General features: G+C 71.2%; 54 protein-coding genes and 1 pseudogene (2 of these 55 only partly in view). 29 read left to right on the plus strand and 26 right to left on the minus strand.

Annotation, left to right across the window (positions count from 1 at the left end):
* The 6 genes from ACFYQ6_RS07535 to ACFYQ6_RS07560 all read right to left on the minus strand — a co-directional run.
* Positions 1-626, minus strand: the 5' portion of a protein-coding gene (locus tag ACFYQ6_RS07535; RefSeq protein ID WP_361572689.1) for a DMT family transporter. The gene continues 529 nt to the left of window position 1, outside the view; 626 of the gene's 1,155 nt are visible here — the first part of the coding sequence; the start codon lies at positions 624-626; its stop codon lies off the left edge, out of view.
* Positions 627-861: 235 nt separating this feature from the next.
* Entirely contained in the window at positions 862-1,317 is a 456-nt protein-coding gene (locus ACFYQ6_RS07540) for an ATP-binding protein (RefSeq protein ID WP_361572687.1), read from the minus strand.
* Positions 1,318-1,414: 97 nt separating this feature from the next.
* Positions 1,415-1,858 (minus strand): response regulator, encoded by a 444-nt coding sequence (locus ACFYQ6_RS07545; protein WP_361572685.1) that lies wholly within the window; start codon positions 1,856-1,858, stop codon positions 1,415-1,417.
* The gene (locus ACFYQ6_RS07550) at positions 1,855-3,480 is read right to left on the minus strand and encodes a CHASE3 domain-containing protein (protein ID WP_361572683.1); all 1,626 of its coding nucleotides are present in this window, start codon (positions 3,478-3,480) and stop codon (positions 1,855-1,857) included. Before ACFYQ6_RS07550 ends, ACFYQ6_RS07545 begins: the two co-directional genes overlap by 4 nt.
* Positions 3,477-4,736, minus strand: coding sequence for a fused response regulator/phosphatase (locus ACFYQ6_RS07555; RefSeq protein ID WP_361572681.1), 1,260 nt, complete (start codon positions 4,734-4,736; stop codon positions 3,477-3,479). Before ACFYQ6_RS07555 ends, ACFYQ6_RS07550 begins: the two co-directional genes overlap by 4 nt.
* A gap of 117 nt (positions 4,737-4,853) precedes the next feature.
* Positions 4,854-5,750 carry an RNA polymerase sigma factor SigF gene (locus tag ACFYQ6_RS07560; RefSeq protein WP_361572679.1) on the minus strand — a complete coding sequence of 299 codons (897 nt, stop codon included), beginning with the start codon at positions 5,748-5,750 and terminating at the stop codon, positions 4,854-4,856.
* A 249-nt stretch (positions 5,751-5,999) separates the two neighbouring features.
* Here ACFYQ6_RS07560 and ACFYQ6_RS07565 point away from each other — a divergent pair, with 249 nt between their 5' ends.
* The 3 genes from ACFYQ6_RS07565 (at position 6,000) to ACFYQ6_RS07575 (ending at position 9,667) form a co-directional block, all read left to right on the plus strand.
* Positions 6,000-7,472, plus strand: a complete 1,473-nt coding sequence (locus tag ACFYQ6_RS07565) for an MFS transporter (RefSeq protein ID WP_361572677.1) — start codon at positions 6,000-6,002, stop codon at positions 7,470-7,472.
* Between the two features lie 142 nt (positions 7,473-7,614).
* Positions 7,615-9,105, plus strand: a complete 1,491-nt coding sequence (locus tag ACFYQ6_RS07570; protein WP_361572675.1) for an SDR family NAD(P)-dependent oxidoreductase — start codon at positions 7,615-7,617, stop codon at positions 9,103-9,105.
* Positions 9,106-9,493: 388 nt separating this feature from the next.
* Entirely contained in the window at positions 9,494-9,667 is a 174-nt protein-coding gene (locus ACFYQ6_RS07575; protein WP_361573448.1) for a hypothetical protein, read from the plus strand.
* A gap of 101 nt (positions 9,668-9,768) precedes the next feature.
* Here ACFYQ6_RS07575 and ACFYQ6_RS07580 read toward each other — a convergent pair whose 3' ends face one another.
* Genes ACFYQ6_RS07580 through ACFYQ6_RS07590 form a run of 3 tightly spaced genes read right to left on the minus strand, consistent with a single transcriptional unit; the run spans position 9,769 to position 12,603 of the window.
* A complete protein-coding gene (locus ACFYQ6_RS07580) occupies positions 9,769-11,229 on the minus strand; it encodes a lipase maturation factor family protein (RefSeq protein WP_388761427.1) in 1,461 nt (486 codons plus the stop codon).
* Between the two features lie 28 nt (positions 11,230-11,257).
* On the minus strand, positions 11,258-11,767 hold the full coding sequence (locus ACFYQ6_RS07585) for a DUF1990 family protein (RefSeq protein ID WP_388761430.1): 510 nt from the start codon (positions 11,765-11,767) through the stop codon (positions 11,258-11,260).
* Positions 11,764-12,603 carry a YndJ family protein gene (locus ACFYQ6_RS07590; protein ID WP_388762220.1) on the minus strand — a complete coding sequence of 280 codons (840 nt, stop codon included), beginning with the start codon at positions 12,601-12,603 and terminating at the stop codon, positions 11,764-11,766. The genes ACFYQ6_RS07585 and ACFYQ6_RS07590 overlap by 4 nt, the downstream gene beginning before the upstream one ends.
* 147 nt (positions 12,604-12,750) lie before the next feature.
* Between ACFYQ6_RS07590 and ACFYQ6_RS07595 the strand changes: the two genes are divergently transcribed.
* The 5 genes from ACFYQ6_RS07595 to ACFYQ6_RS07615 all read left to right on the plus strand — a co-directional run bounded on the left by ACFYQ6_RS07595 (position 12,751) and on the right by ACFYQ6_RS07615 (position 19,153).
* Positions 12,751-14,817, plus strand: coding sequence for a SpoIIE family protein phosphatase (locus ACFYQ6_RS07595; RefSeq protein WP_388761433.1), 2,067 nt, complete (start codon positions 12,751-12,753; stop codon positions 14,815-14,817).
* 121 nt (positions 14,818-14,938) lie between these two features.
* On the plus strand, positions 14,939-16,297 hold the full coding sequence (locus tag ACFYQ6_RS07600; protein WP_361572667.1) for a wax ester/triacylglycerol synthase family O-acyltransferase: 1,359 nt from the start codon (positions 14,939-14,941) through the stop codon (positions 16,295-16,297).
* Positions 16,298-16,401: 104 nt separating this feature from the next.
* Positions 16,402-17,370 carry an aldo/keto reductase gene (locus tag ACFYQ6_RS07605; RefSeq protein WP_361572665.1) on the plus strand — a complete coding sequence of 323 codons (969 nt, stop codon included), beginning with the start codon at positions 16,402-16,404 and terminating at the stop codon, positions 17,368-17,370.
* A gap of 1 nt (position 17,371) precedes the next feature.
* A complete protein-coding gene (locus ACFYQ6_RS07610; RefSeq protein WP_361572663.1) occupies positions 17,372-18,265 on the plus strand; it encodes an amidohydrolase family protein in 894 nt (297 codons plus the stop codon).
* 27 nt (positions 18,266-18,292) lie between these two features.
* A complete protein-coding gene (locus tag ACFYQ6_RS07615; RefSeq protein ID WP_388761437.1) occupies positions 18,293-19,153 on the plus strand; it encodes an Fpg/Nei family DNA glycosylase in 861 nt (286 codons plus the stop codon).
* A 9-nt stretch (positions 19,154-19,162) separates the two neighbouring features.
* On the opposite strand, the gene ACFYQ6_RS07620 is transcribed toward ACFYQ6_RS07615, so the two are convergent.
* Positions 19,163-19,375 (minus strand): zf-HC2 domain-containing protein, encoded by a 213-nt coding sequence (locus tag ACFYQ6_RS07620; RefSeq protein WP_388761439.1) that lies wholly within the window; start codon positions 19,373-19,375, stop codon positions 19,163-19,165.
* 137 nt (positions 19,376-19,512) lie between these two features.
* On the opposite strand from ACFYQ6_RS07620, the gene ACFYQ6_RS07625 reads away from it, so the two are divergent.
* The 4 genes from ACFYQ6_RS07625 to ACFYQ6_RS07640 all read left to right on the plus strand — a co-directional run bounded on the left by ACFYQ6_RS07625 (position 19,513) and on the right by ACFYQ6_RS07640 (position 23,400).
* The gene (locus ACFYQ6_RS07625) at positions 19,513-20,265 is read left to right on the plus strand and encodes a LytTR family DNA-binding domain-containing protein (protein WP_361572659.1); all 753 of its coding nucleotides are present in this window, start codon (positions 19,513-19,515) and stop codon (positions 20,263-20,265) included.
* Positions 20,266-20,327: 62 nt separating this feature from the next.
* Positions 20,328-20,690, plus strand: a complete 363-nt coding sequence (locus ACFYQ6_RS07630) for a hypothetical protein (RefSeq protein WP_356742739.1) — start codon at positions 20,328-20,330, stop codon at positions 20,688-20,690.
* Positions 20,687-22,177 carry a cation acetate symporter gene (locus ACFYQ6_RS07635; protein WP_361572657.1) on the plus strand — a complete coding sequence of 497 codons (1,491 nt, stop codon included), beginning with the start codon at positions 20,687-20,689 and terminating at the stop codon, positions 22,175-22,177. The genes ACFYQ6_RS07630 and ACFYQ6_RS07635 overlap by 4 nt, the downstream gene beginning before the upstream one ends.
* Positions 22,174-23,400 (plus strand): histidine kinase, encoded by a 1,227-nt coding sequence (locus ACFYQ6_RS07640; RefSeq protein ID WP_361572655.1) that lies wholly within the window; start codon positions 22,174-22,176, stop codon positions 23,398-23,400. The genes ACFYQ6_RS07635 and ACFYQ6_RS07640 overlap by 4 nt, the downstream gene beginning before the upstream one ends.
* A gap of 77 nt (positions 23,401-23,477) precedes the next feature.
* On the opposite strand, the gene ACFYQ6_RS07645 is transcribed toward ACFYQ6_RS07640, so the two are convergent.
* The gene (locus ACFYQ6_RS07645; protein WP_361572653.1) at positions 23,478-23,987 is read right to left on the minus strand and encodes a hypothetical protein; all 510 of its coding nucleotides are present in this window, start codon (positions 23,985-23,987) and stop codon (positions 23,478-23,480) included.
* A 112-nt stretch (positions 23,988-24,099) separates the two neighbouring features.
* On the opposite strand from ACFYQ6_RS07645, the gene ACFYQ6_RS07650 reads away from it, so the two are divergent.
* Positions 24,100-24,297, plus strand: coding sequence for a zf-HC2 domain-containing protein (locus tag ACFYQ6_RS07650; RefSeq protein ID WP_361572651.1), 198 nt, complete (start codon positions 24,100-24,102; stop codon positions 24,295-24,297).
* Here the strand turns inward: ACFYQ6_RS07650 and ACFYQ6_RS07655 are convergent.
* A complete protein-coding gene (locus ACFYQ6_RS07655; RefSeq protein WP_388761446.1) occupies positions 24,231-24,800 on the minus strand; it encodes a sigma-70 family RNA polymerase sigma factor in 570 nt (189 codons plus the stop codon). The genes ACFYQ6_RS07650 and ACFYQ6_RS07655 overlap by 67 nt on opposite strands.
* Positions 24,801-25,056: 256 nt before the next feature.
* On the opposite strand from ACFYQ6_RS07655, the gene ACFYQ6_RS07660 reads away from it, so the two are divergent.
* Positions 25,057-26,262 (plus strand): CapA family protein, encoded by a 1,206-nt coding sequence (locus ACFYQ6_RS07660; protein ID WP_361572647.1) that lies wholly within the window; start codon positions 25,057-25,059, stop codon positions 26,260-26,262.
* 108 nt (positions 26,263-26,370) lie between these two features.
* On the opposite strand, the gene ACFYQ6_RS07665 is transcribed toward ACFYQ6_RS07660, so the two are convergent.
* Positions 26,371-26,832 carry a universal stress protein gene (locus ACFYQ6_RS07665; RefSeq protein WP_361572645.1) on the minus strand — a complete coding sequence of 154 codons (462 nt, stop codon included), beginning with the start codon at positions 26,830-26,832 and terminating at the stop codon, positions 26,371-26,373.
* Between the two features lie 164 nt (positions 26,833-26,996).
* On the opposite strand from ACFYQ6_RS07665, the gene ACFYQ6_RS07670 reads away from it, so the two are divergent.
* Positions 26,997-27,842: a polysaccharide deacetylase family protein gene (locus tag ACFYQ6_RS07670; protein WP_388761450.1), complete on the plus strand. Its 846-nt coding sequence runs from the start codon at positions 26,997-26,999 to the stop codon at positions 27,840-27,842.
* A gap of 24 nt (positions 27,843-27,866) precedes the next feature.
* On the opposite strand, the gene ACFYQ6_RS07675 is transcribed toward ACFYQ6_RS07670, so the two are convergent.
* Positions 27,867-28,529 carry a class F sortase gene (locus ACFYQ6_RS07675; RefSeq protein WP_356742723.1) on the minus strand — a complete coding sequence of 221 codons (663 nt, stop codon included), beginning with the start codon at positions 28,527-28,529 and terminating at the stop codon, positions 27,867-27,869.
* Between the two features lie 858 nt (positions 28,530-29,387).
* Here ACFYQ6_RS07675 and ACFYQ6_RS07680 point away from each other — a divergent pair.
* Positions 29,388-29,567: pseudogene (locus ACFYQ6_RS07680) on the plus strand (hypothetical protein); the annotation flags it as partial.
* 96 nt (positions 29,568-29,663) lie between these two features.
* On the opposite strand, the gene ACFYQ6_RS07685 reads toward ACFYQ6_RS07680, so the two are convergent.
* The 3 genes from ACFYQ6_RS07685 to ACFYQ6_RS07695 form a co-directional block, all read right to left on the minus strand.
* Positions 29,664-30,212 carry a hypothetical protein gene (locus ACFYQ6_RS07685; RefSeq protein WP_361572639.1) on the minus strand — a complete coding sequence of 183 codons (549 nt, stop codon included), beginning with the start codon at positions 30,210-30,212 and terminating at the stop codon, positions 29,664-29,666.
* Positions 30,213-30,401: 189 nt separating this feature from the next.
* Positions 30,402-31,169, minus strand: a complete 768-nt coding sequence (locus tag ACFYQ6_RS07690; protein WP_361572637.1) for a hypothetical protein — start codon at positions 31,167-31,169, stop codon at positions 30,402-30,404.
* A 16-nt stretch (positions 31,170-31,185) separates the two neighbouring features.
* The gene (locus tag ACFYQ6_RS07695; protein ID WP_388762268.1) at positions 31,186-31,692 is read right to left on the minus strand and encodes a hypothetical protein; all 507 of its coding nucleotides are present in this window, start codon (positions 31,690-31,692) and stop codon (positions 31,186-31,188) included.
* Positions 31,693-31,897: 205 nt separating this feature from the next.
* On the opposite strand from ACFYQ6_RS07695, the gene ACFYQ6_RS07700 reads away from it, so the two are divergent.
* The 3 genes from ACFYQ6_RS07700 to ACFYQ6_RS07710 all read left to right on the plus strand — a co-directional run bounded on the left by ACFYQ6_RS07700 (position 31,898) and on the right by ACFYQ6_RS07710 (position 36,046).
* A complete protein-coding gene (locus tag ACFYQ6_RS07700) occupies positions 31,898-32,854 on the plus strand; it encodes an SCO0930 family lipoprotein (RefSeq protein ID WP_361572633.1) in 957 nt (318 codons plus the stop codon).
* 202 nt (positions 32,855-33,056) lie between these two features.
* Positions 33,057-33,875 carry an SAM-dependent methyltransferase gene (locus ACFYQ6_RS07705; protein WP_361572631.1) on the plus strand — a complete coding sequence of 273 codons (819 nt, stop codon included), beginning with the start codon at positions 33,057-33,059 and terminating at the stop codon, positions 33,873-33,875.
* Positions 33,872-36,046 carry a putative bifunctional diguanylate cyclase/phosphodiesterase gene (locus tag ACFYQ6_RS07710; RefSeq protein WP_388761455.1) on the plus strand — a complete coding sequence of 725 codons (2,175 nt, stop codon included), beginning with the start codon at positions 33,872-33,874 and terminating at the stop codon, positions 36,044-36,046. Before ACFYQ6_RS07705 ends, ACFYQ6_RS07710 begins: the two co-directional genes overlap by 4 nt.
* An 11-nt stretch (positions 36,047-36,057) precedes the next feature.
* Here the strand turns inward: ACFYQ6_RS07710 and ACFYQ6_RS07715 are convergent, their stop codons facing one another.
* Positions 36,058-36,990 (minus strand): LysR substrate-binding domain-containing protein, encoded by a 933-nt coding sequence (locus ACFYQ6_RS07715; protein WP_361573405.1) that lies wholly within the window; start codon positions 36,988-36,990, stop codon positions 36,058-36,060.
* Positions 36,991-37,086: 96 nt separating this feature from the next.
* On the opposite strand from ACFYQ6_RS07715, the gene ACFYQ6_RS07720 reads away from it, so the two are divergent.
* Genes ACFYQ6_RS07720 through ACFYQ6_RS07730 form a run of 3 tightly spaced genes read left to right on the plus strand, consistent with a single transcriptional unit; the run spans position 37,087 to position 40,489 of the window.
* Positions 37,087-37,794 (plus strand): succinate dehydrogenase, encoded by a 708-nt coding sequence (locus tag ACFYQ6_RS07720; RefSeq protein ID WP_388761458.1) that lies wholly within the window; start codon positions 37,087-37,089, stop codon positions 37,792-37,794.
* Between the two features lie 2 nt (positions 37,795-37,796).
* Positions 37,797-39,746, plus strand: a complete 1,950-nt coding sequence (locus ACFYQ6_RS07725; protein WP_388761461.1) for a fumarate reductase/succinate dehydrogenase flavoprotein subunit — start codon at positions 37,797-37,799, stop codon at positions 39,744-39,746.
* On the plus strand, positions 39,743-40,489 hold the full coding sequence (locus tag ACFYQ6_RS07730) for a succinate dehydrogenase/fumarate reductase iron-sulfur subunit (protein WP_361572623.1): 747 nt from the start codon (positions 39,743-39,745) through the stop codon (positions 40,487-40,489). Before ACFYQ6_RS07725 ends, ACFYQ6_RS07730 begins: the two co-directional genes overlap by 4 nt.
* A 22-nt stretch (positions 40,490-40,511) precedes the next feature.
* Here ACFYQ6_RS07730 and ACFYQ6_RS07735 read toward each other — a convergent pair whose 3' ends face one another.
* Together ACFYQ6_RS07735 and ACFYQ6_RS07740 are read right to left on the minus strand one after the other, a co-directional pair.
* Positions 40,512-42,938 carry an excinuclease ABC subunit UvrA gene (locus ACFYQ6_RS07735; protein ID WP_361572621.1) on the minus strand — a complete coding sequence of 809 codons (2,427 nt, stop codon included), beginning with the start codon at positions 42,936-42,938 and terminating at the stop codon, positions 40,512-40,514.
* A 99-nt stretch (positions 42,939-43,037) separates the two neighbouring features.
* A complete protein-coding gene (locus ACFYQ6_RS07740) occupies positions 43,038-43,229 on the minus strand; it encodes a DUF6381 family protein (RefSeq protein WP_145805255.1) in 192 nt (63 codons plus the stop codon).
* Between the two features lie 195 nt (positions 43,230-43,424).
* On the opposite strand from ACFYQ6_RS07740, the gene ACFYQ6_RS07745 reads away from it, so the two are divergent.
* Both ACFYQ6_RS07745 and ACFYQ6_RS07750 read left to right on the plus strand, forming a co-directional pair.
* Positions 43,425-43,751 (plus strand): plasmid stabilization protein, encoded by a 327-nt coding sequence (locus ACFYQ6_RS07745; protein ID WP_361572619.1) that lies wholly within the window; start codon positions 43,425-43,427, stop codon positions 43,749-43,751.
* Between the two features lie 44 nt (positions 43,752-43,795).
* Positions 43,796-44,284 (plus strand): hypothetical protein, encoded by a 489-nt coding sequence (locus ACFYQ6_RS07750; protein ID WP_361572617.1) that lies wholly within the window; start codon positions 43,796-43,798, stop codon positions 44,282-44,284.
* A 186-nt stretch (positions 44,285-44,470) separates the two neighbouring features.
* Here the strand turns inward: ACFYQ6_RS07750 and ACFYQ6_RS07755 are convergent, their stop codons facing one another.
* Complete coding sequence (locus ACFYQ6_RS07755; protein ID WP_145805249.1) at positions 44,471-44,686, minus strand: dodecin; 216 nt, start codon at positions 44,684-44,686, stop codon at positions 44,471-44,473.
* A gap of 203 nt (positions 44,687-44,889) precedes the next feature.
* Here ACFYQ6_RS07755 and ACFYQ6_RS07760 point away from each other — a divergent pair, with 203 nt between their 5' ends.
* The 3 genes from ACFYQ6_RS07760 to ACFYQ6_RS07770 all read left to right on the plus strand — a co-directional run bounded on the left by ACFYQ6_RS07760 (position 44,890) and on the right by ACFYQ6_RS07770 (position 47,964).
* Positions 44,890-46,143, plus strand: a complete 1,254-nt coding sequence (locus ACFYQ6_RS07760) for an extracellular solute-binding protein (protein ID WP_361572615.1) — start codon at positions 44,890-44,892, stop codon at positions 46,141-46,143.
* 166 nt (positions 46,144-46,309) lie between these two features.
* Positions 46,310-47,128 (plus strand): GNAT family N-acyltransferase, encoded by an 819-nt coding sequence (locus ACFYQ6_RS07765; protein ID WP_361572613.1) that lies wholly within the window; start codon positions 46,310-46,312, stop codon positions 47,126-47,128.
* Positions 47,125-47,964: a lysophospholipid acyltransferase family protein gene (locus ACFYQ6_RS07770; protein ID WP_388761468.1), complete on the plus strand. Its 840-nt coding sequence runs from the start codon at positions 47,125-47,127 to the stop codon at positions 47,962-47,964. The genes ACFYQ6_RS07765 and ACFYQ6_RS07770 overlap by 4 nt, the downstream gene beginning before the upstream one ends.
* Here ACFYQ6_RS07770 and egtD read toward each other — a convergent pair.
* The 4 genes from egtD to egtA are packed head-to-tail and all read right to left on the minus strand — an operon-like array spanning position 47,907 to position 52,259.
* Positions 47,907-48,869, minus strand: a complete 963-nt coding sequence (gene egtD / locus ACFYQ6_RS07775) for an L-histidine N(alpha)-methyltransferase (RefSeq protein ID WP_361572609.1) — start codon at positions 48,867-48,869, stop codon at positions 47,907-47,909. The genes ACFYQ6_RS07770 and egtD overlap by 58 nt on opposite strands.
* Positions 48,866-49,621 carry an ergothioneine biosynthesis protein EgtC gene (gene egtC / locus ACFYQ6_RS07780; protein ID WP_388761471.1) on the minus strand — a complete coding sequence of 252 codons (756 nt, stop codon included), beginning with the start codon at positions 49,619-49,621 and terminating at the stop codon, positions 48,866-48,868. Before egtC ends, egtD begins: the two co-directional genes overlap by 4 nt.
* Positions 49,621-50,961: an ergothioneine biosynthesis protein EgtB gene (gene egtB, locus ACFYQ6_RS07785; RefSeq protein ID WP_388761474.1), complete on the minus strand. Its 1,341-nt coding sequence runs from the start codon at positions 50,959-50,961 to the stop codon at positions 49,621-49,623. The genes egtC and egtB overlap by 1 nt, the downstream gene beginning before the upstream one ends.
* A complete protein-coding gene (gene egtA, locus ACFYQ6_RS07790) occupies positions 50,958-52,259 on the minus strand; it encodes an ergothioneine biosynthesis glutamate--cysteine ligase EgtA (RefSeq protein ID WP_388761476.1) in 1,302 nt (433 codons plus the stop codon). Before egtA ends, egtB begins: the two co-directional genes overlap by 4 nt.
* Positions 52,260-52,406: 147 nt before the next feature.
* Between egtA and ACFYQ6_RS07795 the strand changes: the two genes are divergently transcribed.
* Positions 52,407-53,243, plus strand: a complete 837-nt coding sequence (locus ACFYQ6_RS07795) for a TIGR02452 family protein (RefSeq protein WP_388761478.1) — start codon at positions 52,407-52,409, stop codon at positions 53,241-53,243.
* Here ACFYQ6_RS07795 and ACFYQ6_RS07800 read toward each other — a convergent pair.
* Entirely contained in the window at positions 53,228-53,695 is a 468-nt protein-coding gene (locus tag ACFYQ6_RS07800) for a type II toxin-antitoxin system PemK/MazF family toxin (protein WP_361572599.1), read from the minus strand. The genes ACFYQ6_RS07795 and ACFYQ6_RS07800 overlap by 16 nt on opposite strands.
* Before the next feature lie 71 nt (positions 53,696-53,766).
* Between ACFYQ6_RS07800 and ACFYQ6_RS07805 the strand changes: the two genes are divergently transcribed.
* Positions 53,767-54,607, plus strand: partial view of a glycosyl hydrolase family 18 protein gene (locus ACFYQ6_RS07805; protein ID WP_361572596.1) — the 5' portion only. The gene runs 269 nt beyond the window's last position; 841 of the gene's 1,110 nt are visible here — the first part of the coding sequence; the start codon lies at positions 53,767-53,769; its stop codon lies beyond the right edge, outside the window.

The following is a 54,607-nucleotide window of genomic DNA, read 5'->3' on the forward strand; positions in this document are numbered from 1 at the left end:
TGGGAGAGCAGGAGCCCGGCCGCGGCGAGCGCGGCGATCACCAGCAGGGTCGGCAGCCCCGACTTCACCGCGCCGGAGGTCCACTCCACGGCGACGGTCTTCGTGAACACCGACGCCATGCCAAAGGCGACACCGGCGCCGGTGGCCAGCACCACGCTGCGCAGCATCGGCCGGTGGAGTCCCTTCGCGACGACGAGCAGCGCCACCACCGCGCCGAAGGTCCCCGTCGCGAGCATCAGCTGCTCAGGCCCGGCCAGCGTGTGCGATCCGGCGTTCCCCGTCAGCGCCAGCAGCCCGGCCAGTCCGACCGTTGCCATCACCGCGCCGCGCCAGGCGGTACGCCCCGCCCGGCGCCGGACGAAGACGGCCGCCATCGGCAGCGCGAACACGATCGTCAGGGCACCCAGGGGCTGTACCAGGCTCAGAGGTCCGTACGCCAGCGCCACCACGTGGAGCAGTGCCCCCACTCCGTTGAGCGCCACAGCCACCCACCAGGCGCCGTTGCGCAGCGGAGCGTACGGACGGCTGTCGCCGGCCGCCGCCACGCGCTCCTGGACGATCGCGCCGGCCGCGTACGCGACGGCTGAGACCAGCGACAGGAGCACGGAAAGCACGAGGGAACTCATGTACACCACGATGTCTCGTCGGAGCGGCCACGTCGTCGTCCTTGAGACGGCGATTCGGCCTACTGCTCCGGTAGTACGTCCATCACTCCCGGGTCCTCCTCTCGACGGTAGTCCTCCTCGCCCGAGAGCTCAGAAGTTCGCCCAGGAGGTCACGCCGCGCCACCGAGCAGTGGCGCAAAGTACGCGAAAGCGACCCGTGCCGGACATGTCTCCGGAACGGGCCTCAGATGGTGACTCAGGTGCTGAGCTGGAACTCGGCACGGATGCGCTTGCCGACGGGCACCCGCTCCGCCGTGACCCGGTCGCAGAGCGCGACGACGATCTCCATGCCGTGGCCGCCGAGACGCGCCGGGTCGGGGGAGTAGAGCACCGGCAGCGCCGTGCTGCTGTCGTACACCGTCACGCTGACGTGCCGGGCGTCGCCTTCCAGCTCCAGCAGGTAGGGACCGTGGCTGTAGCGGTCCGCGTTCGTGACGAGTTCGCTGACGGCCAGCATCAGATCGCTGCGGGTGTGGACACCGAGGACGGCCAGCCACTCCGCCGCGAGCCTCGTGAGGAAGCGGTCGGCGAGGGCGCGGGCCTGCGCGATACAACCGGGCTCTCCGTCGAACACCTCCGCGGCGTGCAGAACCTCCGTGGAGGGAGACCCCTGACAGGGGTGGTCCGGCCGTGAGGTGGCCTGTTCGTTCATGTGCTCCAGCCAGGGCGCGCAGGGGAGGTCGTCGACCTCTTATCGCCGTTCGTCTACCCGCGTCGAGAGATCTCACTCCGGCGAATGTCCTGAGATCTTACGCGCGCGGCGGCAGCCGGACCACGCTCACGAAGAAGTCGTCGATCTGGCGCACCGCGCCGATGAACTGCTCCAGGTCGACCGGCTTGGTGACATAGGCGTTGGCGTGCAGTTTGTAGCTCCGCAGGATGTCCTCCTCGGCGGAGGACGTGGTGAGGACCACGACCGGGATCAGCGCAAGCTCAGGATCGGTCTTGATCTTCTCGAGCACCTGCCTGCCGTCGTACCTGGGCAGGTTCAGGTCGAGGAGCACCAGATCCGGACGCGGCGCGTCGGCGTACCCGCCCTGGCGGTAGAGGAAGTCCAGCGCCTCCTGGCCGTCGCGCACCACGTGGAGCGTGTTGCGGATCTTGTTGTCCTCGAACGCCTCGCGGGTCATCAGCTCGTCACCGGGATCGTCCTCGACCAGCAGGACCTCGATGGGCTTTACGGCGTCGTTCACGGGGTGTCTCCCGACCGGGGGGTGAGCGGGGCGGGGGCGAGCAGCTCCGCGGTGGTGTGCGTGGGTGCCTCAGGAAGGACAGGCAGGGTGAAGTGTATGAGTGTGCCCTCGGCGGGTTCCGGGTCCAGCCAGATCCGGCCACCGTGGAACTCGACGATCTTACGGCACAGCGAGAGCCCGATCCCGGTGCCCTCGTACTCGTCGCGGGCGTGCAGGCGCTGGAAGATGACGAAGACCTTGTCGGCGAACTCCGGCGCGATCCCGATGCCGTTGTCGGCGACCGTCAGATGCCAGTCCTCACCCTCCCGGACACACCCGACCGTGATCCGGCACGGAACGTCCGTCCTGCGGAACTTGACCGCGTTCCCGACGAGGTTCTGCCAGACCATGGTGAGCGACGTCGAGTCACCGAGGAGCTCGGGGAGCGGGTCCTCGCGCACCACGGTGGCCCCGGACTCCTCCACGGCCAGCGTGAGGTTGGACAGCGCGCGGTCCAGCGCTCCGCCGAGGTCGACGGGCTTCCAGCTCTGCTGCACCCGTCCCACCCGGGAGAAGGTCAGCAGGTCGTTGATGAGTACCTGCATCCGCTTGGCACCGTCGACCGCGAAGTCGATGTACTGCCTTCCGCGCTCGTCCAGCTGCGTCCCGTAGCGCTTCTCCAGGAGCTGGCAGAAGGAGGCGACCTTCCGCAGCGGCTCCTGGAGGTCGTGCGAGGCCACGTACGCGAACTGCTCAAGCTCGGAGTTGGACCGGCGCAGTTCCGCCGTCTGCTCCGCGAGCAAGGTCTCGCGCTCCTGCGACTCGGCCAGTTCCGCGACCAGGCGCCGGCGCATGTCCTCCGCCGCCGCGGCGACCGCCCTGACGTCCGAAGGGCCGCGGACCGCGATCTTGCTGGTGAAGGCGCCTGACCTGACCCTGTTCGACGCCGCGGTCAGGGCCGCCAGCGGCCGGCCGACCACGCGGTGGAACAGCACGCTGAGCGACACGACGGCCAGCACGAAGCCGACCACCAGGGCGAGGAGCACGCGGTCGCGCGTGACGCGCGCGTCGTCGAGTTCCGCACGGGCATGGTCACGCGCGTCGTCCAGATGACTCTGCTGGACCGTGTAGAGCGCACGCAGCGCGTCGAACTCCTGCTTGCTCCGCAGGATCGGTGCGGACGACGCCGCCGTCGGCCCGCTCGCCCGCACGGTGGCGATCAGCGGTTCGGCCCGCAGGGTGCGCCACTGCTGGGCGGCCTTCTCGATCCTGTCCAGATCGGTGGCGTACGGCTCCTCGCCCCCGACCAGTTGCCGCACCCGGGCCAGCCGCTCCGCCTCGGCCCGCCCGCCGGCCCGGTAGGGCTCGAGGAAGGTGGTGTCACCGGTGAGGGCGTATCCCCGGACCCCGGTCTCCTGGTCCAGCAGCGAGTTCTGCAGCTGGAAGGAGGAGGAGCGGGCCGGCTGGATGCGGTCGACCAGGTCCGTCGTCCGGTCGGAGATCCGGGAGAGGACGAGTCCCCCCACGACCAGGCATCCGCAGACCACCAGCACGAAGCCGGCGAGGATCAGGTGGACCCAGTTCTGCACCGACAGGCGGGCTATCGGCCCCTGGCTCGTTTCGGTTGTTTCCCGTGTGCTCATGATTCCGGCCTCCAGCCGAGATGGAGTACGGCCACGTCGTCGGCGAGCCCGCCGTAAGGCGACGCGCTCTCGGTGGCCTCGGCGACCAGGGCGTCCACGAAGGCGCGGGGCTCCAGCGCACCGTACTTGCCCGCCATGGCCAGCAGCCCCTCCTCGCCCAGCCGGGACCGGGGACCCGTACGCCCCTCGAAGAGACCGTCGGTGAACAGGACCAGCTCGGTGCCCGGGCGGAGTTCCAGCTCGGTGACCGTCCAGCGGCCGAGGCCGGGCAGCAGGCCCAGTGCCATGCCCGTGTCCGGCTCCTCCCAGCTGACGTCCGTGCCGTGCCGCATCAGGAGCCCCGGGTGGCCGGCACGCCCGACGAACACCTTGTCCCGGCTCGGCGGGAAGACCAGCGTGGTCAGGGTGGCGAACACGTGAGGGTCGGACCGCTCCGCGACGAGGATGCCTTCCAGCAGGCCGATCTTCTCCCGCTGGGAGACACCGGTCAGCACGGCCGTACGCCAGGCGACCCGCAGGCACACCCCCAGCGCCGCTTCCGCGGCCCCGTGCCCCGACACGTCGCCGATCACCGCGTGCACCGCACCGTCGGCCGTCTGCACCACGTCGTAGAAGTCGCCGCTCAGCAGTCCGTGGGCACGGCCCGCCTCGTAGCGCGCGGCCACCCGGAAGCTGTCGTCCAGGAGCAGCGGAATGGGCAGCAGAGCGCGCTCCAGACGGGCGTTCTCCTGGGCGATCAGCTGGCTGGTCCGCATGGCGGCCGCCGACCGCTCGGCGTGCTTGCGCTGGAGGGCGTAACGGACCGCGCGCCCGAGGACCTCGGGGTCGATACGGCCCTTGACGAGATAGTCCTGGGCGCCCTGCGCCACCGCGGACAGGCCGGTCTCGGACTCGGCCAGACCGGTCAGCACGATGACCGCGGCATCCGGCGCGGACGCCACGAGCTGACGGACCGCGTCGAGGCCGTTCACGTCGGGCAGGTGCAGATCCAGTAGGACACAGACGGGCGTACGGCACTCCAGCAGGAACCGCCGGGCCTCGGCCAGCGTCTTGCACCACGTCAGTGGGGCGTCGAGCTCACTGTCCGTGAGCATCTCCTCGACGAGGAGTGCGTCCCCCGCGTCGTCCTCGACCAGGAGAAGGGCAGCGCCGACTTCCCAGACGGACGCGTCGTCAGCGGCGACGACGCGCTGCTGTTCCGGGATCGCGCCGGGCGCTCTCACCAGCGCAGAGGTGTTCAACGGCGACTCTGTCACTTTCCACCCCCTCCGACGGACGGCACGGGGCATCCGCTGCCGTTTCGGCAGGAAGCATATGCGACTGATGCCCGGCGCTCGGCCGGGCATCAGGGATTCAGGGGGTGCGGGGCGCGATCACGCCTCGACGCACATGCCCGCACGAAGGCGCTGCACGATCCGGCTGAGCAGGCGCGACACGTGCATCTGGGAAACACCCAGCTCAGCGCCGATCTGAGCCTGAGTCATCTCCTGTCCGAAACGCATCCTGACGATCTTCCGCTCACGGTCGTCCAGCTGCCGCAGCAGCGGTGCCAGGGCGTGCAGGTTCTCGACGGTCTCCATCGCCGGGTCGTCCTCGCCCAGCACATCGGCGTAGGTGCGCTGGTCGCCGCCCGACTCGCTGTCCGCGCTCGGGGTGTCCAGCGAGCCCGCCGAGTAGCCGTTGGCCGCGACGAGACCCTCGATGATCTCCTCCTCGGGGAGATCCAGATGCGCCGCGAGCTCGGCGACCGTCGGGTCGCGGTCGAGATCCGCCGACAGCTTCTCCTTGGCCTTGGCCAGCTCGACCCGCAGCTCCTGCAGGCGGCGCGGCACGTGCACGGACCAGGTCGTGTCACGGAAGAAGCGCTTGATCTCGCCGACGATGTACGGCACGGCGAATGTGGCGAACTCGACCTCGCGCGACAGGTCGAACCGGTCGATCGCCTTGATCAGGCCGATCGTCCCCACCTGGATGATGTCCTCGGTGTCGTCCCCGCCCCGGTTGCGGAACCGGGACGCGGCGAAGCGCACGAGGGAGAGATTCATCTCGATCAGGGTGTTACGCGCGTACTGGTACTCGTGCGTGCCCTCCTCCAGGTCCTGGAGGCGGTCGAAGAACAGCTTCGACATCGCCCGGGCATCCTGCGGGGCGACCTTGCCGGCGTCCTCGATCCACGGGAGCGCGGCCGTGTCGGAACCCGTGCCCGCCTCGTCGCACCGCGTGGCAGCCGTGCCGATCGCTTCCGTGGTTCGCACTGACATGGCCGTCATGGTGTCGCCCTCCCTGGAGTCCTGTGTGGTGACGAGCGCTTGCCCCGGTATCCGGAAGGTATGCCACCGAATTCCTGGAAATTTTTCCGAGGGCGCCGAGCGAGAGCGAGTGCCACCGGCGGATGTAACGATTCGTGTCGGTTCGGGCGGAAATTCAACGCCTCCCGGAAACCGAGGTGTGAGTCGCGCCGCATTCCGGGCACCTGTGGTGTTCCCGGAGCAGCGGGGCAGAGAAAAGAGGAGCGGCTCATGAGCGGAACCGGCCCGGCGGGCCGTCCGGCCGACAGGACCGTCACCACCAGGATCCCGGCACGGCTGGACCGGCTGCCCTGGTCGCGCTGGCACTGGATGATCGTGATCGGGCTGGGGACCGTCTGGATCCTGGACGGTCTCGAGGTCACCGTCGTCGGCAACATCGCCAGCCGCCTGTCCGAGGACGGCAGCGGCCTGGCCATCACCGACGCCCAGGTCACCGGCATCGCAGCCGCGCTGTACGTGGCGGGAGCCTGCTCGGGCGCGCTGTTCTTCGGATGGCTCACCGACCGCTACGGGCGCAAGAAGCTCTTCCTGATCACCCTGGCCGTGTATCTGGCGGCGACCGCGCTCACGGCGATCTCCTTCTCGGCGTGGTGGTTCTTCCTCTTCCGCTTCCTGACGGGCTTCGGGATCGGCGGGGAGTACGCGGCGATCAACTCGGCCATCGACGAGCTGATCCCCAGCAAGTACCGGGGCCGCGTCGACCTCATCATCAACGGCAGCTTCTGGCTCGGCGCGGTTGCCGGTTCCCTGCTCTCCGTCCTCGCGCTGAACACCGACATCTTTCCCAAGGACATCGGCTGGCGGCTCACGTTCGCACTGGGCGTGGTCCTCGGGCTCGTGATCCTCCTGGTGCGCCGCCATGTGCCGGAGAGCCCTCGCTGGATGTTCATCCACGGACACGACGAAGCCGCCGAGAAGCTCGTCGACGGGGTGGAACGAGAGGTGGAGGCGGAGACGGGGAGGAGCCTGCCTCCGGCCGAGCCCGCCATCACCGTGCGGCAGCGCAAGGGCATCGGGTTCGGGCTGATCGCCAGGACCGTGTTCCGGTCCTATCCCAAGCGGGCCGTCCTCGGGATCGCCCTCTTCATCGGCCAGGCGTTCCTCTACAACGCCATCACCTTCGGCTTCGGCTCGATCCTGGTGAAGTTCTTCGACGTCTCCAGTGGCGCCACCGGCTACTACTTCGCCGTCATCGCCTTCTGCAACTTCCTGGGACCGCTCCTCCTGGGCCGCCTCTTCGACACGGTGGGACGCAAACCGATGATCGCGGGGACGTACATCCTCTCCGGCCTGCTCCTCTTCGGCACCGCCTGGCTCTTCGGTGCCGGGGCCCTGACGGCCGTCACGATGACGGCCTGCTGGTGCCTGGTCCTCTTCGTCGCCTCCGCCGGGGCCAGCTCCGCCTACCTGACGGTGAGCGAGATCTTCCCCATGGAGACCCGGGCGATGGCGATCGCGTTCTTCTACGCCGTCGGTACGGCGGCGGGAGGCATCACCGGTCCGCTGGTCTTCGCGGACCTGACCGCGAGCGGGGTGGTCGGCGAAACCGTCCTGGCGTTCTGCATCGGAGCCGCCCTCATGGTGGCCGCCGGCCTGGTCGCCTGCTTCTTCGCGGTGGCGGCCGAGCAGAAGTCCCTGGAGGACATCGCGACCCCCCTGTCGGTCAGCGGGGACCGGGAATGACATCCGAACGGAGCAACGCCCGACTCATGGCAGACTTGACCGGGGCATTCGGCCCGTGAGTGCCTGCCCTCGCCGGCCCCGGCCGGATCACTCCCCACCGAAGCCGAGAGCGGCATGAGTGACGAGTGACAGAGGAACGGCAATGACGGTGACAGAGGACAGCCCGGAGTTCGCTCCCGGTATCGACGAGTTCGGTCCCGGAATCGACCCGGAGCGGCTGGCCGTCTGCCTCAGCGTGCTCGACGAGCTCGACAGCATCGAGGTCGACCACCCCGACGCCATTGCCGTACGCCGGGCGACCGCGGGCATCTACCGCACCGTGAAGCAGCGCCGCCGCCAGGAGCGCCGCGCCGCCAAGACCGCGCACGACAAGGCCGTCACCGAAGCCACCGCGACCGGATCGGCCGAGCGGATCGACGACGAGACGCAGGGCGTCCTCCCGTCCTCCTCCGCCACCGCCGAGATCGCCGGCGTCCTCCGGCGCCCGAGGTCCTGCTACGTCTGCAAGACCCGGTACGTCGAGGTGGACGCCTTCTACCACCAGCTCTGCCGCGATTGCGCCACGGAGAACCGCGAGCGGCGTGACGCGCGCACCGATCTCACCGGACGCCGCGCCCTGCTCACCGGCGGCCGCGCCAAGATCGGCATGTACATCGCGCTGCGACTGCTGCGTGACGGCGCGCACACCACCATCACCACCCGCTTCCCCAACGACGCGATCCGCCGGTTCAAGGCCATGCCGGACAGCGATGACTGGATCCACCGCCTGAAGATCGTCGGTATCGACCTGCGTGACCCCGCCCAGGTCGTCGCGCTCGCCGACTCGGTTGCCGCCGAGGGCCCGCTGGACATCCTCATCAACAATGCCGCTCAGACGGTCCGCCGTTCCCCGCAGGCCTACAGCGAACTGCTCAGCGCCGAGTCCGCCCCGCTGCCCGCCGGCGAACTCCCCGCGGCCCAGGTGATCGGTACGTTCGGCAGCGGCACGGTCGACCGCGTGGCCGCGCTGCCCGCCGCACGCAAGGAGGGGGAGGGGCTGAGCGCACAGGACGTGACGGACCTCGCCCTGGTCACCGGCTCCGCCTCGCCGGCCCGTATCGCGGCCGGCACCGCGATCGACGCGGGCGGACTCGTTCCCGACCTCCACGACACGAACAGCTGGATCCAGACCGTGGAGGAGGTCGAGCCCATCGAGCTCCTCGAGGTCCAGCTCTGCAACTCCACCGCGCCCTTCATCCTGATCAGCCGGCTCCGTCCGGCGATGGCCAGGACGGAGGCGAAGCGCGCCTACGTGGTGAACGTCTCCGCGATGGAAGGCGTGTTCGGCCGCGGCTACAAGGGGGCGGGACACCCGCACACCAACATGGCCAAGGCGGCGCTGAACATGCTGACCCGCACCAGCGCGCAGGAGATGTTCGAGAAGGACCGCATCCTGATGACGGCCGTGGACACCGGCTGGATCACCGACGAGCGGCCGCACCCCGACAAGATGCGCCTCGCGGAGGAGGGTTTTCACGCCCCGCTCGACCTCGTCGACGGCGCGGCCCGGGTCTACGACCCGATCGTGCGTGGCGAGGCGGGCGAAGAGCTGTACGGCTGCTTCCTGAAGGACTACGCGCCCGCAGGCTGGTGACCTCGAACCCCTGACGCCGCTCCAGCATCTTCCGCGGCACCCGTTTCTTCCGAACCACCTGCCACCTGCGTCAACAGGCGGCACGGCGGCGGCCCGTCATCACAGGGCCGCCGCCGTTCTGTTGGCTGAAAGTGACCCAGGCCACACGTTCTGTCGAGCGCGACGGCGCTCATTTGGTTAGGCTGAGGTGAACGGACGCCACCAAGGGATCCACGAAACTTCCTCGGCCGTCCCGGGACAGGTCTGTAAGCAGCCCGCCGTCCCGCCCCGTATCCGGCGCCACCGCGACCGAACTGTTTCTGCCCCTGCCCCGCAGCGGGCGGCCACACGGTTCTCACAGCCGCAGCGTCGCCTTCGCCCGGGGACACGCGACACAAAGGAGTCCGCGGTGACACCTGAAATGACGAAGACCGAGACACGCCCGGCCGAAGCGACCGGAGAGCGGGCCCGCCGGCCCGAGAAGCTCCGGAACATCGAGGTCTGGGCCAGGTCGGCCCCCATCAGGCTGGCCGGCTACGAGGACGACCTCGCCGAGCCGCACATCCTGCCCGGCATCGACTGACGGCCGCGTTCCTCGGCGCCCCGGTTCCGGCCCCCGTCCACGGACGGGGGCCGGAACCCTGCGCTGCGCCGAGTGCCGCCACCCGATGGGCTCCCGCGTGCTCAGCGGCGGCCGTCACCCTGCGCCGGCGGGCGCCCGTCCGGCCGCAGCGGCACCGGGCGGGCCACCGGCCGCATGAAGTCGCGGACATACGTCCGCTCCCACCAGCATCCCGTGGCCCGAAGCTCGCGCCAGTCCGTGAACCGGTAATGGAAGACCCTGGCCCGGACATGGGCGGGTGGGCCGTCGGGGAACGGGTTGTGGCGCAGCAGACGCAGGGTGTCCCGGTCGCCCCGCAGCAGCCGCTCGACGAAGGGCCCGAACCAGGAGCGGGCGTAGGCGGGGGAGAGCGCCGCGAACCACATCAGCCAGTCGAGCCGCAGATGGTAGGGCGCGAACTGGCGTGGCAGCCTCCGCGGATCACCCGGCTTGCCCCGGAAGCCGTACTCGAGCCAGCGGGTCCCCTCGTGGATCACCGGCTCGTCGGTGCCCTCGACGACCACCTCCAGCCGCATCCTGCTGATGCTCCCGAAGGCGCCGTACGTGTTGACCAGGTGCAGCGGGTCGAAGGACCGGTTCATCACCTGGCGGCGCGAGAGGAGATTGCGCGCGGGGCGGTAGCTGAGCACCAGCACGAGTGCGGTGACCGCGATGACCACCACTTCGTACCAGAGGGGAGGCGCCGACTGTGCGGGGGGCGGGCCGGAGATCAGCGACCAGTCGACGACGGAGAGGGCGAGGACGATGGTCAGCCAGTTCAGCCATGCGAAGTTCCCCGACAGCACGAGCCACAGCTGGGTGACCACCATCAGCCCGGCGGCCACGCTCGCCACGGGCTGCGGGGTGAACAGCAGGAACGGCACCACGAGCTGCGTGAAGTGGTTGGCCGCGACCTCCACCCAGTGGACGGGCTTCGGCAGCCGGTGGAAGAACCAGCTCAGCGGTCCGGGCATCGGCTGGGTCTCGTGGTGGAACTCCAGGCAGGTCAGTCTGCGCCAGCACTCGTCCCCCCGGATCTTGATCAGCCCGGCGCCGAACTCCACCCGGAAGAGCAGCCAGCGCATCAGCCACAGCACCAGTACCGGCGCAGCCGTGCCGGAGTTCCCGAGGAAGACGGCGAGGAATCCCGTCTCCAGCAGGAGCGATTCCCAGCCGAAGCCGTACCAGACCTGTCCGACCTGGACGATCGACAGGTACAGCACCCAGGGCACCGCCCACAGCGCCATCGCCGCGCCCAGCGGGAGGTGAGCGTCCAGGCCTGCGAGGAGGGCGAGTGACACGGCGGCGCCCGTCCAGGCGACCAGCGCGAAGAAGCGGTCCGAGTAGTGCAGCCGGAACAGGCCGGGCGCCGCCCGCCACGGTGTGTGCCGGAGCAGTTCGGGGACGGGGAGGATGCCCCCGGAGCCGATGAGTGCGCGGAACTGGAGCGCCGCCGAGAGGAACGCGGCCAGGTAGACGACGGCGAGCGCCCGTTGGAAGATCAGTCTGCTCAGCCAGTAGCCGTCTGCGGTGAACCACTCCATCTCTTCCAGTATCGGGCGCACGGGCCCGTCAGGCGGCCGACACGACCCGGCGCAGTACGGCGGCGAGCCGCCGGGCGTACCACCGCTGGGCCATCGGGACGAGAGGTCCGGCCAGCCGGGTGTACCAGGAGGCGGGCCGGGAGAACGCCGTGACGGTGAACCACACCGTCCCGTCGTCCGCCAGTTCCACCACGAAACTCTCCTCGCCGCACTCCGGGTGCCGCGCCGTCGTGCCGTAGGCGAAGCCGGTGCGGTCCTTCTCGTAGGCGGTCCACACGATCTCGCACCGGGCGGTGAGGCGCAGCGGCCCGATGCCGGCCGAGATGTCGACGGTGGCTCCCACGGCTGCCTGCGCGGCGGAGGCCTTCACCCCCGCTCCCGTGGCGCGGTGCATGCGCCACTCGGTGACGGCGGCGCCGGCGGCCTCGAAACCTGCCCGGCCGCTGCCGATCGCCGCACGGTGGTGCAGATGGTTGTAGCCGTCCGGGAGCGGCCCCAGCCGGGTGGCGCCGACCTCGGGGTACGTCAGGTGGCTCATGTGGTCCTTCCTTCGGGAGAGGTGGTGAGCTTCTGGAGCCGATGCCAGGCGAGCAGCGCGCAGAGCGCGAAGCCCAGCGCGTTGCCGAGCCCGTGTGTGGCGGCCATCCAGGTCAGGCTGGGGTGGGGCAGTCCGGTCGCCTCGCCGAGCGCCCAGCTGAGGGCGAGCACCATGGTGGCCACGAGTACCGCGGACGACGAGGCGAGCAGGACCCTGGTGGCGCGGTCGCGGCCGGGGAGGTGGACGGAGCGCCAGGTCAGGAGGGCGACTGTCCACATGCCCGCGGTGAGGACGATGGCTCCGGCGAGCTCGGCCCGGTCCCCGACGAAGTAGCCGACGAGGACGAGAAGGGTGCCGAGCGGAACGCTGAGGGCGGCGAACCGGCCGGCCGGGCTGTCATCAGAATTGCAGACGAGCCCGGCGACGAGTGCGGCGGCGAAGCCGGCGAAGTGGAAGTGCGGCACGGTCAGCGCCAGGATGCCGAGCCCGAATCCGAAGAGCTCGTGGCCCGAGCGCTCGGCCACCAGCGCGAGGGCGGCGACCGAGGGGGTGACCAGCGCCGTGAGCAGGGCGGTCTCCCCGGGGCGCACACTGCGCGTGCGCGCGAGGCGCCGGGGTGCGTGGGCGGCGAGGAGCAGCGCTCCCAGGGCGTAACAGAGGGCCGCCGCCGTCGCGGCGTCTCCCCGCGGCAGCCACAGGGACAGGGCCCCGGGCACGGCGAACACCGGCCAGAGGCGGCGTATCCGGTCGAGGGCGGGATCGCCGAAGAGCCCGAGGCCCAGCGGGACGATCACCAGCATGCCCAGCGTCACGATCAGCCCGACCAGTACGGACATCGTCCCCACCCCCGTTCCGAGACGCGCGGAGCGACTCGAATTGAACATGTTCAACTCTTCTGGCGCTGAGCATAGAGCCAGTCTTGAACGCGTTCAAGGCTGGCTTCTCGGTCGAGGAATCGGACAAATAATGGCAGAGTGGCGCACATGGATGATCGGGTAGCGGGTGCCCTGTCACTCCCGGACGATTGGCCCGCCCACCCGGACCTCAGCCTCGCCCTGAACCGAATGGGCAGCTTCGACTGGGATCTGGACAGCGGCCTCATGTACATGGACGAGCCCGCGCTCGAAGTGTTCGACCTGCGTCGCGACGAGTACGACGGCAGCCCCGAAGCCCTTGCCCCGCGCGTACCCGCCGACGAGGGCGCGCGGCTCGACAACATGGTCAGGCGGGCGCTCGAGAGCGGGCACGACAACTACGGCGCGTACTTCCGCAGGAGGCAGCGGGACGGCAGTCTGTGCTGGACCCACACCCAGGGGTGCATCCGGCGCGACGACAACGGCCGGCCCCGCCGCATCATCGGGATCATCCGCGACGCCACCCAGGAGCTGGCCGAATCCACCGCCCGGCGGACCGTCGACGAGGAGCGGCGGCGCCGCACCAGCCTGGTCGAGGGCACCACGGCCGCGCTGGCCCACGCGCGGACGGTGAAGGACGTCACCGACGTGCTGAAGAGCTCGCGAGGTCTGGCCCACCTCGGCGCCACCAGCCTCGTCATGGGCCTGCTGGAATCGGGCCGCATCCATCTGGTGGCCGACGGGCCCGAAGGCGCGTACGTGCAGGGCACCCGGTACACCCGGATCGACGAGCCCTATCCGATGAGTGAGGTCATCCGCACCCTCGCTCCCCGCTTCATCGAGAGCGCGGAGGACTTCGCGCGTTCGTACCCGATCCTGTGGCCTCACATCAGCCACCTCGGTATCACCGCCGCCGCCTACATGCCCCTCATCGCCCAGGCCCGCCCGATCGGTGCGCTCGGGCTCCTCTACGGCAACAAGGCGGGCTTCACCAGCGACGAACGCAACCTGCTCGTCGCCCTCGGCAGCTCGATCGCGCAGAGCCTCCAGAGGGCCATGCTCTACGAGCAGGAGCACGATCTCGCCGAGGGGCTCCAGCAGGCGATGCTGCCCCGCCGGATTCCCGAGGTGCCCGGGGCGCAGGTGGCCGTGCGCTACCGCTCGGCCCGGCTCGGACGTGACATCGGTGGTGACTGGTACGACATCATCGCGCTCCCCGGCGGGAGGGTCGGGGCCGTCATCGGTGACGTGCAGGGCCACGACACGCACGCGGCGGCCGTCATGGGGCAGCTCAGGATCGTGCTGCGCGCCTACGCGGCCGAGGGGCACAGCCCCGCCACGGTCATGGCGCGGGCCTCCGTCTTCCTGCACGAACTCGACACGGACCGCTTCGCGACCTGCACCTACGCCGAGGCCGACCTGACGACCGGAGTGGTCCAGCTGGTCCGTGCGGGTCATGTCGACCCGGCCCTGCGTGACGTCGACGGCGGCTGCCGCAGACTGCCCGTCGACGGCGGCCTGCCCCTGGGCCTGTCGGCGGAGTTCGGGCAGCTCGAATACCCGGTCAGCACCGTCGACCTGGATCCGGGCCAGACGCTGATCCTCTACACGGACGGCATGGTGGAGCTGCCGGGCACCGACCTCGACGACGGAATGCGGCTGCTGGCCTCGACCGTGCGGGAGGGGCCCGAGGACCTGCAGAAGCTGGCCGACCGGCTGTGCGAGGTCGTCGACGAGCGCGGTGGCGAGGACGACATGGCGGTGCTGCTCCTGCGCCGCAACGCCGCCCACGCCCCCCATCCGGGCGGCCGGCTCCAGCAGCACGTCGCGCAGAACGACCCGGAAGCGCTGACCTCCGCCCGGCACATGATCCGGGCGGCCGTGCGCGCCTGGGGAGCCAAGGAGCGGGCGGACGAGGTGGAGCTCGCGGCCGACGAACTGATCACCAACGCGCTGATGCACACCGACGGAGGCGCCATCGTCACCATCCGCGTGCTCACCGGCCCCGAGCGCCGTCTGCGGGTCGACGTCGAGGACCGCTCCAGCGCGCTGCCGCGCCGCAGGGAGGCGGGGGAGTCAGGGGTTTCCGGCCGGGGCCTCATGCTCGTCGACCGGCTGGCCGACGTATGGGGAGTGGAGTCCCGGGGGAACGGCAAGTGCGTGTGGTGCGAGTTCCTCATCCAGGACCACCGGTAGCGACACTTCCGGGACGCCGCGAGACTGTAACAGTACGTAACATGTCCATGCTTGACCGTAACTGACGTCGCGGGATTGACTGCGATCCCCGCCGTTCCGCTGTCGATGACGCGAGGCCCCGTTGAGTACCGAGCTTCTGGCACCTCTTGATCTGGCTTTCTGGCACCTCGAATCCGAGGCCCATCCGATGCACCTCGGCGCCCTCGCCGTCTTCGAGCGGGTGCCCGGCGTGACCTCGCGTGACCTGCTCGACCTGCTGGGCGCGCGTGCCGCCGCCATTCCCCGGCTGCGGATGCGGGTGCGCGACGTCCTGCTGCCCGTGGGTGGCGCGGCGTGGTTCACCGACAAGGACTTCGACGTGCACCGGCACGTCAGGAGGGTGGTCCTCGCCGAGGGCGACTTCATGGCGGAGGCGAGCAGGCTCGCCGGTGAACTCATGGAGCAGCCGCTCGGGCGCGGCCTGCCGCCCTGGCAGATGTACCTCCTCGACAGCACGCCGGACGGCCCGTTCGCCGTACTCGTGAAGCTGCACCACGCGCTTGCCGACGGGATGCGGGCCGTCGCAATCGGCGCCGGCATCTTCGACCAGATCGCCTCCGCGGGTGCCGGACGGGGTGCGGTGCGCCGGCGCACGCCCGTGCCGCCGCGCTCCTGGCTCCCCGGGCCGTACGAAGCGGCGGGCATGGCACTCGACCGGCTCGGTGACGTCGGCCGGGCGTTGGGCGTCGGCGCTTCCGTCGTACGCGCGAGCCGCCTCGACCTGCGCGCCTCGACCCCCCTGTCCGCCCGCTCCAGCGGGACGCGCCGGCTGGCCACCGCCGAACTCGACGCCGAGACGGTGCAGCGGGTCCGGCGCGCGGAGGGCGGCACGTCCAACGACGTCCTGCTCGGGGTGGTCGCCGGTGCGCTGCGCCGCTGGATGCTCGAACGCGGCGAGCGGCTTCCCGGCTCCGACCCGCGCGCCCTGGTACCCGTCTCCCGGCGCAGGCCCGGCGGCGCGGCCACCGGCAACAAGCTCTCCGCCTACCTCCTCGGGCTCCCCGTCGGCGAACCCGACGCCCGGGAACGGCTGCGCCTGGTGCGTACGGGCATGGACCGCAACAAGGCGGCCGGCCCGATGCGCGGCGCCGGAGCCGTCGCCGTGCTCGCGGACCAGCTGCCCGCCCTGGCGCACCGGTTCGGGGCGCCGCTGGCAGGGAACGCGGCGCGGATGCTCTTCGACATCCTGGTCACCAGCGTGCCCCTGCCCCGCTCGGCGCTCTCGCTCGGCGGCTGCCCCCTGCGCGCCGTCTACCCCATGGCGCCGCTGGCCCGTGGGCAGTCCCTTGCCGTGGCCCTCTCCACCTACGGCGGGCGGGTACAGGTCGGACTGGTCGCCGACGGCAAGGCCCTGCCCGATCTCGACCGGCTGGCCGCCGCGATGCGCGAAGAACTCCGCGACCTGCACGCTCTCGTACCCACCGTGCCCGCCCCCGCATGACAGGCAATCCCGCAGGGAGTGTTGACGCGCCCGATTGATCCGATGAATAGTCCCTGTACGGACCACAACGGGTCGTCAGGGACCATCGGCGGGGGCGGCAGGGCATGAGGCGCAGCAGGCTGGGACACAGCGCGGTCGAGATCAGCGAGCTCTCCTTCGGGGCCGCGGCCATCGGCAATCTCTTCCGCGAGGTCGATCCCGCCCAGGCCGCCGCCGCTGTCGACGCGGCGTGGGACGAGGGCGTCCGCTACTTCGACACCGCCCCCCACTACGGGCTGGGCCTCTCCGAGCGCCGCCTCGGCGAGGCGCTGCGCCATCGCCCCAGGGACTCGTACGCGGTGTCCACGAAGGCAGGACGCCTGCTCGATCCGCTGACCGCCGACGAGAGCGCGGGCCTGCACGGACTGTCCGACGGTTTCGCCGTGCCGCACACCCACCGCCGGCGCTGGGACTTCAGCGCCGACGGCATCCGGCGCAGCATCGAGGAGAGCCTCCTGCGCCTCGGCCTCGACCGCGTCGACGTCGTCTACCTGCACGATCCCGACGAGCACGGCGAAGCGGCATTCCGCGAGGGCTATCCCGCGCTGGAGCGACTGCGCGCGGAAGGCATGGTCGGAGCCATCGGCGCCGGCATGAACCAGACCGCCATGCTCACCCGCTTCCTGCGCGAGACCGATGCCGACGCCGTCCTCTGCGCCGGCCGCTACACCCTCCTGGACCGCAGCGCCCTCGACACACTGCTGCCGGAGGCCGCTGCCCGGGGCCGCAGCGTGGTGGTCGGGGGAGTCTTCAACTCCGGGCTGCTCGCGGACCCCCGCCCCGGCGCGACCTACGACTACGCGGCGGCTCCCGCGCCCCTCCTCGACCGCGCCCTGCGCATGCGGGCCGTCGCCGAGGCGCACGGCGTCCCTCTGCGTGCCGCCGCCCTGCACTACCCGCTGCGCCACCCCGCGGTCGCCGGGGTCCTCGTCGGAACCCGCTCGCCGGACGAGGTGCGGGACGCCGCCGCCCAGCTGCGCACCCCTGTACCCGAGGCGCTCTGGGACGACCTGCGGACCGAAGGGCTCCTGTGACATGCATCCGCAGCCGCTCGTCATCGACGCCCACCACCATGTGTGGGACCTCGACGTACGCGACCAGGACTGGATCACCGGCGAGGAACTCGCCCCCATCCGCCGCACCTTCACCCTCGACGACCTCGCACCCGAGGCCCGCACGGCGGGGGTCGGCGCCACCGTCCTGGTCCAGACCGTCACCGTCGCCGAGGAGACGCCCGAATTCCTCGCACTGGCCCACGGCAGCGACCTCGTCGCCGGAGTCGTCGGCTGGACCGACCTCACGGCACCGGACGTCGCGGGCACCCTCGCCGCGCTCCGTTCCCTGCCCGGCGGCGACCGGCTCGTCGGCATCCGTCATCAGGTCCAGGGCGAAACCGATCCGGAGTGGCTCCTGCGTCCGGACGTGCTGCGCGGGCTCCGTGCCGTCGCCGCCGCCGGCCTCGTCTACGACCTGATCGTCCGGCCGCACCAACTGCCCGCGGCCACCCGTGCCGCCGAACTGCTGCCGGGGCTCACCTTCGTACTCGATCACGCGGGAAAGCCGCCGGTGGCGCTCGGGACCACCCGGCCCTGGGCCGACGGGCTGCGGGCCCTCGCCGCGCTGCCCAACACCGTGTGCAAGCTCTCGGGTCTGGTCACGGAGGCCGACCCACGCTCCTGGACGGTCGAGGCCCTGCGCCCGTACGCGGACACCGTGATCGAGGCCTTCGGCGCCGGCCGGCTGATGTTCGGCTCCGACTGGCCGGTGTGCCGGCTCGCGGCCGGGTACGCAGAGGTCCTGGACGTCGCACGTGAGCTGACCGGCCGGCTCGGGGAGGACGAGCAGCGGTCCGTCTTCGCCGGCACCGCGCAGCGGGTCTACGGACTGCGGCCTCCGTCCCTCCGGCCGGGGTGCGCCCCGCAGGCATGAGCGGAGCCGGTGCGGCAGGCTGGAGGCATGCCCGAACTGCCGGAAGTCGAAGCCCTGCGGGACTTCCTCGACGACCACCTGGTCGGCAAGGAGATCGCCCAGGTCCTCCCGCTCGCCATCAGCGTCCTGAAGACGTACGACCCGCCGCTCACGGACCTGGCGGGAAGCGCCGTCTCCGCCGTGGGCAGGCACGGGAAGTTCCTCGACATCACGGCCGGGGAACTCCACCTCCTCATCCACCTCGCGAGGGCCGGCTGGTTGCAGTGGAAGGACAGCTTTCCAGCGACCCCGCCACGGCCGGGCAAAGGACCGCTCGCCCTGCGTACGGTCCTCACCGGCGGCGACGGCTTCGACCTGACCGAGATGGGCACCACCAAGCGCCTCGCCGTGCACCTGGTGCACGACCCCGCGGACGTGCCCGGGGTGGCCCGCCTCGGGCCCGATCCGCTCGCCGATTCCTTCGACCGGGACGCCTTCGCGACGCTGCTCGGCGGAGTACGACGGCAGGTCAAGGGAGCGCTGCGCGACCAGTCGCTGATCGCGGGCATCGGTAACGCCTACAGCGACGAGATCCTGCACGTCGCGAAGATGTCCCCGTTCAAGCTGACCACCAGCCTCGGCGACGACGACATCACCCATCTCTACAACGCGATGCGCACCACGCTCAAGGACGCGGTCGAACGTTCCCGGGGCGTCGCCGCCGGCCAGCTCAAGGCCGAGAAGAAGACCAGCATGCGCGTCCACGGCCGCACCGGGCAGCCCTGTCCCGTGTGCGGGGAAACGGTCCTGGAGGTGTCGTTCAGCGATTCCTCGCTCCAGTACTGCCCCACCTGCCAGACGGGAGGCAAGCCGCTGGCCGACCGCCGGCTCTCCCGCCTGCTGAAGTAGCGGCGCGGGTCACCTCCGTCGTCGCACCGACGGCGGAGGCGACCCGGGCCGCAGCTCGCGCGCGTACGCCGACAGATGCCGCACCACCCCGCCGAACTCGCGCACCTGGACCACGCACGCGGAGCACTCCACGAGATGCAGCTCGAAACGAGAGGTGTCGGCGGCCCCGAGCACCCCGAGCGCGTAGGCTCCGGCGTCGCGGTGCGGTTCGGTGGCGAGCATGTCCTGAGATACGTGAGGGAGCCGTCGAGTGCTCACCCGGGGCGGCGAGCGCGGCATCGCGGACCAGGATGGAGCCGAGTGGCCTCCGAACGATGCCCATCGGCCCAACCGGAGGGGCGGGGTTAAACTCCGGCCTCATGCTGCGCGTACTCGCCGTCGACGACGAAGAACCCGCCCTGGAGGAACTCCTCTACCTGCTGCGCGCCGATCCCCGTATCCGCAGCGCCGAGGGGGCCACGGGAGCCACCGAGGCACTGCGCCGCATAGGCGGTGCCGTCGACGCCGGGCCCGACGACCCCTCCGCGATCGACGTCGTGTTCCTGGACATCCACATGGCGGGCCTGACCGGACTCGACGTCGCCCAGCTCCTGGCCGGCTTCGCCGCACCCCCGCTCATCGTCTTCGTCACCGCCCACGAGGGCTTCGCCGTCCACGCCTTCGACCTGAAGGCCGTCGACTACGTCCTCAAGCCGGTCCGCCGCGAGCGCCTCGCGGAAGCCGTACGCCGCGTCGCGGAGCAGGTCGGCGAACGCTCCGCGTCCGTCACCGACGCCGCCGCCGACCAGATCGCCGTCGAGCTGGGCGGCGTGATCCGCTTCGTGCCCGTCGAGGACATCGCCTACGCCGAAGCGCAGGGCGACTACGCCCGGCTGCACACGGCGACCGGCAGCCATCTCGTCCGGATACCGCTGACCACCCTGGAGGAGCGCTGGCGCTCCCGGGGGTTCGTACGCATCCACCGCCGCCATCTCGTCGCGCTCAACCGGATCGACGAACTCCGGCTCGACGCCGGCAGCATGAGCGTCCGCATCGGAGAGGCCGAGCTGGCCGTCAGCCGTCGCCACACGCGGGCCCTGCGCGATCTCCTGATGAGGCAGACCGGCCGCTGACCTGGCCCTACCGTCGGCAACCCCTTCCCAGCCGCCCCCCGCGCCGCCTAAACTCCGGCCCCATGTCCGCAGAGAGCACGCCCCGGCGCGAAGTGGTCATGGGCGAGCCCCGGCGCGTACGTCCGCTGCCCCGCTACCGCGCCCAGTCGGAGATCGACGAGCAGACCGCGCTCGGCGGCGCCTATGTGCGCTCACTGATGCGCAGCCAGCTCCGCGCCGGGCTCACGACCTTCGCCGTGCTCGCACTCGTCGCCGGAACCCTGCCGCTCGTCTTCGAGGCCCTGCACAGCGACGCCGTCGTCTGGTCCGTGCTCGGCTTCGCCACCTACCCGCCGCTCACGCTCGCCGCCTGGTGGTACGTGCGCCGTGCGGAGCGGAACGAACGTGACTTCGCCCGGCTCGTGGAAGGCCGTCCCGCACCGTGAGCCTCTCCGGCCACCCGGCAGCGGTGGCGGCGGTCGCCCTCGTCGTCCTCGCCACCGTGCTCGTCGGAGGGTTCGGCCTGCGGATATCCCGTACCACCTCCGATTTCTACGTCGCCTCCCGCACCGTACGGCCGCGACTCAACGCCGCGGCGATCAGCGGCGAGTACCTCTCCGCGGCGTCCTTCCTCGGCATCGCGGGGCTCGTCCTGGTGCACGGCCCCGACATGCTCTGGTACCCGGTCGGCTACACCGCCGGTTATCTGGTGCTGCTGGTCTTCGTGGCGGCCCCGCTGCGCCGCTCGGGGGCGTACACCCTTCCGGACTTCGCCGAAGGTCGCCTCGAATCACGTCAGGTGCGCCGTCTGGTCAGTGTGTTCGTCGTCGGGGCCGGCTGGGTGTACCTCGTGCCGCAGCTCCAGGGGGCCGGCCTCACGCTCAAGATCCTCACCGGTGCGCCGGGCTGGCTCGGTGACGTGCTCGTCGCCTCCGTCGTGGTGGTGGCCGTCGCTGCGGGCGGCATGCGCTCGATCACCTTCGTGCAGGTCTTCCAGTACTGGCTGAAACTCACCGCGCTGCTGGTGCCGGCGATCTTCCTGGTGCTGGCCTGGCAGGGGGACGGCAGCCCGCGCGTCAGCTTCGACGAGCAGGTCTCCGTGTTCCGCGCCGACCATCCGCTCTACGCGACGTACGGACTCATCGTGGCGACCTTCCTCGGGACGATGGGCCTGCCGCACGTCGTGGTCCGCTTCTACACCAGCCCCAACGGCCGCGACGCCCGCCGGACCACGGTGGCCGTCCTCGCCCTGATCGGCCTGTTCTACCTCCTGCCCCCGGTGTACGGGGCCCTCGGCCGGCTGTACGCACCCGAGCTCATCCACGGCGGCGAGGCCGACGCCGCCGTACTGCTGCTGCCGGCCCGGGTGATCGGCGGCCTCGGCGGCGACCTGCTGGGCGCGCTGCTGGCGGGCGGCGCGTTCGCGGCGTTCCTCTCGACGGCGTCCGGGCTCACCATGGCCGTCGCCGGGGTGATCACCCAGGACGTCCTGCCCTCGCGAGGCGTGCGCCACTTCCGGCTGGCCACGCTCCTCGCCATGGCGGTGCCGCTGGCCGGCTCGCTGGTGGTCAGCCGGGTGCCGGTGGCCGACGCGGTGGGGATGGCCTTCGCCGTGTCCGCGTCGTCCTTCTGCCCCCTGCTCGTCCTCGGCATTTGGTGGCGGCGGCTCACACCCCCGGGCGCGATCGCCGGGCTGCTGCTCGGGGGCGGCTCCGCACTGCTCTCCGTCGCCATCACCGTCAGCGGCGCGGTGCGCCCGCCGGGCTGGCCGCACGCCTTGCTGGCCTGGCCCGCCGTCTGGTCCGTGCCCGTCGGCTTCCTCGCGATGATCCTCGTCTCCCTGGCCACACCGGGACGGATCCCGCAGGGCACCAACGCGGCCATGACCCGCTTCCATCTGCCGGAAGCGCTGACCTCGGGGCGGGGACGATGACCGGGGCCGGGCTCGCCGCCATCGCCGTACTCGCCCTGCTGCTGTTCGGCACGGGCTTCCTCCTGGGGCGTACCGCCCGCCCCGTGCGCACCAGCGATGTCGGCACGCCCGTCGAGCACGCCACGTTCGAGACCCTGCACACGGCCTCGCTCGCCGCGCCCCCGCTGCGCGCCGGACTCACCGAGGAGAGCGCGCGCAGAGCGGCACGCGGCCTGCGCTCGCTGCTCGGCACCGACGCCCTGTGCCTCACCGACCGCGACCGGGTGCTGGTCTGGGACGGCGAGGGGGAGCACCACGGCAAGGACGTGATGCACCATGTCCAGGGGCTCCTGGCCAGCGGGAGGGACACCGCCTTCCACAGCGACTGCGGCGACCTCGACTGTCCGCTGCGCTGGGCCGTGGCCGTACCGCTGACGGTCGACCACCGGGTGCTCGGGACGCTCGTCGCCTACGCGCCCCGCGAATCGGCGGTGCTGGCGAGGGCAGCGGGGGAGGTGGCCCGCTGGGTCTGCGTACAGCTCGAACTCGCGGAGCTCGACCGCTCCCGGACGCAGCTGATCGAGGCCGAGATCAAGGCCCTGCGGGCCCAGATCTCCCCGCACTTCATCTTCAACTCCCTGGCCGCCATCGCGTCGTTCGTCCGGACGGACCCCGAGCGCGCACGGGAACTGCTGCTGGAGTTCGCCGACTTCATCCGCTACTCGTTCCGCCGGCACGGCGAGTTCACCACCCTCGCCGACGAGCTGCACTCCATCGACCAGTACCTGGCCCTGGTGCGGGCCCGTTTCGGGGAGCGGCTCTCCGTGAGGCTCCAGGTGGCCCCGGAGGTGCTGCCCGTGGCCCTGCCGTTCCTCTGCCTCCAGCCCCTGGTCGAGAACGCCGTCAAGCACGGTCTGGAGGGTGCCGTCATGCTGCCCAGGCCACTCGGCGGCGAACGCCCGGAGGACGCCCCGATCCGCATCACGATCAGCGCCCTCGACGCGGGCGCCGAGGCCGAGGTGGTCATCGAGGACGACGGGACGGGGATGGACCCCGAGCGCCTGCGGCAGGTCCTGCGCGGTGAGGGCGGCGCCTCGACGGGCATCGGCCTGCTCAATGTGGACGAGCGGCTGCGCCAGGTGTACGGCGACGACTACGGGCTGGTCATCGAGACGGGCCTCGGAGCGGGCATGAAGATCACCGTGCGACTGCCCAAGTACCGCGCGGGCGTGCACGGTTCGTGACGCGCGGCCGGTTACCGCCGCTCGGGGCCTGCCTGCCCTGCCGGTTCGGCGCGGCAGGCTCTGTGCTGCCGGCCGGATCAGTAGAGGTGGACCGCCAGATGCCCGAGCGGCAGTCCCAGCTGCCACGCGGGTGTCCACACCTGTGCCTCGCCCTCCTCCGCGTCGCCCACCGGCTCCCACGGCTGCGGGCCGATCGCGTCGAGATCCGCCGCCAGCAGCTCGGTCTCCTCCAGCCACCGCCAGGCCGCCCGGGCCAGTACGAGGTCGGGATCGTCCTGCCCCGCCGGGACGGTCGCCCGCTCCAGCGCGTCCAGCCGTGCGCAGACCCACCGCCTCCACGCGGCCCCGTACGCCGTGAGCAGCCGCAACTCGTCCATCCGGGCGGCCGGCAGCTCCTCGGCCACCGCCCCGTCGGACAGGAAGATCGTCAGCGCGAGCGCGTCACGCCCCGCGCGGTACTCCAGGGTCGTCGGCTCCATCAGGTCGCCGGTCGCCAGCACCTCGTCGGCGATGTACTCGGAGTACATCCAGGCCATCGGGACCAGCAGGCCGCCCCCGCCGGTTCCGTCTTGATCTTCGGGACGCATCCCGTCTCGCCTCTTTCGTTCGACTCGGCACCGGGCTCCACGCAGCATTGAACCGGGGGCACGCGCCCCGCGTGGCCAGAAGAGCAGGATCCGTCGGGAGATTCGAGGTGCGATGAGTGTCGAGCGCGGGGGCGACGCGCATGTGCGGCAGCTGCTGGGCGCCTACGTCCTGGACGCCCTGGCCGCCGACGAGAGCGTTCTCGTCGCCGGGCACCTCCAGCGGTGCGAGACCTGCGCCGCGGCCTACGTGGAGGTCGCGGACACGGTCTCCCTGCTGGCGCTGCTCAGCGTGGAAGACCTGCTGGAATAGCCGGGAAGGCTGCGTGAGAGCAGCCGCAGTGCGTAGTAGGAACGGGACTTGACGGTACCCGGGGGTATGCCGAGCACCTGCGCGGTCTCGCCGACACTGAGCCCGCGGAAGTAGATCTGCACGAGCACCGCCCGGTGCTCGGGGCTGAGCGTCCTGACGGCCTCGCGCACGTCGAGGGCGTGGACCGCCGAGTCCGCGGTGTCCTCCTGCGCCGGGGAGCTCTCCAGGACCATGTCGCTGACCTCCGCCGGACGCGCCTGGCGGGACCTGCGGGCGTCGATGGCGAGTCGCCGGGCGACGGTGAAGAGCCAGGGCCGCATCGACTCGTACGGCGCGTCGAACGCCTCCGGGTGCAGCCAGGCGCGTACCAGCGTCTCCTGCAGAAGGTCCTCCGCGCGCTGCCGGTCGCCGAACGTCAGGCCCAGCAGGAAGTGGAACAGCGCGGGTCCGTGTTCCCGCTGGAGCTCCGCGAGGGCCCGCTCATCGGTCGTCGTGGTGGTCATCGTGAACGTCCTTTCCCGAAGAGGCCCCTGACGCCTCGCTCCGCCTGGCGTATACGAACGCATCGGGGCCCGGGGGAACAGGCGGTGCACCGAGATGTGCGCCGAGCGGTCGCACGGAGCGGCGAGTGGTGCGGTGAACGGTCAGCCGGCACCGATACGGCCGATTCAGGTACTTGATGGCCTTTGTCCTTGACTCACCAGTATGAATATATGTGTATTCGGATGGCCGAAATCATTCGACCTGGGAGTCGTGCCGATGACGAAGCGCATCCGACAGGGCACGGCGATCGCCGTCGCCGGGCTGCTCGCCACCGCAACCGCCTGCACCGGACAGGAGTCCACGCCCGGGTTCGCCGGGAGGCACCTCTCCGCGGAGCGGGGAGCGAACGGGGCGGGAGCGGCGGCCCACGACGGGCGCACCTTCACCCTGCTGGCGTCGGGTGACATCCTGCCGCACTCGACGATCATCGACCGCGCGGCGGCGGACGCGGGCGGCAGGGGTTACGACTTCCGCCCGATGCTCAAGGGCGCGGCACCGGCGGTGTCCGGCGCGGACCTGGCCATCTGCCACATGGAGACGGTGTACGGGCAGCAGGGCGGCCCGTACACGGGGTACCCGACCTTCAAGTCGCCTCCCGAGGTCGCGACAGCCCTGCGCGCCACCGGCTTCGACTCCTGCTCCACGGCCTCCAACCACACCCTGGACGACGGCGCACAGGGCATCGGGCGGACGCTCGACGCACTGGACCGGGCAGGCGTCGCGCACGCAGGGTCCGCCCGTTCCGCCGAGGAGGCGTCGCGGCCCACCCTGCTCAGGGCGGGCAAGGGCAAGGACGCGGCCAAGGTCGCCCACCTCGCCTACACCTACGGCACGAACGACCTGCCACTGCCCGCCGGGCAGCCCTGGGCGGTCAATCTGATCGACAAGGACCGGATCGTCGCGGACGCAAGGGCCGCCCGCAAGGCAGGTGCCGACGTGGTCGTCGTCTCCCTGCACTGGGGCACCGAATGGCAGGACGCCCCCGACGAGGTGCAGCTCGGGCTCGGCCGGGAGCTCACCGCGTCCGGCACGGGCGAACGCCCCGACATCGACTTGATCATCGGAACGCACGCCCACGTTCCCCAGGCGTACGAGAAGGTCGGCGGCACCTGGATCGTCTACGGCATGGGCAACCAGATCGCCGGATCCATGGTCAACCACGACGGGGTCCACGACCCGCGCGCGGGCGAGAGTTCGATGGGCCGCTTCACCTTCGCGCCGCCCGCGAGACCCGGGCAGCGCTGGACGGTGAAGAAGGCCGAGTTCCTCCCGCAGTGGTTCGACGCGGAAGCGGGGCGCGTCGTCGGCCTCGGCTCAGCGGCCTCCGGCGGTGACGCCCGGCTGAGCGAGATCCGGGACCGCATCAGCGGGGTCGTGCTCAGCCGCGGTGCCGCCCAGGACGGCCTGGTGTCCGGCAGGTGACGGACAACTGCGGCAGGTGACGGACAACGGCGCGCCCTGACCACGGGGCCCCGGTGACGGGCCGGAGCCCCGGCCTACAGGACCAGGGTGACGGGCCGGCGCCCCGGCCTACGGGACCACGGTGACGGGCCAGCGCCCCGCCTTGACGAGGCGCACCGCCACCGAGCCGATGAAGCGGTGCCCGGCCGACTCCGACGCCCCCACCACCACGGCATCCGCCTTCAGCTCGTCGGCGGCCGTCACGAGCCCGTTGTACGGATCACCGTGGAAGGTGTGGAACTCCCAGCGGACGTTCCATATGTCCTTGAGCCGCTCGGTCGCCTCCCGGATCTCGCTGACCAGCCCCTCGGCGACCTCCCCGGTCGTGTCGGCGACCGGGGCTCCCAGGGCGACGCCGGCCGACATCACGGGCTGGACGTAGACGAGTGCGAGCATCGCCCCCTGCCGGCGGGCGAGCCCTGCGGCGTACGCCGCGGCCCGCATCGAGGACTCCGAGCCGTCGATGCCCGCGACGATCACCTTGGGGCCGTCGGTGCCGCGCTCGAACCGGTGGCGTTGCTGGTCAGTCACGGCCCCGAGAGTAGCCGTTCCCGTCCGGCGCGACCCCGGCAGCCTCCCCGCCACCGGGCCCCGGCCACGCGGGCCACCCCTGAGACTCGTTCCATCGGGTGCAAATCGGCGCATCCCAGGTGTCGAGAGCCGACGCGGACGGAAGTTTGTGCGAGCAGTTGGTCATGAAGCATGATCAGATTTCTTCGGACCGCCGTAGCCTGCTGCGTCTCGCCCTGGCCTTGGGGGCCGCCACCACGGTGCACCTGGTCGCCGCGGACCCGGCCGGCACGCCGGTGCGGCCCGGCGGCGAGCCACCGGCGCCGGCCTCGGGGCCCCCGGCGAGAGCCCAGGCGGGCCCCGGCACCTACCGGCTGCGCCCGATGACGTCGACCGCCCCGCCCCGCTTCCGGCCCGCCACGCCGCCGGTCCGTACCCGCCCCTTCGAGGAGCTGCCGGAGCTGGGCCGCGACGCGATGGTGCTCAGCTTCGACGACGGCCCCGACCCGCGGTACACCCCCGGCATCCTGGCCACGCTGCGGACGTACGACGTCCGCGCGATGTTCTTCGTCTGCGGCGGGATGGCGGCGGACAACGCCGACCTGCTCCGCGAGATGGCGGACGACGGGCACGTGGTCGGCAACCACTCCTGGTCGCATCCGCTGATCCCCAAGCTCTCCCGGGCCGGGATCCGCGACGAACTGGGCAGCACCAGTGAGGTGATCGAGAAGACGCTGGGCGCCCCGCCGCTCTGGTACAGGGCTCCTTACGGCGCCTGGAACCGCAACTCCTTCGAGATCGGCGCCGCGATGGGGATGGAGCCGATGGCCTGGACCGTCGACACCCTGGACTGGACCACGCCGGGTACCGACACCATCGTCCGCCGGGTGAAGAAGGGTGCGGCGCCCGGTGTCGTGGTGCTGTCGCACGACGCGGGCGGTGACCGGTCCCAGAGCGTGGCAGCGCTGCGCCGGTATCTGCCCGCGCTCATCGAGAGGGGTTACCGCCCGACCGTCCCGCACCGCAGCTGACGGCGGTCCGGGCTCCCGCACGGTTCAGCGGGTCTCGACCAGCCGGGCGAAGACCACGACGTTCCCGTCGTATCCGCCGGCCTTCGTGTAGCCCCCGCCGCAGGTGATGACCCGCAGTTCGGCGTGGCCGGTGTCGCCGTACACCAGGGGGCCGGGGAAGTCGTTCTTGGAGAAGACCTCGACGCCGTAGATCTCGAACACGGCGGTCCGGCCGTCGAACCGGGACACCTCGATCTGCTGGCCCTTCGTCAGGGATCCCAGCCCGTAGAAGACCGCCGGACCCGACAGGTTGTCCACGTGGCCGACCACCACCGCGGTGCCGCGCTGTCCGGGAGCGATGCCGTTCTGGTACCAGCCGGCGAGATTCGGGTCCTGGGCGGGGGGCGCCTCGATCCACCCGGCCGGATCCAGGTTCACATCGACGATGGGCGCGTCGACCTGGATCGACGGGATCTGCACGCGGGAGGCGGGGGCGTAGGCGAGCGGCTGCACCGGCTCGCTGTCGGCCGGCGCGGACACCGCCGAGTCCCGGGGGCCCGCGACCGAGGCCGCGGCTGCGGGCTGCGGCGGTCCGGGGGACGTCTCCACGCCGTTCCGCATCAGAGCGAGCCCGGTGAGCATCACCAGAGCGATGGCGCCCCACGGTGTGTGCCTTCTCCGCTCCGCGCCCCACTGGTCCCGGCCCATGGTTCTCCCTTCGTCGCGACATCGCACACGCTAGGCGCGCGCCCGCGCGGCGGCGATCAGGGAGGAGCGAACGGGTGGCCGCCGACCGGGCACCGACGACCGCGACTTCATTTCGGAGTAATGAGCGGATAAAAGTTCTGACGGTCCGTGACCTGCGGATCCGTCAGATACATGCCTCGTCGTACGGCGTGTCGGCTCACCAGGGTGGAGCAGTGCCGAAGTGCGACGAGTGGCGGGTCTGGTGAGGGTTCGTCATGGGACGCGTTCTCGTCGAATGATTCCGGAGGACAGGACTCCGGGGCGCTTCCCGCTGGAGGTTCAACGATGCGTGCTTCACGCACTCTCGCGGTGACCGCGACCGCGTTCGCGGCCGTCGGGCTCGCCGCACCGCTGGCAGCCGCAGGCGGCGGCCCGGGCAGCAACCCGACCAACGTACCGACCAATGTCACCGTCAACCCTTCCGCGGTCCACCAGGGCGCCACGATGCAGGTCAGCGCGGAGGGCTGCGGCCGTTCCGGCGGCAAGGTGTGGTCGAACGCCTTCCCGACGGTGAACCTCTCGCCGGGCCGGGTCGGCTACGCGACGGCGCACATCAGGGACGACGCGACGCCCGGTCAGTACAGCCTGTCCGTGCGCTGCAACGACAGCGGCAACAACTTCGGTGGCGGCAACGGAGGTGACGGCGGCCAGGGTGGCAACGGCGGCGACCGCGGCCAGGGCAACCAGGGCAACCAGGGCGGCAACGGCGGTCAGGGTGGTAACGGCGGTCAGGGAGGCAACGGCGGCGGCGGTCAGGGCGGTAACGGCGGCCAGGGCGGCAACGGTGGCGGTGGCCAGGGTGGTGACGGAGGGAACGGGGACCGGGTCGCGACGGCACGCTTCACCGTGCTTCACTCCCGGGGCGCTCAGGGTGGCCTCGGTGGCTCGATGGGCCCCAGCTCCGTCGAGATGCAGGTCGGTGGCGGCCTCGTCGCAGCCGCCGCGGTCGGCGGTGCCGTATTCGTCGTCCGTCGCCGGATGAGCAATGCGGCGATCTGACGCGTCGAACTTCCCGTCCGGCCCGATACGCCCGTCGCCCCGAGTCCTGGATCAGGACCCGGGGCGACTGCCGTGCCGGCAGGGGGCGGCCGGCTCTCAGTGCTGACGGCTGGTACGCCGTTTGCGCAGGAAGTAGACCGAGCCGGCCGCGGCGGCCGCCACGAGCGCGGAGCCGGCCGCGATCTCCGCGGGGTCCATCGTGTCGACGCTGCCGCCGAGACCGCCCAGCACCCCGCTGGGGGAGGCCGTGGAACTGGTCGTGGGGGCGGTGGTCGGGGAGGCCGAGGGGGAACTGGTGGCAGCACTCGTGATGGTCAGATTCGCCGACCGGGTGGTGGTGCCGCAGCGGAAGGTCACCTCGTAGACCGCGCCCCGGCGGGCGTCCCAGTCGACGGTGGCCGTGGCCGAACGGCCCCTCGGGATGGTGGTGGTGTCGAACACGCCCGAGAACGCGGTCGCGTCACTGGTGCACCCCACGGCGCCGAGGGTCACCTGGCCTCCCGGCGCGACCGTCGACGGAGTGATGGTCGGCGTGAACGAGGTGGACGTGCCGCCGGTGGGCGCAAGAGCCGATGCGGTGGAAGCAGTCAGTAGGCAGGCGGCGGCGCCCAGCAGGGCGGCGGGTGCGACACGTATCGCGCGCATGGTGAATCCTCCGGGTCCCGAGGGGCAGCCGCGGAACGGATTTCCGCGAGCGATGAGAAATGCCCCTCGATGCCCGAAACGCTAGAAGTGCTACATATCACCCGCGATCGGGGTCAGGCCAATGGGGCTACCTTGTCCCCCGCCCGGCTCACCGGCCGGGGGACGAGGCGGGCGGTTCCGGTGCCGGCCCTAACCCTTCGCGGCGTGCGGGAAGAGATCGACGAACGGGGCAGTGGTCGCCGAGATGCCGCGGCCGAACGGCGCGTCGAAGTCCCAGATGAGGAAGAGCAGGAAGGCGATCAGCACGCTGAAGAGGCCGGCCAGCAGCAGTTCGCGGAAGGTTCTGCGGATCTGCAGCGTGAAGATCAGCCCTACCGTGACCACCGCCCCCGTGATCAGGCCGAACCAGACCACCCCCGGCATGGTCGCGCCCGCGTTCTGTCCCCGCGCCCCCCGTGCGTCGTCGACCGCGGCCACCTGGTCCACCAGCGGCTGGTACGCCTGCCCTTCGTGGTCCGTGCGTGGTACGTACTCCGTGACGTCGGCGCGTACACGGTCCAGGAGTCTCGTGCCCTCCTCGGTGAGGCTCCCGTGATCCGTCATCCACCTCCACTCGTCGCCCACCACATGAGCCACGTACGCGTCGACGTCGGCGCGGATGCGGTCGCGGACCTCGGCCGGGTAGACGGCCGACCGTGCGCTCACCTCGTGCAGTGCCTGGGCCTCCAGGCGTACGGATTCCTGGGCGGCGCCGCGCGCCTCCCAGACGCCGGCGATGGCCAGGCCGAGCACGATCGCGTACACCACGCCGATCATCATCGTCATGTACTCGATGACGTCGGGGGTCTCGGACGGGTCGTCGTCCTCGGCGATGCGGCGGTTGCTGAGGACCGCGATCGTCAGGACGACGGCGCAGGCCGACGCCATCGCGATCGTGAGTACAAGCCATTCGGACATGAGTTCCCTTCGTCGGTCAGCGGGAGGAGCGGGGCCGCAGCACGGCCACGGCGAAGACGGCGGGCGCGGTGATCAGAAGAGTGAGCGAGACCAGTGACGGTCCGCTCCTGGGCGTCTTGCGGGGCGGCTTCCGGTAGGACGGGAGCGCCACGGGCGACGGGGCGGGCGGGGTGGGGCGCGCGCTGGTCCGCGTCGGCGACGGTTCCGGCGCGGGTTCCGGCCGGGGCGGCTCGGGGGCGGGCGGTGGAGGCGGCGGAGGCGCCGGTGCCGGTGCCGGTGGCGGAGGCGGGGGTGGCGGTGGCGGAGTGGGTGGCGGTGGCGGCGGGGGTGGCTCGGGCGGGGGTTCGGGCTCGGCGATGACCGCCCCGCACCGCCCCTCGCCCGCCACGGCGATGGACGAGCCGCCGTCGCCCTGACCGATGGAGGCGACAGCGCAGTCGTCACCGGCCGCGGCGGGCAACGGGACGGTGAGCAACAGGAGCAGGGTGGCGGCCGTCGTCCGCCATATGCGTGATCCGTACACGCCGGGGAGCATGTTCCCCTCGGCGGCCGCACACGCGGACGTATGCGCCGATTCCCCTGATGGTGGGGACATTCGGTGATTCACGTTTGCGCCCGGCGAAACTTCTTTTCACCCCGTTGAACGTCCCGGTACCCGTCGCCCGTACCTAGGGCCGACAGAGACGTGGGCCCGCGTCACGAACGGCAGCAGGACAACAGGAGTCGACATGAATACCTGGCGGAACGCCTCGCTCGTGGTGACGGCGCTGGCCCTGGTGGCACTGACGACGGCGTGCGGTCAGGAGAAGGGCACCTCCACCGGCGGTCAGGCCGTGGGCAACGCCCTGCCGGCGCAGCAGCAGGCCGAGAGCGGATACGGCTCGGACGGAGGGTACGGGGCGAGCACCGGTGCGAGCGCCGCCCCGAAGGAGGCCGGACAGCTCGCGGTGTGGGACAGCAAGGAGCTGGGCAAGGTGCTGACCGACGGTGAGGGCTTCACGCTCTACCGCTTCGACAAGGACACCGCGGACCCGCCGGCCTCGAATTGCGAGGGCGACTGTGCGAAGACCTGGCCCGTGGTGCCCGCGCGCAACGCCACGGCCGCGGCGGGCACCGACGCCTCACTGATCGGGAAGGTCGCACGGGACGACGGCACCGAACAGCTGACGGTCGGCGGCTGGCCGGTCTACCGCTATGCCGCGGACACCGAGCCCGGGGACGCCAACGGGCAGGGGGTCGGGGGGACGTGGTTCGCCGCGGCTCCGGACGGAAAGAAAGCGGCACCGGGTGCGGACGCTCCCACCGGTGGCGGGCAGGCCGACGCCGCCGGACTTTCGGTCCGTAAGGATCCGGAACTCGGGGACATCGTCGTCGACAAGCGCGGCATGACGGTTTACCGCTTCAAGAAGGACTCGGCCTGGCCGATGAAGTCCGCGTGCACGGGCGACTGTCTCAAAAAGTGGCCTGTGGTCAGCCCCGTGGCGAAGAATGATGTCGAGGGAGTCACCACGAAGGGATTCGTCACGTTCAACCGGCCCGACGGTATCGATCAGCAGTCGCTCGACTGCTGGCCCCTCTACACCTTCTCGGGTGACGCCAAGCCGGGGGACACCAACGGCCAAGGTGTCGGGGGGACATGGTACGCCGTCACCCCCCAGGCGAAGCTCGCCGGAGTGCCCAAGTAGGAAGGGAAGACCCCGTGGTACCGGTCCGTCGCTGAATGTGCACACGCAGCGACGGATCTGCCGCACATGCCTCCGGCGTGTGACCAATAACGGATCTCGAATTTCCGTTTCCGCTCGCTCTCCTGGCGGTCGATCAGTAGCCTCTGGTCCACACTGACCATGAACATGGCCGGATCGCCGTGGCGACTTGTTGGAGACATCGATGGAGCGTCCCGCCTGGGCACCGCAAGGCATAGACATCTCTACGCCGAGCGTGTCTCGCATGTACGACTTCTATCTGGGCGGATCGCACAATTTCGAGGTGGACAGGGAAGCGGCCCGCAAGGCCATGGAGTTCATGCCTGGCCTGCCCAAGGTCATGCAGGCCAATCGGGCATTCATGCGGCGGGCGGTGAAGTACGCCGTCTCTTCGGGCGTCAATCAGTTCCTGGACATCGGGTCCGGCATACCGACGTTCGGAAATGTCCATGAAGTCGCCCAGGCGGCCGACCCGGAGGCCAGGATCGCCTACGTGGACCACGACCCGGTCGCGGTCGCACACAGCCAGGTGGTCCTCGAGGGCAACGATCGGGCGGTCATCGCCGCCGCTGATCTGCGCAAGCCGCAGGAGATCCTGGAACACCCGGAGGTCAGGGGCCTGCTCGATCTGGACAAGCCCGTGGCGCTCCTCCTGGTGGCGGTGCTCCACTTCATCGAGGACGCCGACGATCCGTACGCCGCCGTGGCCGAGCTGCGCGAGGCGCTGGCCCCCGGCAGCCTGCTCGTCCTGACGCACGCCTCGTACGAGGGGATTCCGCTCACCCAGGAGGTGGCGGGCGGGACGGTCGGCGTCTACCGCACCATCCGCAATCCGCTGGTCATGCGTTCGCGCAAGGAGATCAGCCGCTTCTTCGAGGGGTTCGAGATGGTGGAGCCCGGGCTCGTCGCCATGCCCGAGTGGCGTCCGGAGTCCGCGGAGTCCCTCGCGCAGGAAGACCCCTTCACCTACTCGGGCTTCGCCGGGGTTGGGCGCACGGCGTGAGCATTCCCGCCCAGTCGTCCGGCGCGCCGGACGCGGAGCCCGACGGCCCCGAAGGCCGGCTCCGGAGATTCGCCACCATCTGGAGCCGGGCGATCTTCCCCTCCACGGCCACCTCCATGACCCGCCCCGAGTTCGAGGAGCACCTGCTGCCGCTGGCCCGCGAGCTCAGCGCCATCCTCCACGCCCGGGTCTTCGACGCCGCGCCCGCGCACCGCGTCGGCGCCGCCCTCGTGGCGGCGCACTGCACCGACCCCGACGCCCTGAGCTCCACCCTCGGCGTCGTCGACTCGTACCTGGTGCTCTACTGCGGCGGCAACGGGCCCGTGGAGCTTTCCACCGAGGACAGCAGGGCGCGGTGCGCCCGGATCCAGCACCTGCTCGCCGGGGGCTTCACCCAGGCACTGCGCGAGCGGACGCTCGCCGAGCAGGAGGCCATCGCCCGCTCGGCCCTCACCGCCCGCTCGCACGCCGAACAGGCCCTGCACGCCACCGAGGCGCGCTTTCGCGCCGTCTTCAAGGACGCGGCCATCGGGATCGGGATCGCCGACCTCGAAGGCAACATCCTGGAGATCAACGACACGCTCACCCGGATGTTCGGCGGCCTGGAGAACCACGTCCGCAGCCACAAGGTGAACGAGTGGGTCCATCCCGAGGACTCGCCCCACGTGTGGAAGTACTACGACGAACTGGTGCGCGGGGAACGCGAGCACTACAGCGTCGAGAAGCCGTACTACCGCAACGACGGCACCGTCCTCTGGACCAACCTCACCGTGTCGCTGCTGCGGGACGCGGAGGGGCGGCCCGAGTACCAGCTCGCCCTGATGGAGGACACCACCGAACGGCGGCTCCTGAACCTGCGACTGCGCTACGAGGCCACCCACGACGCACTCACGGGCCTGCCCAACCGGACCCTGTTCTTCGAGCGCCTGGAGAAAGCCCTCTCACCGAGGGAAGGCATGCGCTTCGGGCTCTGCTACCTCGACCTGGACGGCTTCAAGGCGATCAACGACAGCCTCGGGCACGCGGCGGGGGACCGGCTCCTGGTGGAGGTCGCCGACCGGCTCCAGAGCTGCGCCACAGCCCCCGGCGAGATGGTCGCGCGGCTCGGCGGTGACGAGTTCGTCGCCCTCACGACGGGACCGGACACCGAGGAGGAGGTCCACGAGCTGGCCGGACGCATCCTCTCGGCGCTCGCCACGCCGGTGCGTCTGGACGGCCGGGAGCTGACCGTACGCGGATCCGTCGGCATCGTCGAAGGACCGTCGGGCGAACGCACCCCCGCCGAGGTGCTGCGCAGCGCGGACATCACGATGTACCGGGCCAAGGCAGCCGGTGGCAACCGCTTCGCGCTCGCGGACGCCGAGGCGGACGCCCGGGCCATCACCCGGCACGGACTGACCACGGCACTGCCCACGGCCCTGGACCGCGGGGAGTTCTTCATCGAGTACCAGCCGCTGGTGCACCTCCGGGACGGAAGCGTGCACGGTGCCGAGGCGCTGGTGCGCTGGTGCCACCCGCAGCACGGGGTGCTCGGCCCGGACCGCTTCATACCGCTCGCGGAACACACCGGGCTGATCGTGCCCCTCGGCCGCTGGGTGCTCGAGGAGTCCGTGCGGCAGGCGAACTTCTGGCAGGAACGCCACACCGACGGCGGCCCGCTGCGGATCAACGTCAATCTCTCCCCGACCCAGCTGCACCACCCGAACCTGGTCGCCGAGACCGTCGACGTACTGGAGCGTTCCGGACTCGAACCCGGCGCACTCTGCCTGGAGGTCACCGAGTCCGCCCTGATCGGCGCCGACGACGACCTGCTCAAGCCGCTGCGTCAACTGGCCGAGATGGGCGTCGACATCGCGCTCGACGACTTCGGCACCGGCTACTCGAACCTGGCGAACCTGCGCCGTCTGCCGGTGAGCGTACTCAAGCTGGACCGTTCCTTCACGCAGGGCATGCAGCACCACCCGGCCGACCCGGTGGACCTGAAGATCGTCGAGGGCATCGTCTCGCTGGCCCACAGTCTCGACCTCGCGGTCACGGTCGAGGGCGTGGAGACCGGCGCCCAGGCCGAGCAGCTGAGGCAGCTCGGCTGCGACACCGCGCAGGGGTGGTACTACGCGCGTCCGGGAGCCCCGGACCGTATCCACGCGCTGGTGCTGGCGGACGCCGTCTGACGGAGCCGAGCTCAGCCGCCGGACGGGCCCGGCCCGCCGGCGGCCGGAGGCGCCACGTGCGGCCCCGCCCCCAGGAGCATCCGCTGCAGCTCGCGCGCCGCGCGCGGCGGCTCCACGTCGCTGCGGTGCGCGAGCGCGATCGTGCGCCGCAGGGCCGGTGAGGCCAGTGGCGTCGTCCGCAGGTCCTGTCCCGCCCGGACGGCGACCATGCGGGGCACGACGGCGATGCCGAGGCCCGCCCGTACGAAGCCGAGGACGGCGTCCATCTCGCCGCCCTCCACCGTGAACGACGGCTCGAACCCCTCCGCCCGGCACGCGGCCACGGTCAGCTCCCGCAGGTCGTAGCCGTGCCGGAACATCACCAGCGGCTCGTTCTCCAGATCGGCGACGCACACGGTGCCCTTCCGGCCGGGTGCGGGCCGCGTCGCCGAGGACACCACCACCAGGTCCTCGTGCAGCAGCTCCACCGTGGTCAGCGCCGGTGACCCGGCCGGCAGGGGCAGGACGAGCAGCGCCAGATCCAGGGCGCCCCTGGCCAGCTGCCGTACGAGGTCGTGGGAGCCGCCCTCCTCGATCAGGAGCTGGATCCCCGGGTGTGCGCCGTGGAAGGCGCGCAGCACGTCGGGCAGCAGGCCGGTGCAGACGCTCGGGGTGGCGCCGAGCCTGACCCTGCCCCGGCGCAGCTGCACCAGCTCCTGCACCTCGTGGCGAGCGGTGTCCGCGTCCGCCAGGATCCTGCGCGCCAGCGGCAGCAGTGCCTCGCCGGCGTCGGTCAGCGCGATGTTCCCCCGTGCCCTGCTGAAGAGTTCGGCGCCCAGCTCGTTCTCCAGAGCCTTGATCTGCTGGGAGAGGGAGGGCTGCGACACGTGCACCTCCTCGGCGGCACGGGTGAAGTGCCTGGCCTCGGCGACGGCCACGAAATAGGCGAGCTGCTGGAAGTGCATGAGGCCGACGATAGCGGAGTCCATAGCTGTTGCCTATGGAGATGAGTCATTTCATGTCTTGGACTGATGATGCCCTCCGCCTCTAGCGTCGTGTCCATGGCATTGGCAACGCGGGCGGACCGACGGCCGTCCATGACGCGTACGCTCTGGGACTCGTCCGTCGGCAAGAAGACGATCATGGCTGTGAGCGGCCTGATCATGCTCGGTTATCTGGTCGTCCACATGCTGGGCAACCTGAAGATCTTCTTCGGATCCGACGAGTTCAACCACTACGCGCACTGGCTCCGGACGCTGGGCGAGCCGTTCCTGCACTACGAGTGGGCGCTGTGGATCGTCCGTGCGGTGCTCGTCGCGGCCGTCGTCCTGCACGCCGTCTCCGCGTACCAGCTGAGCCGCCGCGACCTCAGGGCACGCCCGACGGCGTACGTCCACAAGAAGGCCCGGTCGAGCTATGCCACGCGCACCATGCGCTACGGCGGCGTCATCCTCGCGCTGTTCATCGTGTGGCACATCCTGGACCTCACGACCGGCACCGTGCACAGCGGCGGCTTCCAGGCGGGGCACCCCTACCAGAACGTGCTCGACACCTTCTCGACCTGGTACGGCAACGTCATCTACATCGTCGCCGTACTCGCGCTCGGCCTCCACGTCCAGCACGGGTTTTGGAGTGCGGCGCAGACCCTCGGAGTGGGCAGCGCCGCCCGGGACCGCGTCCTGAAGACGCTGGCCAATGTCCTCGCAGTCGTACTGACGGCCGGCTTCGTCTCCGTGCCCGTCGCCGTGATGACCGGAGTGGTGAGCTGAACATGAGCGACTACACGAACTACCGGACCGGCGAGCCCGTCGTCGACGCCAAAGCGCCCACGGGGCCCGTCGCCGATCGCTGGGACACCCGCCGCTTCGAGGCGAAGCTGGTCAACCCCGCCAACCGCCGCAAGCACACCGTCATCGTCGTCGGCACCGGTCTGGCCGGCGGATCCGCGGGCGCGACCCTCGCCGAACAGGGCTACCACGTCGTCCAGTTCTGCTTCCAGGACTCGCCCCGGCGCGCCCACTCCGTCGCCGCGCAGGGTGGCATCAACGCCGCCAAGAACTACCGCAACGACGGCGACTCGGTGCACCGCCTCTTCTACGACACGGTCAAGGGCGGGGACTTCCGCGCCCGCGAGTCCAACGTCCACCGTCTGGCCGAGATCTCCGTGGAGATCATCGACCAGTGCGTCGCCCAGGGCGTGCCCTTCGCCCGTGAGTACGGCGGCCTCCTCGACAACCGCTCCTTCGGTGGCGTCCAGGTCTCCCGCACCTTCTACGCCCGGGGCCAGACGGGGCAGCAACTCCTCCTCGGCGCCTACCAGGCGCTCTCCCGCCAGATCGCCGCCGGCAACGTCGAACTGCACTCCCGCACCGAGATGCTCGACCTGGTCGTCGTCGACGGCAAGGCACGCGGCATCGTGGCCCGTGACCTGGTCACCGGGAAGATCGACACCTACTTCGCGGACGCGGTCGTCCTGGCCAGCGGCGGATACGGCAACGTCTTCTACCTGTCGACGAACGCCATGAACTCCAACGCCACCGCCATCTGGCGAGCCCACCGCCGCGGCGCCTGGTTCGCCAACCCCTGCTTCACCCAGATCCACCCCACCTGCATCCCGCGCACCGGCGACCACCAGTCGAAGCTGACGCTTATGAGCGAGTCGCTGCGCAACGACGGACGCATCTGGGTCCCGAAGGCCAAGGGCGACGAGCGTCCCGCCGGCGAGATCCCGGAGGACGAGCGGGACTACTACCTGGAGCGCATCTACCCCGCCTTCGGAAACCTCGTGCCCCGTGACATCGCCTCCCGCGCCGCCAAGAACGTGTGCGACGAAGGACGCGGCGTCGGGCCGGGCGGCCAGGGCGTCTACCTCGACTTCGCCGAGGCGATCGCGCGCATGGGCAGGAAGAAGGTCGAGGAGAAGTACGGCAACCTCTTCGACATGTACGCCCGCATCACCGCGGAGGACCCGTACGAGACCCCGATGCGGATCTATCCGGCCGTCCACTACACCATGGGCGGGCTGTGGGTCGACTACGACCTCCAGACCACAATCCCCGGCCTCTTCGCCATCGGCGAGGCCAACTTCTCCGACCACGGCGCCAACCGCCTCGGTGCTTCCGCGCTGATGCAGGGCCTCGCCGACGGTTACTTCGTCCTGCCCTCGACCATCAACGACTACCTGGCCCGCAACCCGCACACGGAGGAGATCGACGCCGCCCACCCCGCGGTCGCCGAGGCCGTCGCCGAGACGGAGGACAGGCTCAACCTGCTCCTCGCCGTCGACGGGGACCGCACCCCGGACTCCTTCCACCGTGAGATCGGTGAGCTCATGTGGGAGTTCTGCGGGATGGCCCGCACCGAGGAGGGCCTGCGCAAGGCCCTCGACCGGATCCCGCAGATCCGCGAGGAGTTCTGGCGCCGCATCAAGGTGCCCGGCACCGGCGAGCAGTTCAACCAGTCGCTGGAGAAGGCCAACCGGGTCGTCGACTATCTGGAGCTCGCCGAGCTCATGTGCCTCGACGCCCTGCACCGCGCGGAGTCCTGCGGTGGCCACTTCCGCGAGGAATCGCAGACCCCGGACGGCGAAGCCGCCCGCAGGGACGAGGAGTTCTCCTACGCCGCGGCCTGGGAGTTCAGCGCGACCGGCGACGCCCCCGTCCTGCACAAGGAAGACCTCGTCTTCGAATACGTACACCCCACCCAGCGGAGCTACGCATGAAGCTCACCCTGCGCGTCTGGCGCCAGCAGAACGCCGAGGCGCCCGGCGCCATGGCCACCTACGAAGTCGACGGCATCTCGAAGGACATGTCGTTCCTGGAGATGCTCGACACCCTCAACGAGGAGCTCATCCTCAGCGGGGACGAGCCCGTCGCCTTCGACCACGACTGCCGCGAAGGCATCTGCGGCGCGTGCAGCCTCGTCATCAACGGCGACGCCCACGGCCCCGAGCGCACCACCACCTGCCAGCTCCACATGCGCTCCTTCGACGACGGCGACACCATCGACATCGAACCGTGGCGCGCCTCGGCCTTCCCGGTCGTCAAGGACCTCGTCGTCGACCGCTCCTCCTTCGACCGGATCATCCAGTCCGGCGGATACATCTCCGCGCCCACCGGCACGGCGCCCGACGCGCACGCCACGCCGATACCCAAGCCGGACGCCGACTCCGCCTTCGAGCACGCCGAGTGCATCGGCTGCGGTGCCTGCGTGGCCGCCTGCCCGAACGGTTCGGCGATGCTGTTCACCTCGGCGAAGATCAACCACCTCAACGTGCTCCCGCAGGGGGCACCCGAGCGCGAGACCCGGGTCCTCGACATGGTCGCCACCATGGACGAGGAGGGCTTCGGCGGCTGCACCCTCACCGGCGAATGCGCCACGGCCTGCCCCAAGGGGATCCCGCTGCCGTCGATCACCGCGATGAACAAGGAGTGGCTGCGCGCGACCCGCAAGGTACGCCGCTGACCACCCCTCCTCCCGCGGGGAGTCAGTCCGACCGCAACGCCTTCGCCAGGTACGCGGCCGTACGGCTCCCCGCCGCGCGTGCCACCTCCCGCGGCGTACCGGTGGCGACGATCCGCCCGCCCCGGTCACCACCGCCAGGACCCAGATCGATCACGTGGTCCGCGCCCGCCACCACCGCCATGTCGTGCTCCACGACCACCACGGTGCCGCCCGCGTCGACCAGGCCGTGCAACTGCCGCATCAGCAGCTCCACATCGGCCGGATGCAGCCCCGTCGTCGGTTCGTCCAGCAGGTGGAGCGTGTGGCCGCGCCGCGCGCGCTGGAGCTCCGTGGCGAGCTTGATCCGCTGGGCCTCACCGCCCGACAGCTCCGTCGCCGGCTGGCCCAGGCGCAGATAGCCGAGCCCCACGTCCAGCAGTGCCCGCAGACTGCGTTCGGCCGCCGGTGTCCCGGCGAGGAACCCGGCAGCGGCCTCCACCGTGAGGTCCAGCACCTCGGCGATGGTGAGCCCGCGCAGGGTAACCTCCAGCGTCCGCGGGTTGTAGCGCGCGCCGTGACAGTCCGGGCAGGGGGCGTACGTACTGGGCAGGAAGAGCAGCTCGACCGAGACGAACCCCTCGCCCTGACAGGTCTCGCACCGCCCGCCCGCCACGTTGAACGAGAACCGACCCGCCCGGTATCCCCGGGCGCGTGCCGTCTCCGTGCCCGCGAACAGCTTGCGTACGACGTCGAACAGCCCCGTGTACGTGGCGAGGTTGGACCGGGGCGTACGCCCGATGGGCCGCTGGTCGACCTGCACGAGCCGGTCCACGGCCTCCAGCCCCTCGGCGGACGCGCAGCCGGGCGCCGCCGGCGCGGAGACCTCGTCCGCGCTCTCGGCCGGCCGCCGGTCGGCGAGCACCCCGGCCAGCACCTGCCCGACGAGGGTCGACTTCCCCGACCCCGACACACCGGTCACCGCTGTGAGCACGCCGAGCGGGAACGCGGCGTCGACGCCCCGCACGTTGTGCAGGTCCACCCCGCGCAGGGTGATCCACCCCGACGGGGTACGCGGTTCCCGTGCCGGCGCGGAGTCCTCGCCGAAGAGGAAGCGCCGGGTCGCGGACCCGGTGACCGAGGCGAGCTCCGCCGGAGGGCCGCTGTGCAGCACCCTGCCGCCGTGCTCTCCGGCCAGCGGCCCCACGTCCACCAGCCAGTCGGCCCGCCGCACCACATCCATCTGGTGCTCCACCACGAACACCGAGTTCCCCGCGTCCTTGAGCCGCCCGAGCACACCGAGCAGCGACTCCGTGTCCGCGGGGTGCAGGCCGGCTGACGGCTCGTCCAGCACATAGACCACGCCGAACAGTCCCGAGCGCAGCTGGGTGGCGAGCCGCAGTCGCTGGAGCTCACCGGACGACAGGGTCGGCGCCGTACGGTCGAGGCTGAGATAGCCGAGGCCCAGCTCGGTCACCGGCTCGATCCTGGTCAGCAGGTCGGCCGTCAGCACCCGGGCCGTGTCACTGCCGCCCCCCGACTCCAGCAGCACCTCGGTCAGGGTGGTGAGCGGGATCGCGACCAGGTCGGCGATCGTACGCCCGGCGAAGGTGACCGCCATGGCCTCCGGACGCAGTCTGCTGCCTCGGCACACCGGACACGGCGAACTGGTCAGGAAGCGCTCGGCCTTCGCCCTCAGCGTGCGGCTCCTGGAATCCGCGAACGTGTGCATCACATAGCGGCGCGCGCTCATGTACGTGCCCTGGTACGGGCGCTGGATACGGCCCGCGTCACGCACCGGGTGGACCGTCACCACCGGCTGCTCGTCGGTGAACAGGATCCACTCCCGCTCCTCCTGCCCGAGCTCCCGCCACGGCCGCGCGGTGTCGTGGCCGAGGGCGTCGAGCACGTCGCGCAGGTTCTTGCCCTGCCAGGCACCAGGCCAGGCGGCGATCGCCCCGTCCCGGATCGACAACGACGGGTCGGGTACGAGCAGGTCCTCGGTCGTGCCGTGCACACGGCCCAGCCCGTGGCACTCGGGGCAGGCCCCGGCCGCCGTGTTCGGCGAGAACGCGTCGGAGTCGAGCCGCTCCGCGCCCGGCGGATAGGTGCCCGCGCGTGAGAAGAGCATGCGCAGCGAGTTGGACAGCGTGGTGACCGTGCCCACGGAGGAGCGCGAACCGGGTGCCGAGCGGCGCTGTTCCAGGGAGACGGCGGGCGGCAGGCCGGTGATCTCACCGACGACCGGAGCCCCGACCTGATGGATCAGCCGGCGGGCGTACGGGGCGACGGACTCGAAGTAGCGGCGCTGGGCCTCCGCGTAGATCGTCCCGAAGGCGAGGGAGGACTTCCCCGACCCCGAGACGCCCGTGAAGACGACGAGAGTGTCGCGCGGGATGTCGACGTCCACATCGCGGAGGTTGTGCTCGCGCGCGCCGCGCACCCGGACGTACGGATCGTGAGGGGTCGGCATCGCTGGTACGGCTCCGTGGGTCGGTGGTCATGGTCCTGCCGGTGATCCTCGCGCACATGACCGCGCACGAGGACCACCGGCAGTGCGGGGACCGCGGAGCTACACCATCGGGTCCATGCCGCGGTCGCGCATCGCGCTCTCCTGCTCACTCTGCTCCCGCAGACGGCGCGCCTTGTCCTGGAGGCGCTGCCGCTGCTCCGGATCGGTGGCGCGCTCGGCCGCCTCGTTCAGTTCCTGCGCCTTGGCACGCAGCTGCTGCGCTCGGCCACCGGACTCACCTGCAACGCTCATGATCACTCCTGGATCTGGGGGGAGCGGACAGGATCAGCGAATCAGCGCGCAGGTCCGGCTGCATCTCGAGCGTCACGCCCGGTGGCCGCCCTCGGTGCCCCGTTCGGACCGTCCGTCCGGCACGTGTAGGTGCGAGGGTGTGGGGTAGTGGCTGCGGCGGTGCAGCACCGCCGTCCGACAGTGAGGAGAGGCGCCATGCCCGCAGGATCCAGCGCCAAGCGAGAACGCCAGTACGAGCACATCAAGGACAGTGCCGAGCAGCGCGGCACCTCCACGAAGCGCGCCGAGGAGATCGCGGCGCGCACGGTCAACAAGGAGCGCGCACGCTCCGGGGAGTCACGCACCGCGAGCCGGACGTCCCTGAAGGACCCCAAGTCGGCCTCCGAGCGCGGTGGGCAGCGCTCCCACAGCGGAGCCCAGGGACCGACGAGGGACCAGCTCTACGAGGAGGCCAAGAAGAAGAACGTCGAGGGACGCTCGTCCATGAACAAGGAGGAACTGCGCAAGGCCCTCGGGCGCTGACGCCCCGAGCCGTGCCGCCGGCCGCCGTCTTCTAGGCTGGCGCCGTGAGCGATGACACCCGGCCGCTGGCCGTATTCGATCTCGACGGCACTCTGGCCGACAGTGGTCACCGGCAGCACTTCCTCGAAGGCCGGCGCCGTGACTGGGCGGGGTTCTTCGCCGCGGCACCCGACGATCCTCCGCTGGAGGAAGGGGTGGGGCTGGCCCTGGCGAGCGCCGAGGAGTGCGAGGTCGTGTATCTGACCGGCAGGCCCGAGCGGTGCCGCCGGGACACCGTGGCCTGGCTGGAGGAGCAAGGGCTGCCCAGGGGCAGCCTCCACATGCGCCGTAACGACGACCGGCGTCCGGCCCGCCGCACCAAGCTGGAGATCCTGGAACGGCTGGGCCGGACGCGCGAGGTGCGGGTGCTCGTCGACGACGACGAGCTGGTGTGCGACGCGGCCGAACTCGCCGGATTCACCGTCGTACGGGCCCGGTGGGCCGTCACCGCGCAGGCGATGAGGGACGCGCAGGAGCGCGAAGGGCGTACGTGACCGGGAGCGCCGGCGTTGTACGTGATGCGGGAGCGCCGGCGTCGTACGTGATGCGGGAGGGGGCGTACGTGACCGGAACCGGCCGGTGCGGCGGCCCGGGCGGACGGGGAGACCGGAGCCCGGCATGTGCCGTGGGGAGGCGCGTTTCGCGGGAACGCGGCCCCCGGCCCGTCGGCAGCGCCCGGATCAGGCCTTCTCGTCGAGCCGGAAGCCGACCTTGAGCCCCACCTGGTAGTGGGCCACGCGGCCGTCCTCGATGTGACCGCGGACTTCGGTCATTTCGAACCAGTCGAGATTGTGCAACGTTTCGGCCGCTCTCGCGACGCCGTTACGGATCGCCGCGTCCAGGCCCTCTTCGGAGGTTCCTACGATCTCGGTGACCCTGTAGGTGTGATTGGACATCTAATGTCTCCTTTCGTGATTCCACGGTGCCCTACTCCGTGGAGGAGCGCGAGGTGTCCGGGGGGAACCCGGCCCCGAGGACGGGCTTGACCTGCCCATTGGTCCATACCAAACTCCGACTCATACGCCCGTGCGAGCGCCGCCCGCAGTCCCCCCACCCGGGTCCTGTCCTGTCGTCGTGCCGTTTCGCAGAAGGTGACCCCGTGAAGATCCGCATACTGGCCGGAGCCGTCGCGCTCGTTTCCTCCGTCACGCTGAGCGGCTGCGGCTATCTCCCCGGCTCGGACGCCGACAGCAGCAAGGTGACGGTGTGGCTCATGAAGGGCAGCGCCTCCCAGAGCTTCATCGACCGCTTCAAGGAGTCGTACGAGGCGGAGCACCCCTCCGTCGAACTGGAGATCGTCCTCCAGGAATGGGGTGGTATCGGTCCCAAGGTGCTGAAGGCGCTGGAGGGCTCGGACGCCCCGGACGTCATCGAGGTCGGCAACACCCAGGTCGCCCAGTACGCCGAAAGCGGCGAACTGCGCGACCTCACCCTGGAGTCGATCCGCGACCTGGGCGGCGAGGACTGGCTTCCGGGTCTCGCCGAGCCGGGCAAGGTCAACGGGGCTCAGTACGGGATTCCCTGGTACGCGGCCAACCGTGTCGTCATCTACAACAAGGACCTCTTCGCGCAGGCGGGTGTCACCGAACTCCCCGAGACCCGCGAGGAATGGGTGGAGATCACCGAACGGCTGAACACCGGCGGCCGGCAGGGCATCTACCTCGCGGGACAGAACTGGTACGTACTCGCCGGCTTCATATGGGACGAGGGCGGGGAACTGGCCGAGGAGGGCGGCGGCGAGTGGGAGGGGGCCCTGGACTCGCCCGCCGCGCTGCGGGGCATGGACTTCTACAAGACGCTCCAGGCCCTCGGCGAAGGCCCGAAGGACGCCGACGAACAGACGCCCCCGGAGACCGACGTCTTCGCCGAGGGAGACGTCGCCCAGATCATCTCCGTCCCCGGCAGCGCGGCGCTCATCGAACAGCAGAACCCCGAACTCAAGGGAAAGCTCGGTTACTTCCCCATCCCCGGCAAGACCGCGAAGACCCCCGGCGCCGTCTTCACCGGAGGCTCCGACCTGATCGTGCCCGAAGGCGCCGAACAACGCGGCGAAGGCATCGAGGTCGTCAAGGCGCTCGCGGGCGAGAAGTGGCAGACGGAGCTCGCCCGGGCCATGAGCTACGTGCCCAACAAGCCCGCCCTCGCGAGCGTGGTGGACGGCCAGGAGGGAACCTCCGCGATGGCGGAAGGCGCCACAGAAGGACGGGCCACCCCCAATTCGCCCTTCTGGCCCGCCGTGGAGGCCGACAACCCGATCAAGGTGTACATGACGGCGGTCCTGGAGGGCGGCGATCCCGCCGAAGAGGCGCGCAAGGCCTCGGACCGGATCACCTCCAAGCTGATCACCGGCTGACGGCGCAGACGGCGCCACCGGGAGCCGGGGATTCAGCCGTCGCACATCCCCGCGCTCCACAGCGGTCACGTCGAATCCAGCCGGTCACGGAAGAAGTAGAGGGCCGGGCTTCGCGCTCCGCGACAGCCCGGCAGCCGCCCTCGCTGATCCGTCCCCGGAGACTGCCATGACCGCGCTGCCCCTCGCCTCTCCCACCCCCTCAGCCGTCTCGGTGCCCGCCACGCGCAAACCCGCCGCGCCGGCCCCCTCGGGCTACCGGGTCTCGCTGGCCACCTGCCAGGACGACGTACGCGCCGCGCAGCGGCTGCGGCACCTCGTGTTCGCCGGAGAGCTCGGCGCCCGGCTGCAGACCACCGAACCCGGCCTGGACAGCGACGCCTTCGACGCCTTCTGCGACCACCTCCTGGTGCGCGAGGAAGCCACCGGCGACGTGGTCGCGACCTACCGGCTCCTGCCACCCGAAGGGGCCAGGCTCGCCGGCGGGCTCTACGCGGAGAGCGAGTTCGACCTCGGCCGGCTGGGCCCGATCCGGCACGACCTGGTCGAGGTCGGCCGGTCGTGCGTCCACCCCGCCCACCGCGACGGGGCCGTCATCGCCCTCATCTGGGCCGGACTGGCCCGCTACATGGAGCGCACCGGCCACAACTGGCTGGCGGGCTGCTGCTCGGTGCCCCTCGCCGACGGCGGCGCGCTGGCCGCCAGGACCTGGGACACCGTACGCACGCACAATCTGGCGCCCGAGGAGTACTGGGTCACCCCGCACCGGCTGTGGGACACCACAGGTCAGCCCGACCCCGCCGGGGCGGGCGGCCGGGCCGGGCTGCCGCCGCTGCTGCGCGGCTACCTGCGACTCGGCGCCTGGGTGTGCGGGGCGCCCGCACACGACCCCGACTTCGGCGTCGCCGACCTCTACGTCCTGCTCTCGATGCGGCGCACCGACCCGCGCTACCTGCGCCATTTCCTCTCCCTGGCCCCCCTGCGATGAGTGCCTGGCTGCCCACCGCGCCGTGCACGCCGCGCGACTGCGCGACACACGAGGGCCCCGGCCGCCTGCCGCCGGTCGCAGTCGTCCTGCTGCTCGCCGGGTGCGCGCTCACCCTTCTCGGGGTGCTGTGCGTGCCCGCCGTGCGGCTCCTGGAGCCCGCGCGGCGCGACCGGCTGGTACGCACCTGGGCGTACGCCGTGGTGCGGGCCTTCGGCGTACGGATACGGGTCACCGGGTGCCCCGTGGAGCCGGGTCCCGCGCCGAGGGGCGAGCTCGTCGTCGCCAACCACGTCTCGTGGCTGGACATCCCTCTCCTGGCGGCCGTGCGCCCGGCCCGGATGGTCGCCAAGAGCGAGATACGCGGCTGGCCGGTGTTCGGACGGATCGCCGCGCTCGGTGGAACGCTGTTCATCGAGCGGGACCGGCTCCGCGCCCTGCCGGGCGCGGTCCGGGCTCTCTCTAGGGCGCTGGCCGCCGGATCGAGCGTGGCGGTCTTCCCGCAGGGCAGCACCTGGTGCGGCCGGAGCGGCGGCGGGCGCTTCCGGCCCGCCGCCTTCCAGGCGGCGATCGACGCCGGCGCACCCGTGCGTCCGGTCCGCATCGGATACCGGACGGCACATACGGACGCGGCGGGGGCCGCCGCCTTCGTGGGGGACGACCCGCTCGCCGCCTCGCTGTGGCGCGTGGTGTCCGCCGCCGGGCTCACCGCCGAGATCCGCGTCCTGCCGCTGATCCCCGCCGGCAGTGAGCCCGGCCGGCGTGCTCTGGCGAGAGCCGCTCAGTGCGCCGTCGCCAGGGACAGCGCGAACCGGCCCGCCGTGTCCGTCCACCACTGATCCAGGCGCAGGCCCGCCGCGGCCAGTTCCTCGCGCACCTTCTCCTCGCGGAACTTCGCCGAGATCTCCGTACGCAGTTCCTCGCCCTCCTCGAACTGGACCACGAGGTCCAGCTCCCGGATCTTCACCGTCAGCGCCCGGCGGGCACGCAGCCGCATCTCGATCCACTCGTGGTGCGGGTCCCACAGGGCCACGTGCTCGAAGTCGTCCGGCGGGAAGTCCGCGCCCAGTTCACGGTTCACCACCGTCAGGACGTTCTTGTCGAACGCGGCCGTCACACCGGCCGCGTCGTCGTACGCCGCGACGAGGGTGGCCTCGTCCTTGACCAGGTCCGTGCCGAGCAGCAGCGCGTCCCCGGGGGAGAGCCGGGCCCGTACGGAAGCGAGGAACTCCGCGCGCTCCTCCGGCAGCAGGTTCCCCAGCGTGCCGCCGAGGAACGCCACAAGCCGTGGACCCGGACTGTCGGGCAGCTCCAGCGCATGAGTGAAATCGGCGACGAGCGCGTGCACGGAGAGCCCGGGCCGCTCGGCGAGCAACGCCTCGGCGGCCCCCGCGAGGGCGCTCTCACTCACATCGACCGGAACGTAGGTGTGCAGCCCCGGCAGCGCGTCCAGCAGGTGTCTGGTCTTCTCCGAGGAGCCCGACCCCAGCTCGATCAGGGTCTTGGCCCCGGAGGCCGCCGCGATCTCACCGGCGCGGGCGACCAGGATCTCCCGTTCGGCACGCGTCGGGTAGTACTCGGCCAGCCGGGTGATCTCCTCGAACAGGTCACTGCCGTGCGCGTCGTAGAACCATTTGGGCGGCAGGGTCTTCGGTTGCGCGGTCAGACCGCTCAGCACATCGGCGCGCAGCGCCGCGTCCGTCGCGTCCGCCGGCAGGGTGCGGGTCAGCAGGAAGGGACTCACGCTGTGGGCTCCTTGAGCGGGGTCAGCAGAAGATCGGTGCGCGTCGCGGCCAGCAGGGTGCGGTCCGGGACCTCGCGCCAGTACGGATCGTCGTCGTACGGCTCCGAGGCCACCACCGTGCGGTGCCCCGGTTCGTGCAGATACCAGAGCGAGTCGCCCCAGGTGGTCGCCACCACGGTGGAACCGTCGGTGAGCAGCAGATTGAGGCGTGAACCAGGGGCGGCGGTGCCGACGTCGACCACCGTGTCGGCGACCGCCTGCGCTATCTCGTCGCCCTGGGCCAGCCGATGCAGCACGAGCGCCCAGAGCAGCGCGGAATCGCTGCGCGCCGCCAGGGTGAGCATCCGTTCGGTCGGCAGGGACCCGGCCAGCGACGCCAGGGAGCCGGGCCAGCCCCGCACCGCGCCGTTGTGGCTGAACAACACAGTGCCCTCGGCGAAGGGGGCGGCGGCGGCCTCCCCGTCCGCGCCGGCGAAGGTCGCGTCACGTACCGCGGCGAGCAGCGCCGTGCTGCGCACCACGCGGGCGAGGTCCGCGAAGGTCTCGTCGCCCCACACGGGGCCGCCGCGGCGGTAGCGGCCCGGCACCGGGTCACCCTCCGCGTACCAGCCGACCCCGAAACCGTCGGCGTTCACCGTGCCGTACCGCTGACGCCGTGGCTCCCAGGACTGGCGGACGAGCCCGTGAGCGGGCGTGACGAGCAGCTCGCCCAGGGGCACGGAGGGCCCCAGGTACGCGATATGACGGCACATCAGGCATCCCTCGCCGTGCGGAAACCGGAGAAGATCTGGCGCCGCACCGGGAGGTCCCAGTTGCGGAACGTGCCCCGGCAGGCCACCGGATCCACGGCGAACGAACCACCACGCAGCACCTTGTGCGCCGGCCCGAAGAACACCTCCGAGTACTCGCGGTAGGGGAACGCCGCGAAACCGGGGTAGGGCGCGAAGTCGCTCGACGTCCACTCCCACACGTCACCGATCAGCTGGCCCACGCCGGCCGGGGACCGGCCCGCCGGGTACGCCCCCGCGGCGGCCGGCCGCAGATGGCGCTGGCCGAGGTTGGCGTGCTCCGGCGCCGGGTCCTCGTCGCCCCAGGGGTAGCGCAGCGAACGCCCGGAGGCGGGGTCGTGCCGTGCGGCCTTCTCCCATTCCGGCTCGGTCGGCAGGCGCCGCCCCGACCAGCGGGCGTAGGCATCCGCCTCGTACCAGCTGACGTGGAGCACCGGCTCGTCCGCCCGCACGGGCTCGGTCACGCCGAAGCGCCGCGTGAGCCACTGTCCGGCGTCCCGGTGCCAGAACAGCGGAGCACTCAGGCCGTGTTCGCGGACCATCGCCCAGCCCTCGGGCGCCCACCAGCGCTCGTCGGTGTAGCCGCCGTCCTCGACGAAGCGGGCGTAGGCGCCACAGGTGACCGGGGCGGTGTCGATGTGGAACGAGTCCACATCGCGCCGGTGCGCGGGCCGTTCGTTGTCGAGGGCCCACGGCTCGGTCGAGGTCCCCATCGTGAAGGGGCCTCCCGGGACGAGGACCTCGACCGGCATCTGTGCGGCGGCGACGGGCTCCGGGGGCTCCGGCGCGCTGAGCACGGCGGGCCCCGAGCGCAGCTGATGGGTGATCAGCATCGTCTCGTCGTGCTGCTGCTCGTGCTGGGCGACCATGCCGAAGGCGAAGCCGGAGCGTTCGAGCGGCCGGCCCTCGCCGTGCAGCGGAGCCCCTCCGAGGACGTCCAGAGCCCGGCCGCGCACGTCGGAGGCATACGCCCGTGCCTCGGCGGGGGCCAGCAGGGGCAGCGAAGGCCGGCTGGCCCGGGAGTGCTCGAAGGCGTCGTACAGCCCGTCGATCTCCGGGCGCAGCGCCTCGTGGCCGCCGACCGCCCTCAGCAGCCAGAGCTCCTCCTGGTTGCCGATGTGCGCGAGGTCCCAGACCAGGGGCGACATCAGAGGGGAGTGCTGGGCGGTCAGGTCGCGGTCGTCCACGCTGTCGGTGAGCAGCGCGGTACGTTCGCGAGCGGCGAGGAGGGCGGCGAGGGCGCGCTCGCGCAGCGCCTCGGCGTCGTGTTCGCCGCCGGTGTGCGCAGTGGGGTTCTCGGTCATCGGACCAGGCCCTTTCCGTGCAGCGGCGCCGTTTCCGGGCCGGGCAGATCATCGGCGGGACATCGGCCACGGGCCACGTAACGGTCGTGGAAGGCGGCGACGGTGTCGATGACATGGCCACTCGCCCCGATCCTGGGCAGCGCCTCCAGCGCGATGGTGAAGCAGACCGCCGCCGCGGCCGCCAGCTCCGGATCGCTCAGCCCGTGCCGGGCGGCGGCCGTCCAGAGCGGGTTGCGGGGCGCGGGCGGCGGACCCGCGGTCTCGGCCAGCGGTTTGACGGTGCGGTACACGGTCTCTGCCGCCTCCGGGTCGTCGAACAGAGCGGTGGTGACGGCCAGCGGCACCAGCCAGCCGTCGGTGCCGGACTGCGCGTCGATCATGCGCAGCTCCAGATGCCCGCGCGGGCGCACAGGCGGGAACAGGGTGGTGACGTGGTAGTCGAGGTCGGCCCGCACCGGTGGCCTCGGCCCGCCCCCGCGGATCCAGTCCCGGAACGTCAGCCCCACCGGTGCCGCCCAGGGCGCGTCCCCGTTCCGGATGCACATGACCGAGGTGTCGAGGGCATGCGTGGCCCAGGCGTCGCGGGGCGACAGACGGCTCTGCGGAGCGAGCGCCCTGGCCGGATCGAGATTCGCCCACAGGGCCTGCCGGGTCGACCGCCAGCCCGTGCGCCGCCCCTGCCGGTACGGCGAATTGGCGAACGAGGCCACCAGCACCGCTCCCAGCAGGTGCCCGAGCTGCCAGCGCCGCCCGTAGCCCAGCGGGCCGGGCTCCTCCTCGCCGGCGTCCAGGCACACCTGGACGGAGGCGGAGGTGCACATCATGGCGCGGCCTGCCGGGCCCGAGCGGTCCAGCGCGGCTTCCATGGCGGCGTAACGGGGTTCCTGGAGCAGCCGGCGCGGGGGCTGCCACGGGTCGACACCCAGGCCGACCGGGGTGAGCCCGTCCCTGCCGAGGGTCTCGCGTACGGCGGCGAGATCGGTGGCCATGCTGTCGACACACGCCATCAGGGAGCCCGCGGGCTGGGAGCTGAGCTCCAGCTGGCCTCCCGGCTCGAAGGTCAGGGCGGCGTCCAGCGGGGTGGCGCGCACGGCGTCGGCCGCGGCGCGGAGGCGGTCGTGGGAGACGGCGGCCTCAGGCTGTTCACGGTCGTGAATGAGCCATTCGAGCTCCACACCGACCGTCCGGGGCGGTCCCGTCTTGAAACATATGCCGCGCAGTAGATCCTCCGCCTCCTCCTCACCGAGAGGCGCCGCCTCTACGTGCGGGCCGTGCTGGCCGAGAGTGTCCGGGGGCATGCTGGGCCTCCTTTTCGGGTGCTTCCCTACCACCCAAACCCGTACCGCGATTTCGCACAAGGGTGCCTTTGCGCTACGGAAAACCGGTTGCGTCCATGCCGCCGAGGCGTCCAGCATGCCCCGTATGCACCACACGGGGGCACGCCCATGAGCGCACGACTGCGCGCCGTCGCGCGTGAGACGGAGGCCATCGTCCTGGCCGGGCGGTACCGCACGTCCGAAGGACGGGAGGTGAGCATCGAGCGCGCCCTGACCGCCGCTCTTTCCGGCACCCGGCTGTACGGGCCCGAGTCGGTGCCCGTCGCCGTCCTGGACACCGGCCGCAGCCTGACCGTCGAGGTGACGGACGAGACGAGCCTGCGGGCCGCACACCGGCTGGCGGGCGGTCCGGCGGCCAGGACGGCCGTGCTGAACTACGCGTCGGCCCGCAATCCCGGCGGCGGCTATCTGAACGGCGCGCAGGCCCAGGAGGAGTCGCTCTGCCGCGGTTCGGCGCTCCACGCCACGCTGCTGCGCGCCCCTGAGTACTACGCGCACCACCGTGCCGAGCGCAGCGCCTTCTACAGCGACCGGGTGATCCACTCACCGGGCGTGCCGGTCTTCCGTGACGACCGCGGACGGCTCCTGGACACCCCGTACACCGTCGGATTCCTCACCTCGCCCGCGCCCAACGCCGGGGTCATCCGCAGCCGGGAACCGGAGCTCGCCCCACGCATACCGGCCGCACTCGCGAGCCGGGCCGAACGGGTGCTCGAAGTCGCCGCTGTCCGCGGATACCGCCGGCTGGTGCTGGGGGCGTGGGGCTGCGGGGTCTTCATGAACGACCCGGCCGAGGTGGCGGGGGCCTTCCGCGCCCTGTTCACCGACGGCGGGCGCTTCGCGGGCCACTTCGAGCAGGTCGTGTTCGGCGTCCCGGACCGTGACCCCCGGTCCGCCACCCGCGCGGCCTTCACCGCGGCGTTCGCGGGTCAGCTCCAGTCGTAGCGCTCCCGCAACCGCCCCACGACCAGGTCGAACCTGTCCCGGTCCAGCGCGCACGCCTCACGCCGCATGCCGTCCTCGTGCACCCGCAGCACCCGGTCCAGATCCACCCACGACTGCCGTCCCGAGCTGTCCCACGGGCCCGCGCCCAGGGCGACCCACTCGTGGTCCCTGTCGTGCTGCTTGCTGGACAACTGCACGGCGAGGAGCGTGCCCGTCTCCTCCCGGGCCACGACGAGGACGGGCCGGTCCTTGCCGCGCCCGTCGTTCTCCTCGAACGGCACCCAGGTCCACACGATCTCGCCGGGGTCGGGATCGCCGTCACGGTCGGGGGCGTACGAGGTGCGCACGCGTCCCACCTCGCGGGGTTCGGCCTGAGCGGTCGCGGTCGGACCGCTGCGGCCGGGGAAGTCGGTCGAACTGTCACTGCTGTGATTGATGTGCTGGAACGTCATCGCATCACCGTAGAACCTGTACGGCCCACTCCGTGGAGCGGGTCGACGCTACGGCCCTCAGGCTCTACCTCATGATCACCTCACGCGCCGTCACCCGGCTCTCCCGGGTCCTCACGGCCACCGCGGTCCTCGCGGCCGCCGCGCTGGCCACCGTCTCCGGTGCCGCGTCGACGCCGCGGCACGACCCGCTCTCGACCTCGACCACAGCTTCAGGTCCTGCCCCCGCTCCCCGTACGGTCTCTGGGTGGCTGCCCTACTGGGACCAGGAGAACGCCTACCGGAACGCCCTGCGTCACGCCGAACAGCTGCACACCGTCAGCCCGTTCTGGTACCAGGCCGTCGCCGCCGGCCGGATCGACGCCCACCCCGGCGCGGGTGAGCGCCGCATCATCGACGGACTGCACGGGGCCGGGGTGAAAGTCGTCCCCACCGTCATGGAGACGATGGAACCCGGCGCCCTGGCGGCGATCCTCACCAGTCCCTCCCGGCGCACGGAACACGCCGACGCGCTGATGCGCACGGTCGCGAGCCGTGCCTACGACGGCCTCGACCTGGACTACGAGTCCATCGCCACCACCGGCGACTCCACCTACGCGGCGGTACGCGACGGGTTCACCGCCCTGGCCACCGACCTCTGCCGACGCCTGCACACCCTCGGAAAGCAATGCGTCGTCACGGTCTTCCCGAAGACCGCCACGACCGGGCGGATCTGGGACTACGCGGCACTCGGGCGTGTCGCCGACCGGATCCGCATCATGGGCTACAACCTGCACAGCGCGACCGGAAACCCAGGACCGCTCGCCGGCACCCGCTGGTACGACGACATCCTGACCCGCGCCACCGCCGTCGTCCCGGCGGACAAGCTGGAGATGGGACTGCCGGCCTACGGATGGGACTGGCCCGACCGGAGCG

Origin of the sequence: Streptomyces sp. NPDC005494, assembly GCF_042872025.1 — a bacterium.
Classification (GTDB): domain Bacteria; phylum Actinomycetota; class Actinomycetes; order Streptomycetales; family Streptomycetaceae; genus Streptomyces.

Coding starts and splice junctions, on each gene's coding strand:
- ACFYQ6_RS07540 (WP_361572687.1), bottom strand. CDS start 1,317: ATGAACGAACAGGCCACCTCACGGCCGGACCACCCCTGTCAGGGGTCT.
- ACFYQ6_RS07550 (WP_361572683.1), bottom strand. CDS start 3,480: ATGAGCACACGGGAAACAACCGAAACGAGCCAGGGGCCGATAGCCCGC.
- ACFYQ6_RS07560 (WP_361572679.1), bottom strand. CDS start 5,750: ATGACGGCCATGTCAGTGCGAACCACGGAAGCGATCGGCACGGCTGCC.
- ACFYQ6_RS07565 (WP_361572677.1), top strand. CDS start 6,000: ATGAGCGGAACCGGCCCGGCGGGCCGTCCGGCCGACAGGACCGTCACC.
- ACFYQ6_RS07570 (WP_361572675.1), top strand. CDS start 7,615: ATGACGGTGACAGAGGACAGCCCGGAGTTCGCTCCCGGTATCGACGAG.
- ACFYQ6_RS07580 (WP_388761427.1), bottom strand. CDS start 11,229: ATGGAGTGGTTCACCGCAGACGGCTACTGGCTGAGCAGACTGATCTTC.
- ACFYQ6_RS07585 (WP_388761430.1), bottom strand. CDS start 11,767: ATGAGCCACCTGACGTACCCCGAGGTCGGCGCCACCCGGCTGGGGCCG.
- ACFYQ6_RS07590 (WP_388762220.1), bottom strand. CDS start 12,603: ATGTCCGTACTGGTCGGGCTGATCGTGACGCTGGGCATGCTGGTGATC.
- ACFYQ6_RS07595 (WP_388761433.1), top strand. CDS start 12,751: ATGGATGATCGGGTAGCGGGTGCCCTGTCACTCCCGGACGATTGGCCC.
- ACFYQ6_RS07605 (WP_361572665.1), top strand. CDS start 16,402: ATGAGGCGCAGCAGGCTGGGACACAGCGCGGTCGAGATCAGCGAGCTC.
- ACFYQ6_RS07610 (WP_361572663.1), top strand. CDS start 17,372: ATGCATCCGCAGCCGCTCGTCATCGACGCCCACCACCATGTGTGGGAC.
- ACFYQ6_RS07615 (WP_388761437.1), top strand. CDS start 18,293: ATGCCCGAACTGCCGGAAGTCGAAGCCCTGCGGGACTTCCTCGACGAC.
- ACFYQ6_RS07620 (WP_388761439.1), bottom strand. CDS start 19,375: ATGCTCGCCACCGAACCGCACCGCGACGCCGGAGCCTACGCGCTCGGG.
- ACFYQ6_RS07625 (WP_361572659.1), top strand. CDS start 19,513: ATGCTGCGCGTACTCGCCGTCGACGACGAAGAACCCGCCCTGGAGGAA.
- ACFYQ6_RS07630 (WP_356742739.1), top strand. CDS start 20,328: ATGTCCGCAGAGAGCACGCCCCGGCGCGAAGTGGTCATGGGCGAGCCC.
- ACFYQ6_RS07640 (WP_361572655.1), top strand. CDS start 22,174: ATGACCGGGGCCGGGCTCGCCGCCATCGCCGTACTCGCCCTGCTGCTG.
- ACFYQ6_RS07645 (WP_361572653.1), bottom strand. CDS start 23,987: ATGCGTCCCGAAGATCAAGACGGAACCGGCGGGGGCGGCCTGCTGGTC.
- ACFYQ6_RS07650 (WP_361572651.1), top strand. CDS start 24,100: ATGAGTGTCGAGCGCGGGGGCGACGCGCATGTGCGGCAGCTGCTGGGC.
- ACFYQ6_RS07655 (WP_388761446.1), bottom strand. CDS start 24,800: ATGACCACCACGACGACCGATGAGCGGGCCCTCGCGGAGCTCCAGCGG.
- ACFYQ6_RS07660 (WP_361572647.1), top strand. CDS start 25,057: ATGACGAAGCGCATCCGACAGGGCACGGCGATCGCCGTCGCCGGGCTG.
- ACFYQ6_RS07670 (WP_388761450.1), top strand. CDS start 26,997: ATGAAGCATGATCAGATTTCTTCGGACCGCCGTAGCCTGCTGCGTCTC.
- ACFYQ6_RS07675 (WP_356742723.1), bottom strand. CDS start 28,529: ATGGGCCGGGACCAGTGGGGCGCGGAGCGGAGAAGGCACACACCGTGG.
- ACFYQ6_RS07685 (WP_361572639.1), bottom strand. CDS start 30,212: ATGCGCGCGATACGTGTCGCACCCGCCGCCCTGCTGGGCGCCGCCGCC.
- ACFYQ6_RS07690 (WP_361572637.1), bottom strand. CDS start 31,169: ATGTCCGAATGGCTTGTACTCACGATCGCGATGGCGTCGGCCTGCGCC.
- ACFYQ6_RS07700 (WP_361572633.1), top strand. CDS start 31,898: ATGAATACCTGGCGGAACGCCTCGCTCGTGGTGACGGCGCTGGCCCTG.
- ACFYQ6_RS07705 (WP_361572631.1), top strand. CDS start 33,057: ATGGAGCGTCCCGCCTGGGCACCGCAAGGCATAGACATCTCTACGCCG.
- ACFYQ6_RS07715 (WP_361573405.1), bottom strand. CDS start 36,990: ATGCACTTCCAGCAGCTCGCCTATTTCGTGGCCGTCGCCGAGGCCAGG.
- ACFYQ6_RS07720 (WP_388761458.1), top strand. CDS start 37,087: ATGGCATTGGCAACGCGGGCGGACCGACGGCCGTCCATGACGCGTACG.
- ACFYQ6_RS07725 (WP_388761461.1), top strand. CDS start 37,797: ATGAGCGACTACACGAACTACCGGACCGGCGAGCCCGTCGTCGACGCC.
- ACFYQ6_RS07730 (WP_361572623.1), top strand. CDS start 39,743: ATGAAGCTCACCCTGCGCGTCTGGCGCCAGCAGAACGCCGAGGCGCCC.
- ACFYQ6_RS07735 (WP_361572621.1), bottom strand. CDS start 42,938: ATGCCGACCCCTCACGATCCGTACGTCCGGGTGCGCGGCGCGCGCGAG.
- ACFYQ6_RS07740 (WP_145805255.1), bottom strand. CDS start 43,229: ATGAGCGTTGCAGGTGAGTCCGGTGGCCGAGCGCAGCAGCTGCGTGCC.
- ACFYQ6_RS07745 (WP_361572619.1), top strand. CDS start 43,425: ATGCCCGCAGGATCCAGCGCCAAGCGAGAACGCCAGTACGAGCACATC.
- ACFYQ6_RS07755 (WP_145805249.1), bottom strand. CDS start 44,686: ATGTCCAATCACACCTACAGGGTCACCGAGATCGTAGGAACCTCCGAA.
- ACFYQ6_RS07765 (WP_361572613.1), top strand. CDS start 46,310: ATGACCGCGCTGCCCCTCGCCTCTCCCACCCCCTCAGCCGTCTCGGTG.
- ACFYQ6_RS07770 (WP_388761468.1), top strand. CDS start 47,125: ATGAGTGCCTGGCTGCCCACCGCGCCGTGCACGCCGCGCGACTGCGCG.
- egtC (WP_388761471.1), bottom strand. CDS start 49,621: ATGTGCCGTCATATCGCGTACCTGGGGCCCTCCGTGCCCCTGGGCGAG.
- egtB (WP_388761474.1), bottom strand. CDS start 50,961: ATGACCGAGAACCCCACTGCGCACACCGGCGGCGAACACGACGCCGAG.
- egtA (WP_388761476.1), bottom strand. CDS start 52,259: ATGCCCCCGGACACTCTCGGCCAGCACGGCCCGCACGTAGAGGCGGCG.
- ACFYQ6_RS07795 (WP_388761478.1), top strand. CDS start 52,407: ATGAGCGCACGACTGCGCGCCGTCGCGCGTGAGACGGAGGCCATCGTC.
- ACFYQ6_RS07800 (WP_361572599.1), bottom strand. CDS start 53,695: ATGACGTTCCAGCACATCAATCACAGCAGTGACAGTTCGACCGACTTC.